52 protein-coding genes (2 of these 52 running past the window's edge) are annotated in these 56,472 nt (G+C 64.3%); 15 read left to right on the top strand and 37 right to left on the bottom strand.

Annotation, left to right across the window (positions count from 1 at the left end):
* The 8 genes from mmsA to AC25Z0_RS10925 form a co-directional block, all read right to left on the bottom strand.
* On the bottom strand, positions 1-629 hold the 5' end (the start) of the coding sequence (gene mmsA / locus AC25Z0_RS10960) for a multiple monosaccharide ABC transporter ATP-binding protein (RefSeq protein ID WP_488119685.1). The gene continues 901 nt to the left of window position 1, outside the view; 629 of the gene's 1,530 nt are visible here — the first part of the coding sequence; it begins with the start codon at positions 627-629; its stop codon lies off the left edge, out of view.
* A gap of 95 nt (positions 630-724) precedes the next feature.
* The gene (gene chvE / locus AC25Z0_RS10955) at positions 725-1,804 is read right to left on the bottom strand and encodes a multiple monosaccharide ABC transporter substrate-binding protein (protein WP_488120441.1); all 1,080 of its coding nucleotides are present in this window, start codon (positions 1,802-1,804) and stop codon (positions 725-727) included.
* 187 nt (positions 1,805-1,991) lie between these two features.
* Positions 1,992-2,702: an L-ribulose-5-phosphate 4-epimerase gene (locus AC25Z0_RS10950; protein ID WP_488133244.1), complete on the bottom strand. Its 711-nt coding sequence runs from the start codon at positions 2,700-2,702 to the stop codon at positions 1,992-1,994.
* 367 nt (positions 2,703-3,069) lie between these two features.
* Positions 3,070-4,497: an MFS transporter gene (locus AC25Z0_RS10945; protein WP_488133243.1), complete on the bottom strand. Its 1,428-nt coding sequence runs from the start codon at positions 4,495-4,497 to the stop codon at positions 3,070-3,072.
* Positions 4,498-4,577: 80 nt separating this feature from the next.
* Positions 4,578-5,600 carry a LacI family DNA-binding transcriptional regulator gene (locus tag AC25Z0_RS10940; protein ID WP_488119682.1) on the bottom strand — a complete coding sequence of 341 codons (1,023 nt, stop codon included), beginning with the start codon at positions 5,598-5,600 and terminating at the stop codon, positions 4,578-4,580.
* A 163-nt stretch (positions 5,601-5,763) separates the two neighbouring features.
* The gene (locus tag AC25Z0_RS10935) at positions 5,764-7,119 is read right to left on the bottom strand and encodes an APC family permease (RefSeq protein ID WP_488133242.1); all 1,356 of its coding nucleotides are present in this window, start codon (positions 7,117-7,119) and stop codon (positions 5,764-5,766) included.
* 146 nt (positions 7,120-7,265) lie between these two features.
* Complete coding sequence (locus AC25Z0_RS10930; RefSeq protein ID WP_488119680.1) at positions 7,266-8,423, bottom strand: cystathionine gamma-synthase; 1,158 nt, start codon at positions 8,421-8,423, stop codon at positions 7,266-7,268.
* A gap of 61 nt (positions 8,424-8,484) precedes the next feature.
* The gene (locus tag AC25Z0_RS10925) at positions 8,485-9,849 is read right to left on the bottom strand and encodes a cystathionine beta-synthase (protein WP_488119679.1); all 1,365 of its coding nucleotides are present in this window, start codon (positions 9,847-9,849) and stop codon (positions 8,485-8,487) included.
* A 181-nt stretch (positions 9,850-10,030) separates the two neighbouring features.
* Between AC25Z0_RS10925 and AC25Z0_RS10920 the strand changes: the two genes are divergently transcribed.
* Positions 10,031-10,717 carry a thioredoxin-like domain-containing protein gene (locus AC25Z0_RS10920; protein ID WP_488119678.1) on the top strand — a complete coding sequence of 229 codons (687 nt, stop codon included), beginning with the start codon at positions 10,031-10,033 and terminating at the stop codon, positions 10,715-10,717.
* Complete coding sequence (locus AC25Z0_RS10915; protein ID WP_488119677.1) at positions 10,695-11,369, top strand: DUF305 domain-containing protein; 675 nt, start codon at positions 10,695-10,697, stop codon at positions 11,367-11,369. The genes AC25Z0_RS10920 and AC25Z0_RS10915 overlap by 23 nt, the downstream gene beginning before the upstream one ends.
* Positions 11,370-11,377: 8 nt before the next feature.
* Here AC25Z0_RS10915 and AC25Z0_RS10910 read toward each other — a convergent pair whose 3' ends face one another.
* The 5 genes from AC25Z0_RS10910 to AC25Z0_RS10890 all read right to left on the bottom strand — a co-directional run bounded on the left by AC25Z0_RS10910 (position 11,378) and on the right by AC25Z0_RS10890 (position 18,050).
* The gene (locus tag AC25Z0_RS10910) at positions 11,378-13,342 is read right to left on the bottom strand and encodes an ABC transporter ATP-binding protein (RefSeq protein WP_488119676.1); all 1,965 of its coding nucleotides are present in this window, start codon (positions 13,340-13,342) and stop codon (positions 11,378-11,380) included.
* A 118-nt stretch (positions 13,343-13,460) separates the two neighbouring features.
* Positions 13,461-14,435: a carbohydrate ABC transporter permease gene (locus AC25Z0_RS10905; protein ID WP_488119675.1), complete on the bottom strand. Its 975-nt coding sequence runs from the start codon at positions 14,433-14,435 to the stop codon at positions 13,461-13,463.
* Positions 14,432-15,565 carry a carbohydrate ABC transporter permease gene (locus tag AC25Z0_RS10900; protein ID WP_488119674.1) on the bottom strand — a complete coding sequence of 378 codons (1,134 nt, stop codon included), beginning with the start codon at positions 15,563-15,565 and terminating at the stop codon, positions 14,432-14,434. Before AC25Z0_RS10900 ends, AC25Z0_RS10905 begins: the two co-directional genes overlap by 4 nt.
* A 163-nt stretch (positions 15,566-15,728) precedes the next feature.
* Positions 15,729-17,048 carry an ABC transporter substrate-binding protein gene (locus AC25Z0_RS10895; protein WP_488133241.1) on the bottom strand — a complete coding sequence of 440 codons (1,320 nt, stop codon included), beginning with the start codon at positions 17,046-17,048 and terminating at the stop codon, positions 15,729-15,731.
* 186 nt (positions 17,049-17,234) lie between these two features.
* Positions 17,235-18,050 carry a helix-turn-helix transcriptional regulator gene (locus tag AC25Z0_RS10890; protein ID WP_488133240.1) on the bottom strand — a complete coding sequence of 272 codons (816 nt, stop codon included), beginning with the start codon at positions 18,048-18,050 and terminating at the stop codon, positions 17,235-17,237.
* A gap of 85 nt (positions 18,051-18,135) precedes the next feature.
* Here AC25Z0_RS10890 and AC25Z0_RS10885 point away from each other — a divergent pair, with 85 nt between their 5' ends.
* Entirely contained in the window at positions 18,136-18,972 is an 837-nt protein-coding gene (locus AC25Z0_RS10885) for an SDR family NAD(P)-dependent oxidoreductase (RefSeq protein ID WP_488133239.1), read from the top strand.
* A 52-nt stretch (positions 18,973-19,024) separates the two neighbouring features.
* Here AC25Z0_RS10885 and AC25Z0_RS10880 read toward each other — a convergent pair whose 3' ends face one another.
* The 8 genes from AC25Z0_RS10880 to AC25Z0_RS10845 form a co-directional block, all read right to left on the bottom strand.
* Positions 19,025-19,507 (bottom strand): PPOX class F420-dependent oxidoreductase, encoded by a 483-nt coding sequence (locus AC25Z0_RS10880; protein WP_488133238.1) that lies wholly within the window; start codon positions 19,505-19,507, stop codon positions 19,025-19,027.
* A 30-nt stretch (positions 19,508-19,537) separates the two neighbouring features.
* Positions 19,538-20,479, bottom strand: a complete 942-nt coding sequence (locus tag AC25Z0_RS10875; protein WP_488133237.1) for a carbohydrate ABC transporter permease — start codon at positions 20,477-20,479, stop codon at positions 19,538-19,540.
* Entirely contained in the window at positions 20,476-21,858 is a 1,383-nt protein-coding gene (locus AC25Z0_RS10870) for an ABC transporter permease (protein WP_488133236.1), read from the bottom strand. The genes AC25Z0_RS10875 and AC25Z0_RS10870 overlap by 4 nt, the downstream gene beginning before the upstream one ends.
* Before the next feature lie 31 nt (positions 21,859-21,889).
* Entirely contained in the window at positions 21,890-23,206 is a 1,317-nt protein-coding gene (locus tag AC25Z0_RS10865; RefSeq protein ID WP_488133235.1) for an ABC transporter substrate-binding protein, read from the bottom strand.
* 284 nt (positions 23,207-23,490) lie between these two features.
* Positions 23,491-23,874, bottom strand: a complete 384-nt coding sequence (rplL, locus tag AC25Z0_RS10860) for a 50S ribosomal protein L7/L12 (RefSeq protein ID WP_488119668.1) — start codon at positions 23,872-23,874, stop codon at positions 23,491-23,493.
* Between the two features lie 51 nt (positions 23,875-23,925).
* The gene (rplJ, locus tag AC25Z0_RS10855; RefSeq protein WP_488119667.1) at positions 23,926-24,441 is read right to left on the bottom strand and encodes a 50S ribosomal protein L10; all 516 of its coding nucleotides are present in this window, start codon (positions 24,439-24,441) and stop codon (positions 23,926-23,928) included.
* Between the two features lie 290 nt (positions 24,442-24,731).
* Entirely contained in the window at positions 24,732-25,787 is a 1,056-nt protein-coding gene (locus tag AC25Z0_RS10850) for a lactonase family protein (protein WP_488133234.1), read from the bottom strand.
* A gap of 16 nt (positions 25,788-25,803) precedes the next feature.
* Complete coding sequence (locus AC25Z0_RS10845; RefSeq protein WP_488119665.1) at positions 25,804-26,577, bottom strand: HAD-IIB family hydrolase; 774 nt, start codon at positions 26,575-26,577, stop codon at positions 25,804-25,806.
* A gap of 218 nt (positions 26,578-26,795) precedes the next feature.
* Here AC25Z0_RS10845 and AC25Z0_RS10840 point away from each other — a divergent pair, with 218 nt between their 5' ends.
* The 4 genes from AC25Z0_RS10840 to AC25Z0_RS10825 all read left to right on the top strand — a co-directional run bounded on the left by AC25Z0_RS10840 (position 26,796) and on the right by AC25Z0_RS10825 (position 31,715).
* Entirely contained in the window at positions 26,796-28,631 is a 1,836-nt protein-coding gene (locus AC25Z0_RS10840; protein ID WP_488120440.1) for an MDR family MFS transporter, read from the top strand.
* Positions 28,631-29,131 (top strand): MarR family winged helix-turn-helix transcriptional regulator, encoded by a 501-nt coding sequence (locus tag AC25Z0_RS10835; RefSeq protein ID WP_488119664.1) that lies wholly within the window; start codon positions 28,631-28,633, stop codon positions 29,129-29,131. Before AC25Z0_RS10840 ends, AC25Z0_RS10835 begins: the two co-directional genes overlap by 1 nt.
* A 111-nt stretch (positions 29,132-29,242) precedes the next feature.
* Positions 29,243-29,731 (top strand): MarR family winged helix-turn-helix transcriptional regulator, encoded by a 489-nt coding sequence (locus tag AC25Z0_RS10830; RefSeq protein ID WP_488119663.1) that lies wholly within the window; start codon positions 29,243-29,245, stop codon positions 29,729-29,731.
* A gap of 268 nt (positions 29,732-29,999) precedes the next feature.
* On the top strand, positions 30,000-31,715 hold the full coding sequence (locus AC25Z0_RS10825; RefSeq protein ID WP_488119662.1) for an HNH endonuclease signature motif containing protein: 1,716 nt from the start codon (positions 30,000-30,002) through the stop codon (positions 31,713-31,715).
* 29 nt (positions 31,716-31,744) lie between these two features.
* Here AC25Z0_RS10825 and AC25Z0_RS10820 read toward each other — a convergent pair whose 3' ends face one another.
* On the bottom strand, positions 31,745-33,340 hold the full coding sequence (locus AC25Z0_RS10820) for a sensor histidine kinase (RefSeq protein ID WP_488133233.1): 1,596 nt from the start codon (positions 33,338-33,340) through the stop codon (positions 31,745-31,747).
* On the bottom strand, positions 33,337-34,086 hold the full coding sequence (locus AC25Z0_RS10815) for a response regulator transcription factor (RefSeq protein ID WP_488133232.1): 750 nt from the start codon (positions 34,084-34,086) through the stop codon (positions 33,337-33,339). The genes AC25Z0_RS10820 and AC25Z0_RS10815 overlap by 4 nt, the downstream gene beginning before the upstream one ends.
* Positions 34,087-34,289: 203 nt before the next feature.
* On the opposite strand from AC25Z0_RS10815, the gene AC25Z0_RS10810 reads away from it, so the two are divergent.
* The 3 genes from AC25Z0_RS10810 (at position 34,290) to AC25Z0_RS10800 (ending at position 37,743) form a co-directional block, all read left to right on the top strand.
* On the top strand, positions 34,290-35,792 hold the full coding sequence (locus AC25Z0_RS10810; RefSeq protein ID WP_488133231.1) for an ABC transporter permease: 1,503 nt from the start codon (positions 34,290-34,292) through the stop codon (positions 35,790-35,792).
* 50 nt (positions 35,793-35,842) lie between these two features.
* Positions 35,843-36,514 carry an ABC transporter ATP-binding protein gene (locus tag AC25Z0_RS10805; protein WP_488119658.1) on the top strand — a complete coding sequence of 224 codons (672 nt, stop codon included), beginning with the start codon at positions 35,843-35,845 and terminating at the stop codon, positions 36,512-36,514.
* 113 nt (positions 36,515-36,627) lie between these two features.
* On the top strand, positions 36,628-37,743 hold the full coding sequence (locus AC25Z0_RS10800) for a dioxygenase family protein (RefSeq protein WP_488133230.1): 1,116 nt from the start codon (positions 36,628-36,630) through the stop codon (positions 37,741-37,743).
* A 244-nt stretch (positions 37,744-37,987) separates the two neighbouring features.
* Here AC25Z0_RS10800 and AC25Z0_RS10795 read toward each other — a convergent pair whose 3' ends face one another.
* The 9 genes from AC25Z0_RS10795 to AC25Z0_RS10755 all read right to left on the bottom strand — a co-directional run bounded on the left by AC25Z0_RS10795 (position 37,988) and on the right by AC25Z0_RS10755 (position 46,937).
* Positions 37,988-39,199 (bottom strand): acetyl-CoA C-acetyltransferase, encoded by a 1,212-nt coding sequence (locus tag AC25Z0_RS10795; protein ID WP_488133229.1) that lies wholly within the window; start codon positions 39,197-39,199, stop codon positions 37,988-37,990.
* Positions 39,196-39,876, bottom strand: a complete 681-nt coding sequence (locus tag AC25Z0_RS10790) for a CoA transferase subunit B (protein WP_488133228.1) — start codon at positions 39,874-39,876, stop codon at positions 39,196-39,198. The genes AC25Z0_RS10795 and AC25Z0_RS10790 overlap by 4 nt, the downstream gene beginning before the upstream one ends.
* Before the next feature lies 1 nt (position 39,877).
* Complete coding sequence (locus AC25Z0_RS10785) at positions 39,878-40,663, bottom strand: CoA transferase subunit A (RefSeq protein WP_488133627.1); 786 nt, start codon at positions 40,661-40,663, stop codon at positions 39,878-39,880.
* A 2-nt stretch (positions 40,664-40,665) separates the two neighbouring features.
* Positions 40,666-41,871, bottom strand: coding sequence for a bifunctional 3-oxoadipate enol-lactonase/4-carboxymuconolactone decarboxylase PcaDC (gene pcaDC / locus AC25Z0_RS10780; RefSeq protein ID WP_488133227.1), 1,206 nt, complete (start codon positions 41,869-41,871; stop codon positions 40,666-40,668).
* On the bottom strand, positions 41,868-43,352 hold the full coding sequence (locus AC25Z0_RS10775; protein WP_488133226.1) for a lyase family protein: 1,485 nt from the start codon (positions 43,350-43,352) through the stop codon (positions 41,868-41,870). Before AC25Z0_RS10775 ends, pcaDC begins: the two co-directional genes overlap by 4 nt.
* Positions 43,291-43,947, bottom strand: a complete 657-nt coding sequence (gene pcaG, locus AC25Z0_RS10770) for a protocatechuate 3,4-dioxygenase subunit alpha (protein ID WP_488133225.1) — start codon at positions 43,945-43,947, stop codon at positions 43,291-43,293. The genes AC25Z0_RS10775 and pcaG overlap by 62 nt, the downstream gene beginning before the upstream one ends.
* On the bottom strand, positions 43,940-44,713 hold the full coding sequence (pcaH, locus tag AC25Z0_RS10765) for a protocatechuate 3,4-dioxygenase subunit beta (protein ID WP_488133224.1): 774 nt from the start codon (positions 44,711-44,713) through the stop codon (positions 43,940-43,942). Before pcaH ends, pcaG begins: the two co-directional genes overlap by 8 nt.
* Before the next feature lie 51 nt (positions 44,714-44,764).
* A complete protein-coding gene (locus AC25Z0_RS10760) occupies positions 44,765-45,946 on the bottom strand; it encodes a 4-hydroxybenzoate 3-monooxygenase (RefSeq protein ID WP_488133223.1) in 1,182 nt (393 codons plus the stop codon).
* A gap of 115 nt (positions 45,947-46,061) precedes the next feature.
* Entirely contained in the window at positions 46,062-46,937 is an 876-nt protein-coding gene (locus AC25Z0_RS10755) for an IclR family transcriptional regulator (RefSeq protein ID WP_488133222.1), read from the bottom strand.
* 77 nt (positions 46,938-47,014) lie between these two features.
* Here AC25Z0_RS10755 and AC25Z0_RS10750 point away from each other — a divergent pair, with 77 nt between their 5' ends.
* From AC25Z0_RS10750 to AC25Z0_RS10735, 4 genes are all read left to right on the top strand, one after another.
* On the top strand, positions 47,015-47,830 hold the full coding sequence (locus AC25Z0_RS10750; RefSeq protein WP_488133221.1) for a YqaJ viral recombinase family protein: 816 nt from the start codon (positions 47,015-47,017) through the stop codon (positions 47,828-47,830).
* A gap of 178 nt (positions 47,831-48,008) precedes the next feature.
* Complete coding sequence (locus tag AC25Z0_RS10745) at positions 48,009-48,596, top strand: hypothetical protein (protein ID WP_488133220.1); 588 nt, start codon at positions 48,009-48,011, stop codon at positions 48,594-48,596.
* 511 nt (positions 48,597-49,107) lie between these two features.
* Positions 49,108-49,947 (top strand): hypothetical protein, encoded by an 840-nt coding sequence (locus tag AC25Z0_RS10740; RefSeq protein WP_488133219.1) that lies wholly within the window; start codon positions 49,108-49,110, stop codon positions 49,945-49,947.
* Between the two features lie 132 nt (positions 49,948-50,079).
* Positions 50,080-50,262, top strand: a complete 183-nt coding sequence (locus AC25Z0_RS10735) for a hypothetical protein (protein ID WP_488133218.1) — start codon at positions 50,080-50,082, stop codon at positions 50,260-50,262.
* A 556-nt stretch (positions 50,263-50,818) separates the two neighbouring features.
* Here AC25Z0_RS10735 and AC25Z0_RS10730 read toward each other — a convergent pair.
* Positions 50,819-51,457 carry a Pr6Pr family membrane protein gene (locus AC25Z0_RS10730; protein WP_488133217.1) on the bottom strand — a complete coding sequence of 213 codons (639 nt, stop codon included), beginning with the start codon at positions 51,455-51,457 and terminating at the stop codon, positions 50,819-50,821.
* Positions 51,458-51,474: 17 nt separating this feature from the next.
* On the opposite strand from AC25Z0_RS10730, the gene AC25Z0_RS10725 reads away from it, so the two are divergent.
* Positions 51,475-52,470, top strand: coding sequence for an NADP-dependent oxidoreductase (locus AC25Z0_RS10725; RefSeq protein ID WP_488133216.1), 996 nt, complete (start codon positions 51,475-51,477; stop codon positions 52,468-52,470).
* On the opposite strand, the gene ppk2 is transcribed toward AC25Z0_RS10725, so the two are convergent.
* The 4 genes from ppk2 to aceA form a co-directional block, all read right to left on the bottom strand.
* A complete protein-coding gene (ppk2, locus tag AC25Z0_RS10720; protein ID WP_488133215.1) occupies positions 52,467-53,315 on the bottom strand; it encodes a polyphosphate kinase 2 in 849 nt (282 codons plus the stop codon). The genes AC25Z0_RS10725 and ppk2 overlap by 4 nt on opposite strands.
* Before the next feature lie 82 nt (positions 53,316-53,397).
* On the bottom strand, positions 53,398-53,928 hold the full coding sequence (locus tag AC25Z0_RS10715) for a GNAT family N-acetyltransferase (RefSeq protein ID WP_488119644.1): 531 nt from the start codon (positions 53,926-53,928) through the stop codon (positions 53,398-53,400).
* 21 nt (positions 53,929-53,949) lie between these two features.
* A complete protein-coding gene (gene aceB / locus AC25Z0_RS10710; protein ID WP_488133214.1) occupies positions 53,950-55,614 on the bottom strand; it encodes a malate synthase A in 1,665 nt (554 codons plus the stop codon).
* Positions 55,615-55,665: 51 nt separating this feature from the next.
* Positions 55,666-56,472: the 3' portion of an isocitrate lyase gene (gene aceA, locus AC25Z0_RS10705; RefSeq protein ID WP_488133213.1), read on the bottom strand. The gene runs 546 nt beyond the window's last position; the window shows 807 of its 1,353 coding nt (coding positions 547-1,353); the start codon falls outside the window, past its right edge; the stop codon is at positions 55,666-55,668.

Below are 56,472 nucleotides of genomic sequence, written 5' to 3'. Positions count from 1 at the left end.
ACCTTCTTGATCTCGTTCAGCTTGTGGCTGATGATGATCGACGTGATCCCCTGCTCCTTGAGGTGCTGGATCAGGTCGAGCAGGTGATCGGAGTCTTCGTCGTTGAGCGCGGCGGTCGGCTCGTCGAGGATGAGGAGCTTCACTCGCTTCGACAGTGCCTTGGCGATCTCGACCAGCTGCTGCTTTCCGACGCCGATGTCGAGGATGCGCGTGGTGGGGTTCTCGCGAAGGCCGACGCGCGCGAGCAGTTTCGCCGCTTCGTGGTTTGTCTTGTTCCAGTCGATGAGGCCGAAGGCACCACGCTGTTCGTTGTTCAGGAAGATGTTCTCTGCAATAGAGAGGTACGGGCTGAGGGCCAGCTCCTGGTGGATGATGACGATGCCCTTGGCCTCGCTGTCCGTGATGTCACGGAATTCGACGACCTCGTCTTCGAAGACGATGTCGCCGGTGTACGTACCGAACGGATAGACCCCGCTCAGTACTTTCATGAGCGTGGACTTGCCTGCGCCGTTCTCGCCACAGATGGCGTGAACCTGGCCGCGGCCGACGTTGAGCGTGACATCCTGCAACGCCTTGACGCCGGGGAACGTCTTGGTAATGCCGCGCATCTCGAGAATGTTGGTGGTCACTTGCGTGCCTCTCTCAGTAGTGCAGTAGAGCTGGGGAGTGAGATGACTCACCGGTGGGGCACTCGCGTGCCCCACCGGGTTGTCGCATTCGGGTGTTAGCCGTCGATCTCGGCCTGGGTCCAGTAGCCGCTGTCAACCAGCTGCTCCGTGATGTTGTCCTTGACCACGATGGCCGAGTCCAGCAGGTAGGAGTCAACAACCTTGTTGCCGTTGTCGTAGTCGGTCGTGTTGTTGACCTCGACCTCTTCGCCGTTCAGCAGCGCGAGGGTCATGTTGACTGCGACCTCGGCGAGCTTGCGGGTGTCCTTGAAGATGGTGGCGAACTGCTCGCCTGAGACGATTGCCTTGACGGAGTCGAGCTCAGCGTCCTGGCCGGAGATGATCGGCCATTCTGCGCCCACCGAGTATCCGGCGTCGGTCAGAGCGGAGATGATGCCTCGTGAGATGCCGTCGTACGGGGACAGAACGCCGTTGACCTTCGAGCCGTCGGAGTACGTCGACGTCAGGATGTTCTCCATGCGCTTCTGGGCGGTTTCGCCGTCCCAGCGGAGCGTTGCAACCGTGTTGAAGTCGGTCTGGTTGCTCTTGACGACGATCGTCTTGTCGTCGATCAGCGGCTGGAGGACATCCATTGCGCCGTTGTAGAAGAACGTGGCGTTGTTGTCGTCGGGCGAGCCGGCGAACAGCTCGACGTTGAACGGGCCCGCAGGAGCATCGGCGGTTGCGGTGCCGTCGAGCTCGGTCAGGCCGAGTCCGTTGAGCATCGACCATGCCTGCTGCTGTCCGACCTTGAAGTTGTCGAACGTTGCGTAGTAGTCAACGTTGTCCGTGTCGCGGATCAGGCGGTCGTAGGCAATGACGGGGATGTCGTTGTCTGCGGCTTCCTGCAGCACGCTGGTGAGCGTGGTGCCGTCGATCGAGGCGATGATCAGGGCTTCTGCGCCCTTGGTGATCATGTTCTCGATCTGTGAGACCTGGGTCGGGATGTCGTCTTCTGCGTACTGCAGGTCAACCTTGAATCCCTGTGCCTCGAGCTGGTCCTTGACGGCGTTGCCGTCCTGGATCCAACGCTCTGAAGACTTCGTGGGCATTGCAACGCCAACGAGTCCGCCGTCGCCGGCGCCGTCGGCTGCATCGCCGGAGCCTCCGGAGCAAGCAGCCAGTGACATGATCATGGCACCAGCGGCCAGAGTTGCGAGAAGTGCTTTCTTCTTCACTGTGGTTCCCTTTCGAGTTTTTCTATCAACATTGATTTGTGCGAGTGGGTGGACAGATGTGATTACAGGCCCGGTGCCAAGGCATGGCGGGCCGGGTTCCAACGCACCTGATGCGTGATGTCACGCACGGTGGTGGCTTTATCGTTCACGAGAGCGCTCCCTGCGGAGCTTGTCCGTAGACGTTCTGGTAACGATCAAAAAGTGAGTCAATGGCGCTCTGCGGCAACGGAACGAGCTCGCCACCCTGCCGGGCGATGTGCACCGTGCGGGCGACGTCTTCGACCATGACGGCGGCCTTTACCGCATCTTTCGCGTCCTTGCCGATGGTGAACGGGCCATGGTTGGCCATCAACACCGCACGCGACCTGTGGCCGGTCAACGTCTCCACGATGCCGCGGCCAATGGAGTCATCGCCGATGATCGCAAACGGACCAACAGGGATCTCCCCACCGAACTCATCGGCCATCGCCGTGATCACACACGGAATCGCCTCAGCCCGCGCCGCCCACGCCGTCGCATACGTGGAATGCGTGTGCACGACCCCGCCGACCTCCGGCATGTTGCGGTACACATAGGCGTGCGCGGCCGTGTCGCTCGACGGCGACCGGTCGGCGCCCGGCGTGCCCGGGATGACCGTGCCGTCGAGGTCGCAGAGAATCATGTTCTCCGGCGCGAGATCGTCGTAGCTCACGCCAGACGGCTTGATCACGAACAAGTCAGCGCCCGGCACCCGGCCGGAGACATTGCCGCCGGTCCAGACGACCAGGCCGTTGCGGGTCAGCTCGGCGTGCAGGCGGGCGATGTCGGCGCGCACTCTGGCGATGGCGACTTCGATCTGGGGGCCGTAGGTGCTCATGCGCGTGCCTCGGCTCCGGCAACAACGCCGACGCCATCAGTCGATCGGAGATACAGCGCACCGTCGTTGCGCCCAGCGAACTGGGACGAGCGGGCGGACGTACTCACGAAACGACTCCTTTGTCTGACGCGTGGTGGTTACCTGGTGCGACATTGCGGGTGAACTTGCTGTGGTGCTAGGCGATGCTGTGGTGCGGTCGATGCTGGTTCACCAGAATGTGACCGTTCACATTGGCCGCCTGCCCATGTTAGTCGCATGGGGCATTTGCCTGTCAAGTTGGAAATGTCTCGGTTGTGTAACTGCCGCCTGACTGACGGCGGCGAAAGGCCAGAATCAGGGTCGTTTGGCGTCGGCGGAGCCCGCCTGCCTACTGCACAACCGCTCTCGGCACCGTCGTCGTGAGGCCTGCGGCAGGGGTGGCAACGGTCGCGCGCCGGCCGGCCGCAATGCTCAGCAGCCAGAACAGCGCGGCCAGTCCGAAGCAGCCGACGAACGGCCAGACGCCGCCGAGCGGGGCGAGGGAAATGAAGACGATGGCCGAGAGGGCGAGCGATGTTGATGAGCCGATGGCATCCGAAATTGAAATGGCAGAGCTCACGAAGCCCTGGCTGTCTGGCGTCGACGTTTGCAACGCCATCACCGATGTGCGCGGGTACATGATGCCCATGCCGGCGCCGGCCACGCCCCAGCCGACGATGAGGATCCAGGCCGATATGCCGAGGATGGGGACAACGATCGCCACCACAAGGGCAAAGCCGAGCAGGACAGACCCGATGCGGAAGCACAGTCGGTGGGTGAGCCGTGTCGCATAGCGTCCCTGCACCTGCGAGCTGGCGCCCCACATGACGCCGCCGACGGTCAGCGCCAGTCCGGCCATGGAGGCCGACAACCCGTACTGGTCTGAGAGCAGGTACGGGATGTAGATCTCGGCGCCGAAGAATGCGCCGGCAATGAGCCCGCGCAGCAGCACGACGCTCGGCAAGCCTCGTGCAGCGCGCAGCGTTCCGGTCGGCAGCAGCGGGCGGATCACGACGGCGAGCAGCACGATCGCGACGACAGGGACAACCCAGGAGATCCAGCCCTGGAGTCCGGCTGACAGGTTGAGCGCCAGCACGGCGACCGCGGCGCAGGATGCCAGGGCAATGCGCGCAACGCTCCACGACGGCGCCTCTGGGCCGGGCTTCTCCCCCAGTCCTCGCATCGCCGGTGCCACCATCGCCACGGCGGGAACGACGAGCGCAACGACCCCGAGGAATACCCACTCCCACCCGAACGTATCCGCGACGACACCGGCAATGAACGGGCCGATCAGCGAGGGAACCACCCACGCTGCAGCAAAGCCGGCGAAGATCCGCGGCTGCAAGTGCTCCGGGTAGACCCGCGCCACGATCACGTACAGGGCGACAGTGAGAGCGCCACCGCCGAATCCGTGAATGAGCCGGCCGACCACCAGCACGGCCATTGAGCTCGCCGTTCCCGCGACGATCAGGCCGATCGCGAACAGGACAACAGAAGCCAGCACTGCACCACGCGGCCCGCGCCAGTCAGACCAGTTGCCGGCTACGACCATCCCGACGACACTGATCGCCAGCGGCCCTGCGAAGGCGAGCGCATAGAGGGATTCGCCGCCGAGTTCGGCGCTGATACCGGGCATCACCGTCGTGACTGCAAGCGATTCGAATGCTGCAAGCAGGATGAGTGCGCACATTCCGATGCTGATCCAGCGATACGTCGGACTGAGTACCCCACCTCCGCCGTCGGACGTGTTCGTGCCCGCTGTGTCGCCATCGCTCATAGTGCCATTCTGCACGGTTCTGGTGTCGTCGGTCACCGCCCATGGCACACGCCACTACCGCAGCGGATGCCGCGCGCAACCTAGAAGGCGGCCCGCCCTGTCGACGACCTGACAACCAGTTCCGGCATGATCGCGCCACGATAGGGTTCGGTGTCTTCGCCGTCGATCTCGGCCAGCAGCAGTGCGATGCTGCGACGTCCGAGTTCGCCGAAGTCCTGTCGCACGGTCGACAGCGGCGGCCAGAAATGCGGCGCCTCTGGGATGTCATCGAATCCGATGATGCTGATGTCCCCCGGGATGCTGAGCCCCGCATCATGGATCGCATGCATGAGACCGAGCGCCATCTGGTCATTGGACGAGAAGATGGCGGTGAAGTCCCGCACCCGCAGGAGCTCCCGCCCGGCGTAGTAGCCGAACTCGGCCGTCCAGTCGCCGAGGATGGGTGCCGTCGTCGGCACGTCCTGGGCACTCATCTCGTCGAGGAAGCCGCGCATCCTGGCCTCGGCCTCGATCCAGTCCTGTGGGCCGGCCAGGTGGTAGATGTTGGTGTGGCCGAGCTCGATGAGGTGCCGCGTCGCGAGTCGTGCCCCCGCAATCTGGTCAACGGAGAGGGCTCTGTCGTTCAGCCGGCCAGCCGACTGCAGTGTGACGAGAGGCACCCCGATCGATAACCGCTCAAGCACATCGAAGACGCGCACCTGCGGTGCGATGACGATCAGTCCCTCAACAGACTGGTCCATGAGATGCGCGACGGCAGCCTCAATGGACGGCTGGTCGACGCTCGTGAGGTTCGCCGTGTTCACGTAGTAGCCGGCATCCCGTGCTGCGTCCTGGATCGCGGCAATGCTGCTCGCCGGGCCATACTCCGAACCCGACGACGAGAGCACGCCGATGGTGCGCGAGCGCCCCTTAACCAGCGCCTGGGCTGCACGATTGGGCCGGTACTGCAGTTCGTCCATCACCTCGAGCACACGCAGCTTGGTCGACTCGCGGATGCTGGGGTGGTTGTTCAGCACCCGTGAAACTGTTTGGTGGGATACCCCCGCGAGGCGCGCGACGTCGCGAATGCTCGGCGCGCGGCCCGCTGGTGGTTCCAAGGTCATAGGAGAAGATTCCGCTGCAATGTGCACGGTCACAAATGTGAACGCGTGTCAATTATGCATGGCAGACGCCCACGAGTGGGATCGGATGTGACTGTCACATTCCCGGAGGGATCATTCCCCACGGCCCCAGCGACATTCATGCCCGTTGCGGCATGTGTCCGTTTTAGTCGGCGACTACGCGTGCATCACTGCCCGATCGCGCGCGCTTCACGACGGCGACGATCACGGCAGCCACAGCGAGCACACCGGGCACCAGCAGGTTCGGCCCGGCAAGAACCAGCAGCCCAATGGTGAGTACAACCGACAATGCTGCGAGCCACCAGCCAAATGACCACGTCTCAAGCAGCCGCACCGCTGCGATCATTCCGAGCACATAGATCGCCACCATCGAACTCGTGTGAATGAGGATGAACGGCGTGAGCCCCTGCCCGTTCAGCATCATCATCGTGAAGTACGTGGCAGTGATGACGGCGACCACTCCCAGCGCACGCCGGGGAACCTCGCCGGAGCCAACGCCCCGCGACATCCAGCGAGGCAGGTCTCCGTCGCGGCCGAGCGATGCGCCCAGCTTGGCAAACGCGCCGAGGTACACATTCAGCACGCCGAGGGCGACGATTGCGGCGATGACAGCCACCAGCACAGGACCGATACCCAGAGTGGATGTCGACACCAGGTCGAGCAGGGGAACCTGGCCGTCGCCCGCGCCAGCGCCCAGCACCGCGACGGTCACCCACTGCAGGGCCAGGTACGCGACGCCCACAACAACCAGCGCGATCGCCGTCGCGATCGGGATGACGCGGCGAGGGTTCTTGAACTCCCCAGAGATGTGGGTGCCGATCTCCCACCCGGCGAATGCCCACACGAACAGGCTGACAGCGGTACCGACGCCGCCCCAGCCGTTCGGCAGGAACGGCTCGAAGTTCGAGGGCTCTGCCGCTGGGGCAGCAACGGCGACGACGCCGATCACCACGAAGAGCAGTGCGCCGGTGAGCACCAGCTGCACCACGCCGGAGACGCGCACCCCGAGGAAGTTGATCACGAGGGGCGGGACGAGGATGGCTACCGCCACCCACACCACCACAGAGCGGTCTGCGCCGACGATGGCCACCACGTACTCCGCGCCGAGCATCGCGACGACGGGCGCGCCTGCACCCACCCCGAAGAAGAACCAGTACCCGGCCATCCGCGCCCACGTTTCGCCGAGCGCCTTGCGCACGTAGCTGGCAACACCGCCCGGGTCTGGGTAGCGCGCCGCCAGCGCAGCGAATGTGCCGGCCAGCGGGATAGAGAGCACGAACACCACGAGCACGGCAACCATTGACGCGGGCCCCGCCGCACTGGCGGCAAGCCCCGGCAGCACCAGGATGCCGGTGCCGAGCACCGCCGCGATGTACAGCGCTGTGCCCTGGACGAGCCCGAGGGATCCGGTGTGCGCGCCAGCGGCATCCGCTGGGTTGCGGATGCCGACGGGTGAGGCGAGCGATCCCTCGCGCGATTGGGGTGTCTTGGTTGTGCTCATGTCACCATTCTGTCGGCCGGCGAGCGACGACGAAATGGCAGAGTTGACATCCTTCGTTCATAAACTGCCACTTTGGGGCACGGGTGCCTGGATGGCTCGCGGTGATTTCGAGACGGCCTGGCGGCCTCCTCAATCAACGGAGGGAGCTACAGCCGGGCCAGCGCCCCGTCGATGTCAGCGATGAGGTCGGTGACGTCCTCAATGCCCACCGAGAGCCGCACAATGTTGTCTGGCACTTCGAGGTCGGTGCCGCGCACGGAGGCGTGCGTCATCTCTGCTGGGTAGTTCACGAGTGATTCGACCCCACCGAGCGACTCGGCCAGCTGGAACAGCGTCATCGATTCTGCGAAGGCCCGAGCTGCTGTCGCACCGCCGGCAAACGCGAGCGACAGCATGCCGCCGAACCCGCTCATCTGGGCAGCAGCCAGCTCGTGGCCGGGGTGCGAAGCGAGGCCTGGGTAGTACACGCCATCGAGCGCGGGGTTCCCCTCAAGATGCTCTGCGATGGCCTGCGCGTTGCTGCAGTGGCGATCCATCCGCACCGACAGCGTCTTGATGCCGCGCGTCGTGAGCCACGCATCGAGCGGCGCAGACACCGGACCGGCAGCGAACTGCAGGAAGGAGGCCTTCTGGGCCAGCTCGTTGTCGCGGCCGAAGATGAGCGCGCCGCCCAGCACGTCTGAGTGCCCCCCAAGGTACTTGGTCGTCGAGTGCACGACGACGTCGGCGCCGAGTGCCAGCGGCTGCTGCAGTGCCGGTGACGCGAACGTGTTGTCGACGACGACGGTGACGCCGTGACGGTGTCCGATTTCGGCGAGCGCGGCAATGTCGCTGATCTTCATGAGCGGGTTGCTCGGCGTCTCCACCCAGAGCAGCTTCGTCACGCCGGGGATGATGGCCGCCTCGACGGCAGCAAGGTCACTCATCTCGACGGTGCTGTTGCGGACACCCCACGGCCCGTGCACACGCTCGATCAGTCGGTGGGTGCCGCCGTATACATCGTTGCCGAGCACGATGTGGTCGCCCGGAAGAAGCGCGGCGCGCAGCAGGGTGTCTTCAGCGGCCAGCCCGCTCGCGAATGACAGTCCGATCTCGCCGCCCTCAAGTGCGGCCAGCAGCGTCTGCAGCGAGTCACGGGTGGGGTTGCCACCCCTGGTGTATTCGTAACCGCCGCGCAGGCCGCCGATGCCGTCTTGCACGAACGTCGAGGTGAGATAGACGGGCGGGATGACCGCGCCGGTTGTCGGGTCAAAGGCCTGCCCGGCGTGGATGGCAACGGTGTCGAAGTTCTGTGAGTCTGTCATGGCGATCCTTGCTCTGGTCTGTCTGTGTGGCTAGCTGTCTGTGTGTCAACCGCTGTGTTGGTCAGGCGCTCAGGTAGGTGAGCAGGTCATGGCGGGTGATGACGCCCAGCGGCTTGCCGCCATCCGTCACGAGCAATGCATCACTCGTGGTGAACGCTGCCCTAGCCGTGGCGACCGGTTCGTTGACGCCGATCAGCGGCAGCGCATCTCCGACGACGGATGTCACCTTGTCGGCGAGCTTGACCTCACCGGAGAACACCAGGTCCATCAGGCGTCCCTCGCTGAGCGCACCGACGACTTCACCCATCACCACGGGCGGCTTGGCCGCCAGCACGAGCAGCTGCGACACGCTCGACGACGTCATGGTCTCGATCGCGTCGCGCACCGTGTCGCTCGGGTGCACGTAGACGAAGGGCGGCAACGTACCGGTCTTCGACTCAAGCAGGTCGCCGACCGTGTGCCCGGCCGGCGCGTTTGTGAAGCCGTAGCTGCGCATCCAGCCGTCGTTGAAGATCTTGCCGAGGTAGCCGCGGCCCCCGTCTGGCAGCAACACAACGATGGTGTCATCCGCTCCCAGTTTCTCGGCAGCGCGGAGGGCTGCCACCACGGCCATGCCACTGGAGCCGCCGACCAGGATGCCCTCTTCGAGTGCGAGCCTGCGCGTCATCGCGAAGGAGTCGGCATCCGACACGGCGATGATCTCGTGAGGGACGCTCGGATCATAGGCGGTCGGCCAGAAGTCTTCGCCGACACCCTCAACGAGGTACGGGCGCCCTGTGCCGCCCGAGTACACCGAGCCTTCAGGGTCTGCGCCAATGATCTGCACCCGGTCGTTCGAGACCTCGCGCAGGTAACGGCCGGTTCCGGTGATGGTGCCGCCGGTGCCGACGCCCGCGACGAAGTGGGTGACGGTGCCGTCTGTGTCGCGCCAGATCTCGGGTCCGGTCGTCTCGTAGTGGCTGAGGGGGCCATTCGGGTTGGCGTACTGGTTCGGCTTGAACGCCCCTGGAATCTCGCTGGCCAGGCGGTCAGAGACGCTGTAGTACGACTCAGGGCTGTCAGGGGCAACGGATGTCGGGGTCACCACAACTTCGGCGCCGTATGCTGTCAGCACATTGCGTTTGTCCTCCCCGACCTTGTCTGGGCAGACGAAGATGCAGTGGTAGCCGCGCTGCTGTGCGACGAGCGCCAGGCCGACTCCGGTGTTGCCCGATGTCGGTTCCACGATGGTTCCGCCGGGCTTCAGGAGTCCGTCGCGCTCAGCGGCATCGATGATGCGCGTGGCGATGCGGTCTTTCGAAGATCCACCAGGGTTCAAGTACTCCAGCTTCACGAGCACGGTGGCGGAAACACCCTCCGTGACCTTGTTGAGTTTCACCAGCGGAGTGTTGCCGATGAGGTCGAGCACAGACTGGGCGATCTTCATAGAGAGTCCTTCGTTGAGTGTCGCTGTCACGCAAGACCTCGCGATGAGATCTTCTGCTGTGATATGTCATTGATACCACTCTCAACTATCCTGTGAAGCATCTGTGAGAGCAGGCCCGGAGGAAGCGAAGCGTGCCCGCATGCGTTCGTATTGAACAAGGACAACTACGAGAGGCCATCCAGTGACCCCCGCCCCGCCCCCCGGATCGAAATCCGGCTCCCCAGACCTCACTATCAAGCAGCAGCGCCAGGTTCAGCGCGAGAAGAAGCTTGAAGCATTCCGGTTGCAGGAGAAGCGCACCAAGCGCAACCGCAAGATCGGCATCATCTCCACCGCTGTCGGGGTCGTCGCCATCGTTGGGATCGTGGTCGCCTCCATCGTGCTGACCCCACAGGCCGCCAGCTACTCAGCAGGGGGCACCGGCGCAGAGATCGACGGCGTTGAAACGTTTACCAACACCTCTGAGCACGTCGAGACCTCGGTGACATACCCGCAGACTCCCCCGGCCGGCGGTGCACACAACCCGATGTGGCTGAACTGCGGCGTCTACACCGAGCAGGTACCGAGTGAAAACGCGGTGCACTCCCTTGAGCACGGCGCCATCTGGGTCACCTACGACCCGGCGCTTGGCGCAGACGAGTTGAAGACACTGAAGTCGAAACTGCCGTCGACGTACATCGTTCTCTCGCCGTTCGACGGCCTGCCAACCCCCATCGTGCTGAGCGGCTGGAACTCGCAGCTGCAGGTTGAATCTGCCGACGACCCCCGCATCCAGGAATTCCTTGAGGAGTTCTGGAAGAGCAACAACGTTCCAGAGCCCGGCTCTGCCTGCACTGGCGCATTCAATGCCCCAGGAAAGGTCTCCTAAGCCAGGCGCCGGTCGCCTCGCGATCCTCATCACCGCACTCATCACCGCGGTCGTTGTGGGAGCAATCGCGTGGTCGGCCGGTCGCCTCAGCACCATCAACGATCCAACCCCGACCGCGACGAGCGCAGAGGCCGGATTCGCCAGGGACATGCAGGTGCACCACGACCAGGGCGTTGAACTGTCCATGATCATCCGTGACCGCACCGACGACCCCGACGTCCGGTTGCTCGCATACGACATCGCGACCACGCAGTCGCAGCAGTCTGGGCAGATGTACGGCTGGCTGAACGAGTGGAACCTCTCCCAGGCTGCCAGCGAGCCATCGATGACGTGGATGACGCGTCCAGGCTCGTCAGAGACGGGTCACGACCACACGACCGCGTCAGGCGGGGCCGGTCACGCCCCCGGCGATCCCATGCCTGGCCTGGCCACCGCAGACCAGATCGCAGAGTTGACGGCGGCCTCAGACGTCGACGCAGAACGCATCTTTCTCACGCTGATGATCGCGCATCACCAGGGTGCGATTGAGATGGCGGATGCCGTGCTGGATCGCAGTGAGAATTCTGTGGTTGTCGCCTTTGCGACATCCGTTGTACAGAGCCAGAAGTCAGAGATCGACCTGATGCAGAGCATGCTGGCCAAGCGCGCGTAGCGTTCCCGCTATTCGCCGGGGCCGGAAAGCCCGTCAACGAACGGTGACGGGCTGACGGCAACCGGCGACGGCGATGCCCCCTGCTGGGAGTACAGCCGCGCGTATACGCCCCCGAAGGCGAGCAGCTGCGCGTGCGTTCCGTGCTCAACAATGCGGCCTGCGTCGACCACGAAGATGACATCGGCAGAGACGATCGTCGACAACCGGTGTGCGATGGCGATGGTGGTTCGACCCCTGGATGCCGTGTCGAGTGCTGCCTGCACGACGCGCTCCGAAATGGCGTCGAGTGCGCTCGTTGCCTCGTCGAGGATCAGCACCTCCGGGTTCTTCAGCAGCACCCGCGCGATCGCAATGCGCTGCTTCTCACCGCCGGAGAGCCGGTAGCCGCGTTCCCCCACCACCGTGTTGTAGGTGTCGGGGAACGAGGCAATGGTGTCGTGGATGTTTGCGGCCCGTGCGGCCGTCTCGAGCTCAGCATCCGTCGCATCCGGTTTCGCGTACCGCAGGTTTTCGGCGATGGTCGCGTGGAACAGGTACGTCTCCTGGCTCACGATGCCGATGTGGGACACCAGCGACTCCTGGCTCAGGTCGCGCACGTCGGTCCCTGAGAAGAGCACTCGGCCGCCAGATGCCTCGTAGAAGCGTGGGATCAGGTATGACACGGTGGTCTTGCCTGCCCCAGACGGGCCGACGAACGCCGCGAATTCCCCCGGCGCAATCGTGAATGACACGTCGTCGAGCGTCGGACGGGCATCGGACGTCGCATCGGGGTACGCGAACGAGACGTGGTCGAATGCGACCTGCCCAAAGTCGGGTCCTCCCTCTGGCACCGGAATCGCCGTCGGCTTGTCGCTGATGGCGGGCTTCAGGTCGAGGTACTCGAAGATGCGGGCGAACAGCGCGCTCGACGTCTGCAGGTCGAGTGCGACGCGCATCAAGCCGAGCAGCGGGAACATGAGCCTGGCCTGCACGGTGGTGAAGGCGACGATGGTGCCGGCCGTGACATCCGTTGCCCCATTGGTGATGAGCAGTCCTGAGACGAGGTAGACGATCGCGGGGATGCTGGCGAGGAAGATGTTGACCATGGCGAAGAACCACTGGCCACTCATCTGCTGGCTGACCTGCAGGCGAATCTGGTTGGCGTTCTCGTCGGCGTAGCGACCGATCTCCGTCTTCTGCCTGGTGAAGCTCTTCGACAGCAGGATGCCGGACACGCTCAGCGTCTCCTGGGTGATCGCCGTCATGTCTGAGAGCGATTCCTGCGTCTTGGCGGCGATCCGTGCCCGCACCTGGCCGACGCGGCGCTGCGCGATGACCAGAATCGGCATCAGGATGACGGCCACGATGGTCAGCTGCCAGTTGAGCAGCAGCATGGCGACGAACGCGGCGATGACCGTGACGGTGTTGCCGAGCACGCTCGAGATCGTGTTGGTCAGCACGCTGGCCACTCCGCCGACGTCGTTCTGCAGGCGTGACTGGATGACGCCGGTCTTGGTCTTGGTGAAGAAGCTGAGTTCCATGGCCTGCAGGTGCGTGAACAGGTTCACGCGCAGCGCGCCCATAACCTTGTTGCCCACCGTTGCGGTGAGCCAGGTCTGCCAGACGCCGAGCAGCGCCGACGCGATGAAGACCACCATCATCAGCCCGACGAGCCAGGCCAGGGTCGACAGGTTGGGTGTGCCAGAGGCGGGGAAGAGTCCGTCGTCGAATGCCCGCTGCGTCAGGAGCGGCGGGATGACCGAGAGCGTCGCACCGATCAGCACCAGGATGACGGTGACGACCAGCTGCGGTTTGTACGGCACGAACAGCTGCCAGATGCGGCCAAGCAGGTTGGGGATGCGCGGCGCCTTGGCATTCTCCGCGCGCTGCGCCTTGGCGTCGCCGCCGCTGATCCGACCGGCTCGGCGTGCAGGGCCTCCGCCTGTGCCGCCGCCACCACCTCCGCGGCTTCCGCCGCCGTGCATTCCGCTCATGGTTTCACTCTAAGCTCCGCGACTGACGTGACCGCACACACGTAATGGGCCGCCCAGCTGTGCTCGTCGAAATGCCGAAGCACGAGCAAAACCGGGCGACCCATACAGGTGGAGCGTGTTATCCCTTCGTGGAACCGGCCAGCAGGCCGCGCACGAAGAACCGCTGAAGCGCGAAGAACACCAGCAACGGAACCAGGATCGAGATGAATGCGCCCGCTGTGAGCAGGTGCCAGTCCTGGCCACGGCTACCCGTGATCTCTGCGAGCAGCTTCGTCATGGGAGCCACAGCCCCGTCGGCGAAGATCAGGGCGACGAGCAGGTCGTTCCACACCCACAGGAACTGGAAGATCGCGAACGAGGCCAGTGCAGGCATGGTCAGCGGCAGGATGATCCGGAAGAAGATCTGGCCGTGGCCTGCGCCATCCACTCGTGCGGCCTCAATCACCTCAGAGGGGATCTCTGACACGAAGTTGTACAGCAGGAAGATGGCGAGCGGCAGAGCGAACATGGTGTGCGCAATCCATACCTGCGCGTATCCGCCACCAGCGTTCAGGGATTCGACGACAGGGAAGCCGAAGATCGTGCCCTGCGAGAAGAGCTGAAGCAGCGGCACAAGGGCCATCTGCAGCGGCACAATCTGCAACGCGAAGACCCCGATGAACAGGATGTCCTTGCCCCTGAAGTCGATCCAGGCGAATGCGTATGCGGCGAGGCTTGCGATGATCAGCGGGAGCATGGTCGCCGGAAGAGTGATCGCGATCGAGTTGATGAACGCGCCAGCCAGGTTCAGCTGGCTGTTGCCCGCTGCGAGGACGTCGGTGTAGTTGTCGAGGGTGACACCCCAGTTGGCGAACATCGTCCACCAGCCGGTAGTGCGCACCTGCTGTGCAGGGCGGAACGACGAGACGAACAGGCCGAACGTCGGAATCGTCCACACGATCGCGATGAGGAGAGCCGCGATAGTGGCGCCACGGCTGGTCAGTCGCTTCTTGGTGCGCTTGGCGACACCGAGTTCGCTCTTCTTCTCACCGTTCCGCAGTTGCGCTTCGGTTTCAGGATCGACCGGCAGGTCGATAGGCAGCACGGCGCTCATCGGATCTCCCTCTGCTTTTTGATCTGTCTGGCGTTGTAGACCACGATCGGCATCACCAGGAGGAACAGCACAACGGCGAATGCCGCTGAGCGACCCTGTTCGAAGTTCTTGAACTGGGTGTACATCTCGTTGGCGATGACGCTGGTGTTGTTGGAACCGGCGGTCATCGTACGAACGATGTCGAAGACCTTCAGCGATGCGATCGAGATGGTCGTCAGCACAACGATGAGGGAGCCGCGGATGCCGGGCACGATCACGTTGACGAAGCGCTGCCAGCCGTTGGTGCCGTCGAGCTCTGCGGCCTCCAGCTGTTCACCGGGGACGCCCTTGATTGCCGCTGACAGCACGACCATCGCGAATCCGGTCTGAACCCAGATCAGCACGACAATGAGGAACAGGGTGTTCCACGGTTCAACAGCAAGGAAGTCGACGGGGGTTCCGCCCAGCCACACCACGATCTGGTTCAGCAGGCCGATCTGGTTCTGGTCTGCGGGGCGAGCGGTGTAGACGAAGCGCCAGATGATGGATGCGCCAACGAACGAGATGGCCATCGGCATGAAGACCAGGATCTTGAAGTACTTCTCGCCCCTGCTCTTGTCGATGAAGACGGCGTATGCGAGCCCAGCGATGGTGGACACAAGCGGCGCCACGAGCACCCAGACGATGGTGTTGCCCACCGTGCGGATCGCCTCAGGCTGCGTGAACACCCAGATGAAGTTGTCAAAACCGACGAATTCAGTTCCGCGCGAGTTCTGGAAGGCCTGAACCGCGGTCTGGATCGTGGGGATGACCAACCCGATGGCCAGCAACAGCACGGCAGGTGAGAGGAAACCGACCAGCTGGAAGAGATAGCCGGCTCCCTTGCGTGAGCGGAAGTCGAGAATGAAGAACAGCCCACCGAGCACTGCGGCGACGATGACGGCCCAGTCATAGGACCCGACAAGGATCAGCACCAGGGCCGGAGCCGCAATGCACACAGCCAAGCGGATGCCGGTGTACAGGCGTCCGGACCGCGGCGCTATCTCGACGAAGAAGAGGATCGCGGCGACGACCACCACGAAGGCCAGGATGATGATGGGCACCTGGACCAGGGGCGGCATCTGTCCGAGCCAGGCGAAGAATGCTGACATTGGAACCCTTTCGAGTGCGGCAGTGAACTCAACGGACCGTAAGAGCAATCAACCCGAGGGCGATAATCGGTATCGCCACGTTATACCAGTAATCAAACGTGGGCTGCTTCGCAGCGCGAAGTCAGCCCACGTTCATTGTGATTTTTTGTTGCGCGAGCGCGTGTTAGCTGGACGGCCAGCCGGCTTCGATGCTCGTGAGCACCTCGTCCGTCGGTGTTCCGTTGGTCCAGTTGACCATGCCCTTCCAGAACGTTCCTGCGCCTACAGCACCCGGCATGAGGTCGGATGCGTCAAAGCGGAAGGTCGTCTTCGGGTCCTGCAGGATGGTGATGGCCTGCTGCAGGATCGGGCTCTTGGCGTTCTTCGCGTCGAGACCCTTGTTGGCGCTGATCACACCACCGAGAGCGACGCGGCTGTTAGCCCAGTCAGCGCTCGAGAGGTAGGCCTGAACCTTCTGGGTGTCTGCATCGTCGGAGAATGCACCGACGATTTCTCCACCACCGGTGACGGCTGATGCGCCGGCTTCTTCACCGGGGGTGATGAATGCCCACACGTCAGCGTCGGGGCCGACTTCTCCGCCGGCATCCGTGATGAAGCCGTCGAAGAACGAAGCCTGGTGCGTCAGCGCGCAGGTTCCGTCGGAGATCGGCGTCGCAACGTCACCGAATGCGGTGCTGTTGATGGAAGCGACGTCACCGAAACCGGCGTTGACGTAGCTCGGGTTCAGCAGGATTTCGCCCACGGAGTCGAATGCGCCCTTGATGGCCGCATCGGTGAACGGAATCTCGTTCTTCACCCACTTGTCATAGGTTTCAGCGCCTGACTGACGGAGGACGAGGTCTTCGACCCAGTCCGTTCCCGGCCAACCTGTTGCATCGCCGGAGCCGAAGCCGGCACACCATGGCGCCTTGCCGGTCTTCTCCTGGATGGTCTTCGTGACGGCGAGCAGGTCGTCCCAGGTCTGGGGAACTTCTACACCCCACTCAGCGAAGTTCTTCGGGGAGTACCAGACGAAGCCCTTGACGCTGGCCATCAGCGGTGCGCCGTAGAAGGTGCCGTCGACAGTGCCGTAGGCCTTCCAGTCTTTCGACCAGCCCTCATCGACGTTGGCTTCGACATCAGCGGATGCCGGCTTCAGGTAGCCACGCGTCGCGAGGTCGGCCAGCAGGCCGGGCTGCGGGAAGATCGCGAGGTCAGGAGCGTTGCCGCCCTGGGCGCGAATCGCGATCTGCGCTTCGAATTCCTTCGACGATTCGTACTTGATGTCGATGTTGTTGTCTTTTTCCCACTGGGCCCATGACTGCTCAAGCAGGTCGGCCTCTGTGTCGGCAATCGTGCCGTAAACGGTGACTTCACCGTCTCCTGCCGCGCCAGATTCTTCAGTCGTGGCGCCAGGGCCATTTCCGCAACCGGTGAGCGCGAGTCCGATGACTGCTGCGACGGCGGTCGGGATGATGAGTCGACGGTGCAATTTCACGCTCATTCGGTTCCTCCTCGTTGAGTTAAAGAAAGCGCTCGTACGGCGACTGCCGGGGGCAGCGGCTACGTAGCAAGCGTTTACAGACCAAAGATACGGGCGGATAGAACCGGGAGCAACCAAAGCCCCGTGAAAGCGCTCTCTGATGCTAAATCGTTATGTCGTCGCACCCGCCACAGTGCGCCTTTAACGTCACCTCGGCGTAGCCGCCGCCCCACGCAGGGTCGTCATGGCGTCCACCGCTTGAGACCCCGGCTCTGCTCGGTAGACCACGAGTTCCTGGCCAGGGGCAGATCTCACGTCGAAGGCGTTGATGCTCAGCTGAAACTCGCCAGCAAGCGGATGCCGGAAGCGCTTCGTTCTCATTCTGCTGCCCCTGACGAGTTGGTCGTCCCACATCGACCGGAACTCCGGGCTGTCGGCCTGGAGCCGAGCACGAACGTCTGTGATTCGTGGGTCGTCAGGCTGGGCTGCGTCGAGGAGCCGGAAGCCCGCGACTGTATTGCGGGCGACATCAGCCCAGTCGATATAGAGGTCGCGCGATGCCGGATCGAGGAACAAGGACTCGATCAGGTTCCGCGTGCCGGGGAACCCCATGAACAGCGCCTCGCCGAGGCTATTCGTCGCGAGAACGTCGAAGGCATGCCCCAGCACGATGGCCGGGTGCTCTCCCCATTCGTTGAGTAAGCCGAGAAGGTCGGGATCCACCACCTCACTGGTGGCAGACAAGCGCCGAGGGGTGAGTCCTGCCAGCCGGTACAAGTGGGTGACAGCATGCTCGTCGAGTTTCAGCGCGCGTCCGAGTGCATCGGCGACGGCGGGCGACGGTGATGTCTCGCGGCCCTGTTCAAGCCTGACGTAGTAGTCGACGCTCACCCCGGCGAGTTGAGCTACCTCTTCGCGTCGGAGGCCAGGCACCCGGCGGCGATCACTCACTGGAAATCCGGCCTGACCTGGCTGGACACGGTTACGACTGGCCTGCAGGAAATTGCCGAGTGTCGACGTCACCGCGCGATCTTATCAAAGGTGGGTGCGGCGCTCCCGGGTGCAAGCCGACCTTCCTGGCGGCCGAGTGCAGAAGAAGAATCGAACTATGAAAACAGACAACGACGCCAGCACGACCACATGGCTCATTACGGGTGCCGGCCGCGGGCTCGGCCGGGCCTTTGCCACCGCCGCTTTGGAACGCGGCGACATTGTCGCCGCCACGGCACGGAACATCTCGAGCCTCGACGACCTGCGTGACACGTACGGCGACCGGGTGCTGCCATTCACACTGGACGTGACATCAAGGCAGGAGGTGCGATCCGTTGTCGCCGAGGCAGCCGAGCGGATGGGCTCGCTCGACGTTCTCGTCAACAATGCCGGCTACGGACACTTCGGTACCGTCGAGGAACTGTCAGAGGCCGACATCCGCTCGCAGTTTGAAACCAATACCCTCGGCGCTTTGTGGGTCGCGCAAGCTGCTGTCCCTGTGATGCGCGCGCAGCAGCACGGGCGCATCTTCCAGATCTCAAGCCTCGGTGGCATCGGCGCGTTCGCCAACCTTGGCGCGTACAACGCCTCCAAATGGGCTCTTGAGGCGCTGTCGGAATCCCTCGCACTCGAGGTGGCGCCATTCGGTATCGGCGTCACGATCGTCGAACCGGGCGGATACGCCACCGATTGGGCTGGAGCGTCGGCTCGCCATTCTTTCCCGCTCCCGGAGTACGACCCTGTTCGTGAAGCGGCCGCGGCGCGACGTGGCGGCCAAGCATCAGGATCGCCGCACGACGCCGCGACAGCGCTTCTACAGCTCGTCGACGGCGAAAGGGTGCCGCTCCGCGTCATTCTCGGCAGCCAGGCCGCGAGTGTTGCACAGGGCATATACGAACGCCGTCTCGCCGAATGGGCGGAATGGTCACACATCAGCGCCGTTGCACAGCCGTGACGCTGCAGGTCAGGCGCCGCCGGCCGCAACTGGGTCGAGAGAGTGGCCACGTCTAGTGGAGCGCGTCGAGCCGTTCGGCGACATCCTGCGGAAAGCCGCCGGTGGCGATCGGACCCCAGCGCGTCGGCGTGATCCTGATCAGAGACTTGCCCTGGATCACCATCGCGGCTCGGTACTCGTCCCAATCGGGGTGCTCTCCTGCGATGCAGCGAAAGTAGTCGACGAGCCCGTCGACTGACTCCGGCAGGTGCAACACCTCGGCCTCGCCGTCGACCTGCACCCAGGCTCCGTCCCAGTCGTCTGAGAACACGGTGACGGATGCCCGCGGGTCGCGCTCAAGGTTTCGCACCTTGGCGCGGGCTGGGTACGTCGAAATGACAATCCGTCCGGCGGCATCGACGCCGCCGGCGACAGGAGACATCTGAGGCCGGCCGTCTGCACGCATGGTGGCCAGCAGCATTCGGTGCCGCGGGCGCACGAAGTCGAGGAGGTTTTCGAAGTCGACGGTGGTATTGGTTGCGATGCTTCTAGCCATAGTTCGAGGCTAGGGCACCGTTTGATCGGATCAACGCTGCGAACCGGCCAGAAGTGCCGTCACGAAGTAGCGCTGGAAGGCGAAGAACACGATCAGCGGGATGATCATCGACAGGAACGCGCCAGAGGACAACACGTCGATATTCGCGCCGAACTGGCGAAGCTGGCTTTGAATCGCCACCGTCACCGGCTGTGAAGAGGCATTCGTGAAGATCAGCGCCACCAGCAGGTCGTTCCAGACCCAGAGGAACTGGAAGATGCCGAGGGAGGCGATGGCCGGCATCCCGAGGGGAACGATGAGCCTGGTGAAGATGCGCCACTCGCTCGCACCGTCGAGCTTGGCCGCCTCCATGAGTTCGCTGGGTATCTGGGTGAAGAAGTTGCGCAGCAGGAAGATCGCGAACGGCAGCCCGAACGACACGTGGAAGATCACAACGCCAACGACGGAACCGAACAGGCCGAGACTGCCGAACAGCCGTGCGATCGGGATGAGCGCAACCTGCACGGGCACCGCCAGCATCACGATGACAATGATCAGGAGCCAGTCGCGGCCGGGGAAGTCGATCCACGCGAACGCGTAGCCGGCCAGTGCGCCAATGATGATGACCAGAAGCGTGGCCGGCACCGTGATGATGATCGTGTTGACGAACGAGCTCATGAACTGGCTGTTGCCGAGCAGGTTGCCGTAGTTCTCAAGGGTGAGCTGGGCCGGTGCGGTGAAGATCGTCCACCATCCGCTTTGGCTGTTGTCCGTGCTGTTGCGGAGGGACGCCACGAACAGGCCGACGGTCGGCACCAGCCAGAAGATGGCGATGAGTGCAAGCACGACGTTGACGACGCCGCGACCGAGGAAGCTCACGATGCGCCCGGCCACCGTGCGCTTCGGCTTGACGATCGACAGGTTCGCGGCGCTGGTTGCGCTGGCCAGCGGCGCAGATCCTGGCAGGTCTGGCACATCCGTCGCGCGTGTCATCGCTCTTTGTCCATCCGGAATCGACGCACGTTGATGATCATGAACGGCAGCACGAGCACCAGCAACAGCACGGAGAGCGCGCTGCCGAGGCCCTGGTTATTGCCGCCGCCGAACGAGACCGTCCACATCTGCACGGCGATCACCGTGGCATCGGGCAGCGATGATGGCGGAGGTATCACGTAGACCAGGTCGAAAATCTTCAGCACGTTGATGATGAGGGTCACGAAAACGACGATGAGCACAGGGGACAGCAGCGGCGCCGTGATGCGCCTGAACACCTGCCATTCGTTCGCGCCGTCCATGCGGGCGGCCTCCTGCAGCGACCTGTCCATCGCTGAGAGACCGGATGCGATCATCACCATGGCAAAGCCGGCCCAGATCCAGACATAGCTGAGGATCACCACCGCCGTCACAAGGCCGGGCCCCAGCCACGACACTCCGCTGTATGGAGCGACGAAGTTGGACGCCGGCAACGACACCGTGTAGCTGCCTGAACTCAAGCCCGCGAGCGAGTACGTGCCGTCGATGGCGGTATGGGCCGTTGCGATAACCCCGCCCGACGGGCCGAGAGCCACCACTTCGACACCCGGCAGCCCCTTCTTGCCGTCGCCAACGGTGGCCGGTGTGCCACCGCCGCCCGGCACGAAGTCGAGCCAGACCGTACCGGTGATGGCATCCGGTGCCGACGCGGCCGCGACAGCGACGGCCGCACTCGACGGCACGGAGTCTGGCGGGATGCCGATGATGGGGAAGTCCTGCGTGCCGCCGGGCTCAACCACTGCGCCGCCGGACAGCCCGCCATCTGAGACGACCAGCCCTGCCTCCTCCCTCGGCCGGGCATTGGGGAAGGCGGAATTGCCGCCGAAGGCGTCGTGAATGGCGACGAGGGACGCGTTGACCACACCCAGTTGCGGGTTCTCCTGGAACGCGGTGCGGAAAATCACGCCGGCCGCGACCATGGAGATCGCCATCGGCATGAAGACGATCAGCTTGAAGGCCAGGCCCCACTTGATGCGGTCCATGAGAACCGCGAAGATCAGCCCGAGGATCGTGACGGTGACAGGCACGACGGCCACCCAGATCACGTTGTTCCTGATGGCGGTAAATGTCGCCGGATCGGTGAACATCGTGACGTAGTTGTCGAGCCCGACGAAGGCGCCCCCTGCAGCGTCAAAGAAGGATCGCCACACCGAATAAACCACCGGGTATGCGACGAGCACGATCAACAGGAACAGAGCAGGCCCGAGGAAGGCTGCAGCGATGAGAAAGCGGCGACGCCTCGCGGCGCGGGAACCCTTCGAATGTTCCCCGCTGTGCGGAGGGCCATCCTGTGGCACCGCCGCTGGCACTGCCGCTGGCACTGCCGCTGTCGCGCTCATCACGCGTCACCTCCCTCGAGACCGCCTGTGACTACTGCGTCCAGGCCGCCTGCGCGGCGTCCTCCAGTTGCTGTTGCGTTCCCGCGACATCCGTTGGGTTCTCCAGGAAGTTGATCAGGATCTGCCATTCGCCTGCGCCCTTGGTTCCACCGAAAGCACTCGGCGCGAGGTCGGACATGTCGAAGCGGAAGATCTTCGCATCAACCAGCGCCTCTGCGATCTTCTGGCTGATGTCATCCGGGTACGCGTTGACGTCCACCTCCTTGTTTGGAGAGGTGAATCCGCCTTCCTTCACCCAGATGGTGGCCGCCTCCGGCGTCGCCAGGTAGCTCATCAGCGCGGCGGCCCCCTTGTTGTCCTTCAGCTGCACAGCGGCGTTACCGCCACCGACAACCGAGGGCTCTGAACCGTTGATAGACGGGAAGTCATAGAACTGCGCCGTCTTGCCAACCTCTGCCTTGGTGTCACTCTGGATGTTCCCGATCACGAAGTCGCCCTCGTACACGGTTCCGGCGGCCGGCGGGTCACCGAACACGGCAATCACGGAGTCACCGAAGGTGCGTTGCGCAGCCCCTGGCTGCATGATCGTGGTGTTTCCCCACAGCGTCCCGAGCATGGTGAGTGCCTCGGTGACGGATGGATCTGTCCACGGGATTTCGTGGGTGGCGAGCTTGTCGTACATGTCAGCGCCGGCGGAGCGCAGGTACACGTTCTCGAACCAGTCGGTGAGGGGCCAGCCGGCATCCGCTCCCACAGAGAGTCCGTAGACACCAGAGTCTGAGACCAGCGTGAGCTGCTTGGTGAAGTCGTCCCAGGTGGCCGGTGCCGTTGCACCCGCCGTGTCGTAGACATCGGTGTTGTACCAGACAGTCGATTTGTTCGTGCCCTTGAACCAGACGCCGTAGAGCTTGCCGTCTGACGAGCCGAGGTCAACCCAGTCCTGGCTGTAGTTCGCCTTGACGGTGTCTGACGTTGCACTGTCCAGCGGGATCAGGCTGCCGGCCTTCGCCAGCGCGTCCAGTTGACCTGGCTGCGGGATGACGGCGACATCGGGCGGGTCACCGCCCTGAATCTTGGTGTTCAGCGTGGTGGCGACATCGGTGCCGTAGCTCGTGTAGTTGACGGTGGCACCGGTCTCCTCGGTGAATTGGGCGAGCACCTTCTCGAAGCTCGTCTGTTCGGCTCCCGACCAGTCTGCGGCCACATTCAGTGTGACGCCGTTCAAGTCGACCGCCGTAGCGCTCGTGGAGTTCGTGCTCGTACCGCTCGTGCATCCGGCGAGTACGAGGGCGGCTGACGCCGCGACGACCAGCGGGACGCTGAGGCGGCGAGTCCGTGTGGATCGCATTATTCCTCCTCGTTCAAAGCACGCGTTCAGGGTGAGAACGCGCACGGTCTGGAGGCCGGTTCACCGGGGTGAGCCGGTTTCCGTTTCCCAAATTAGGCGCGTTTTTCGCGTTCGACAACGGGGAGTGATGAGCCAGGCATCCGGTCGGTTTGGCGCGCGGTTAAACGCCAAAAGGGCGCCGTCCCCGTAATGGAGACGACGCCCTTTTCTGGTGCATGCCTGCGCTTATCGAATCAACGACAAGCGCCGATCACGCCTCAAGAAGCACCCCTTGCGGGGCGAGATTACTTGAGGGTAACGGTTGCGCCGGCTTCTTCGAGAGCAGCCTTTGCCTTCTCGGCAGCTTCCTTGCTTGCGCCTTCGAGGACAGCCTTGGGAGCGCCGTCGACGACTGCCTTTGCTTCGCCCAGGCCGAGGCTGGTGAGCTCACGCACGGTCTTGATGACCTGGATCTTCTTGTCGCCAGCTGCTTCGAGGATGACGTCGAAAGCGGTCTGCTCTTCGACCTCTTCAGCTGCGGCAGCGGGGCCAGCAGCGGCTGCAGCAGCAACCGGAGCAGCGGCGGTGACCTCGAAGGTCTCCTCGAATGCCTTGACGAACTCGCTGAGCTCGATGAGGGTCAGACCCTTGAACTGCTCAAGCAGCTCTTCCGTTGAAAGCTTTGCCATGATTTTCTCCTTAGTTTTCGTAAATTACTCACCGCGAGACGAGGCTGATGCCTAGTTCGCGGACTCCTGCTTCTCACGCAGCGCGTCGACCGTGCGAACGGCCTTCGACAGCGGTGCGTTGAACAGATATGCGGCTCCGAACAGCGAGGCCTTGAAGGCGCCGGCAAGCTTGCCGAGCAGAACTTCACGGGACTCGAGGTCGGCGAGCTTGCCTACCTCTGCGGCGGTGAGCGGGCTACCGTCGAAGTAACCGCCCTTAATCACCAGGAGAGGGTTTGCCTTGGCAAAGGCACGCAGAGCCTTCGCGACGTTGACTGGGTCACCGTGCACGAAAGCGATAGCGGACGGACCAGCAAGCTCATCGTCAAATGACGTGATGCCCGCGTTGTTCGCCGCGATCTTGGTGAGCGTGTTCTTTACCACGGCGTACGTGGCGTCCTCACTGATGGATGTGCGCAGCTGCTTGAGCTGGGCAACAGTGAGACCGCGGTACTCGGTGAGCAGAACGGCGGTCGAGCTCTGGAATTTCTCCGTAAGCTCGGCGACCGATGCTTCCTTGTTCGCCATGGCGCTCCTCTTGATCTTGATCTTGAATTTGCATTCAGTGCCGGTAGCCCTTGGCGCAGACATAAAAAAAGCTCCAGCGCAAGGCCGGAGCGGTGAGCAGTTCTACAAGAACTGCTCTCAATACTTCGAATCCTGCGCGGGCCGTTCATGTACATGAACCTTCGATTGCTTCACTCATTTCTGAGCACGGCAATAACCGGCGGTCTTTGGCTTTGTCATACGCTACCGGATGCCACGCCGTTTGTGCAAATCGACCCCGGTGGGGCGGTTTCACGTGGGCGGCGGGCCGGTTAGCGCGCGAAGGGCAGCAGGCAGGTCGGCGAGCCGACGGCCACCGTGTCAACAATCGTCGCGGGGACGCCGGTCTCGGCATCGAGCGCGAACGTCACGACGGTACTCGACGCCTGGTTCGCCACCAGGAGCAGGTTGCCAACGAGCAGGTGATGGCGAGGGATGTGTCCGCCACACGCCGTGTCGGTCAAGGACTGCAGCTGGGCGCCGTCGGCGTACACGGTCAGGGTGGAGACGATGTCAGAGCCGCGTACCGTGACGTAGACGTGGCGGCCGGCGTCGTCCAGTGAGATCTCGGCTGCGGTGTCTCCGTCCTGGGCGCCACGCACGCTCGCTGGGACGCGGTCGATGACACTGAACCCGGCAGCGGCATCCGGTGCGAGCACGACGACCTCAACGGAGTATTCGGTCACGACGTACACGTGTCCGCTCTGGTGCAGCACCAGGTGACGGGGGCCGCTGCCGTACCCCAGCGGAATATCGGCGACGGCAACGAGGCCGGTGCCCGGCGTGACGGTCCACGTTCGAACCAGGTCGAACCCGAGGTCGGTGGTGATGAGCGAGCCATCCGGCAGGATCAGGGTTGCATGCGCCCGTGAAACGCGTGGCTCTGCGCCTGGCTGCACTGGGTACGGGTCGGTTGCGGCCGGCGCGACACTGCGACTGGCGAGTGCGCCGTCGGCGGTGAGCTCGTAGTAGAGAACGTCACCGCTCCCCCAGCACGTGACGACAAGGTATGCCCCGGCCGGATCGACGGCAACGTGGCAGGCTGCTTCGCCAGCCGGCCATGCGTCGCCGACCGGTTCGAGCCGCGGCGTCGCAGCGTCTGGCTCGACCACTCGATAGGCCTGCACCGTCGCGGTGACCTCACCGACGCCATATAAGAGGGGAAGCGTTGGGTGCCTGGCGAGGAACGAGGGCGAGTCCGCCTGCACGGCAACGCCGGCCCACCGGGTGCGCCCTGCGTCATCGATGCTCAGTGAGCCGATGCCATCACCCGCACCGGCCGTGCCCGTGTACGAACCGACCCAGACACGTTCGCGACTCGCGTTCATCACTCCCCCGATTGTCTTAGGCTGCGGCGGCGGCCAGCTGAGGAATCAGCCGCTCAACGACGGATGCCGTGTCTTCCCAGCCGGTGACGGCGATGCATTCGACGCCGAGCGCCTTCACCGGGTAGTCATTGCCGTCGGGGTCGAGGCGGTCGCCCACGAACAGCATGTCGCCCAGTGGAACGCCGCTCAGCTCTGCGAGGCGGCGCATGCCGTAAGCCTTGTCGATGCCGCGACGGGTGATATCAACGGACGTTGAGCCGCCAGATCGCACCTCGAGGTCGGCCAGTTGTGCCTGCACCGCTTCGCGAAGGGCGTTCTTCTTGGAGCCAGTCGGGTCCCATGCCACCTTCGAGGCGACGGGAGCAGCCTGGCCGAGTGCGGAGAACGTGATCTGTGAACCGCGGTCTTCGAGGATCGGACCCCAGGTCTCGCTCTCCCAGTAGCCCAGCTCGCGCGCAGACGCCTCAACGGCGGCCAGGGCGCGGGATTTCTCGTCATCAGTGAGGTTCTGGGCGTAGATCTGGGCCCAGTCGCCCTGCGAGTGGCGGTAGTACTGGGTGCCACAGGTGGGCATCAGGTGCAGGCGACCGAGGGCCGCGCCATCGACATCCGTCAAGTTGTCAATGAGCTGCATCTGGAACTGGGCGATCTGACCGCCCGAAATCACGCACACCTCAGCCACATCGAGCAGGCGCACCAGCAGTGCGGCCATACGCGGGTCCAGAGCGGACTTCGACGGAGCGAGGGTATCGTCCAGGTCGAAAGCAACAAGGCGGGGAATCGTAGTCACGTGGGTTCTTCCTCTTACTAGTACACAACAGCCACCCACCATACGGGTCAATGCCGAGAAGCACCAGAAAAGTAGTTGACACCTATCCACTATCGGTTTATAGTTGATATCTATCAATTACTAGCAGGAGTCAGATGTCACGCGCCACGCGCACTACAGAAGCACCACAACGCAAGGGCAAGAAGCCCCCGAAGTCCACCGTTTCCGCCGATGGAACCATGAGCAACCGCCAGGTTCTGGAATCCCTCTCCGGGCTTCTCCTGGGCATGTTCGTGTCGATCCTCGCCGGTACGGTCGTATCCACCTCATTGCCGCTGATCATTTCCGATCTGAACGGAAACCAGTCCGCGTACACCTGGGTCGTTACAGCGACCCTGCTCGCCACGACGGTCTCAACGCCGCTGTGGGGAAAGTTCGCCGACCTCTTCAACCGCAAGCTGCTCATCCAGCTCGCGCTCGTCATCTTTGTTCTCGGCTCGGCGCTTGCCGGCTTCTCGCAGAGCACAGACACACTCATCGTGTTCCGCGTGATGCAGGGACTCGGCGGTGGTGGCCTCGCCGCACTCAGCCAGATCATCATGGCCGACATCATCAGCCCGCGTGACCGCGGAAAGTACGCCGGCTTGTTCGGTGCCGTCATGGCCATCGGTACCGTTGGTGGCCCGCTGCTCGGTGGTCTCGTCACCGATGCAATCGGATGGCGCTGGAACTTCTTCATCGCACTTCCGGTGGCCGTTCTCGCGATCATCATGCTGCAGCTCACCCTGCACCTGCCGAAGCACCCCAAGCGCAAGGTTCACATCGACTACCTCGGTGCTGTGCTGATCGCTGCCGGAATCTCGCTGCTGCTCATCTGGGTCACGCTGGCTGGGAGCCAGTTCGAGTGGGCATCCGTTCCGTCGTTCCTGATGGTTGCCGGTTCTGCGATCCTCCTGATCGCCGCCGTTATCGTCGAGTTCAAGACGCCTGAGCCGATCATTCCGCTCACCATGTTCAAGAACCGCACGTTCACGCTCTCGGTCATCGCCAGCATCTCGGTGGGCGTGTCCATGTTCGGCACCTCGGTCTTCCTGGCGCAGTACATGCAGCTGGCCCGTGGCGCAACGCCGACGCAGTCTGGCCTGCTCACCATCCCGATGATGGGTGGATTGCTCATCGCGTCGACCTTCTTCGGAAACCTGATCAGCCGACGCGGTAACTGGAAGGCCATCATGGTCTCCGGTGGCGTTCTCATCATCGCCGGTACTGCACTGCTCAGCACACTCGACGCCGAAACCAGCCTCGTGCTCGTCGGTATCTACATGGCAATCCTTGGCGCAGGCCTCGGCATGCTCATGCAGAACCTGGTTCTCGTTGTGCAGAACTCCATTGAGGTCAAGAACCTCGGTGTTGCAACCAGCGCTGTGACGTTCTTCCGCAGCCTCGGTGGCACCATCGGCGTCTCAGTGCTCGGCTCCGTACTCGGCACCGCTGTGGCCCAGCACATCAAGGACGGCATTGCGACGCTCAGCCCAGCCGACCAGCTCACTGCGGCACAGACGCTCGGCAGCGGAACGATCCCCCAGATCTCGCAGCTGCCTCACGCCATTGCCGCCGTCGTTGAGGGTGCATATGGCTCCGGCGTCGGAACAGTGTTCCTCTGGAGCGTTCCGCTGGCGATCGTCACGCTCATCGCGGTGATCTTCCTGCCGAACGCAAAGCTCGGCACCAAGAACGCCGTGCAGCTGAAGGCCGCCAAGACGGGCGGAATCCGCACGATGACCGCCGGCATCAAGACGAAGACGGGCGCCGTAGGCACCGTTGGCGCTGCAGGCGCAGTCACGACGGCGACCGGTTCGGTTGCGACGCTTGACCGCGAGCGAGAGATTCAGGACATGGAGGACATCCTCATTGACGTGAGCACGGCCGCCGTTGGCCTGACTCCCGTTGGGCTGGCACACCCGACCGGGTCGATCAACGTGATCGACGCGGACGAGTTGGCAGCGACTGAGTTGTCAGCGGATGCCTCGGCATCGACATCCGCTGACCAGCCAGCAGACGACACTCACCGCTAATGGCAACGGTCGAAGAGCTCAGCACGGCTGAGGCAGTCCTCATGGTCGAAGAGCAGATGAGCATTCTCGCCGGACAGATCCGGTTGAGCGTGCGCAATGCGGCCCTGGCTGTCGATCCCGCGCTGCAGCCCTTCGGCCTGAAGCTGCTTCGGCTCATCATGCGATGCGGCCCGAAGCATGCGAGCGCTGCCGCTGAGTCGCTCTGCGTTGACCGGAGCGTCATCAGCAGGCAGGCAAAGCAGCTGGAAGAGCTGGGACTCATCACGAACCATGTCGATCCGTCAGATGGTCGTGCTCGGTTTCTCGAGATCACTCCCCATGGAACCGAACGGCTCTCAGAGGCTTTGATTTCCAACCCGATTGCACTGCACGAGCGTATGGCCAGTTGGTCGGCAACGGATCTGCTCGCCTTTTGCGGGTACATCGCTCGGTTGAACGAGTCGCCGTCGGCCTTGCCCTCAGTTTCGGCCTTGCCCTCGCAAGACGCCGCGTTGGTGTGAGGTGTCGCCCGCATGTGGTGTCGCCAGCTGTGGTGTCGTACGTGCGGCGACATACAGGCGGCACCGCCGGATTTCAGTCGTTACCAATCTTCATTTCAGTAGTCTGTGACTATGAGCGATGCAGCATCCGATGCGACGGAGAGAGTAAGAGGTCGCTCGGTGAACGACGAGGATGAGATTCAGCGGGCTATCGCCGATCTCGAAGAGCAGATGGCAACCCTGGTCGGCCGCGTCAGGCTGAACGTGCGAGATGCAGCCCTCGCGATTGACCCGATGCTCCAGCCGTTCGGGCTGAAGATGCTGCGCATGCTGTCTAAGTGCGGCCCCATGCACGCCGGAGCCCTCGCTGATGCTCTCTTCGTCGACAAAAGCGTCGTCAGCCGTCAGGCAAAGGCGCTGGAAGAACTCGGGTTCATCGACATTCAACCCGATCCGCATGACGGACGAGCCCGCATTTTCACCCTCACCCCTGAGACCGCCGGACGCATCGCAGCGGCACGAGCGAGCGACAAGGCAAAGACCTCACAACGCCTGAGGCAGTGGTCGGCGGATGACCTGCACCAGTTTGCGGAGTACATCGGTCGGCTGAACGCCGACTAGCTGCGCTTCTGGCTTCTAGCTTCTGGCTTCTGGCTTCTGGCTTCTGGCTTCTGGCTTCTGGCTGCGTACTCTGCCTTTTGGCTGCGCCTTCCTCGTCGCACCAGCTCCTCCACAGGCGTGTGTTGTCGCGGTCTGTCCACAGATTGCCTCCTTCCCGAGAATAAACTTTCGGTACTTGGGAAGATTGTGGTATGCGAAATTCGATCACAATTCTTCCCCCGGAGGCCATCTCGGCAGCCAGGGCAGCGGCCTTGTCGGCGGTGACGACATGACTCTGCTCACCGAGGATCCGCCTCCGACCGAACCCGCCGAGCTGCCTCCCCTCGTGGCAATCGCCGAGGCTCGTGAAGCGTTCGCCACAGCCCTGGCCAGACTCTCGCACTCCCAGCTCACCGACGAGGACGCGATCGCGGCCAGCTGCGAGATCGAAGCCGTCGGCCGCCTCGCCGACGGGGCCCGCGTCAGCTCCGCCGCCGACATCGAACACCGCTCGGAGAAATGGCTCGGCAAGGACTCGCTCGCCCGGAAGCTCGGCTGCAGCGACGGCACCGGGCTCCTCACCCTGGTCACCCGCGCATCCCGGCAAGACGTGAGCCGACGGCTCAAGCTCAGCGCCCAACTGATGCCCCGCCACGACCTGACCATGGTGCTGCCGCCGCTGTTCCCGGCTGTCGCCGACGCACTCGCCGCCGGGGACCTCGGACTGGAGGCTGCCGAGGCCATCGTGACCGGGCTGAACAGCATCCGCGCCCGCGTCGACCCGGCTGACCTGCACGGCGCCGAAGCAGCCCTGGTCGCCGCCGCAACCGGCGCAGTCACCGCTGAGACCGCTGACCTACCGAATGCAGGGTTTGCGTTCGACACGGACTGCATCAAGGGACAGGTCCAGGTATGGATTGCCCGCCTCGACCCCGACGGCGCAGCCCCGTCGGATGACAACCACGAGGCCCGCAGCAGCTTCGGCTTCGGCCGGCTCAAGAACGGCCTCTACCCACTCCGCGGCGGCGTCACCCCGGATCTTCGCGGTGTGATGGACGGCATCTTCAACACCTATCTCTCCGCCCATACCGAGACCCCCGGCAACGCCGGACCCGCCTACGACGCGAGGCACGGAATCTCTGGCGCGGGCACGGGCACTGGCCCTGGAACGGGCGCGGCCGAACCTGTACCCGGCGCGACCGCAGTCCACGCCTCCGGCCCGACGTTCCCGTCCGCCGCCGAACAAGCCGCGGAAGCTGCCGTCGACGCGGAACGGCAGGCCCGGATCGCTGCCGGCGAGGTCATCCCCGGTGCTGAACTTGGGTTTGACGACCGGTCAGGGGCCGAGAAACGCGCCGATATCCTCCGCGCCGTCTTCGACCACACCGCCCGCGACCCGCGCACCCCGACGATGGGCGGTGCGGCCCCGACGGTAATGGTGCACGTGAACGCAGCCGACCTCGCAGCAGATATCCGCGACGATAGCGGCAGCGGCAGCGGTGCGGACAACGCCCGCAACGGTGATGGCCGCAGCGTCGGTGTCGGCTGGATTGACGGCATCGACGCCCCGATCTCAATGCGCACCGTGAAACAGCTGATCTGCGCGGGAGGCTCCCAAACCATCGTCCTCGGAGCCCGCAACGACGTCCTCCACCTCGGCACCACGGAACGTTTCTTCACCCGGGCACAACGCAGGGCCATGGCCGCCCGTGACGGAGGTTGCGCGATCCCGGGATGCACCGTCCCACCGGCCTGGACCGAAGCCCACCACGTCATCCCCTGGTACCTCGGCGGCAAAACAGACATCGACAACGGAGTACTGCTCTGCTGGTACCACCATCACAGCATCGACACCTCGGGCTGGCAGATCCGCATGGTTAACGGGTCCCCAGAGATCAAGGCCCCAGCCTGGCTCGACCCGGATAGACGATGGCACCCCGGCGGACAACACCGCGCAACAACTCCCAGCACTCGCACTCGCACACGCACTCGCAACGCCGCGTAGCCGACCCGCGCTCACTCACGCCGGCGTTGCTACTCGAGCGGTAACTCCACCCGGAACTGCGTGTTCCCCGGCTCGCTGGTCACGGTGACACGTCCGCGGTGCGCTGCAACGACGGCCTGCACGATGGCCAGACCCAGGCCGCTGCTGCCGGTTCCCACACCGCGATACCGCGACGTGTCACCCCTGGCGAAACGTTCGAACAGGCGCGACTGGAGGTCCTCCGGAATGCCGGGCCCGTCATCCGTCACCGTGATGACCGCCTGGCTGTCCTCGGCATGCAGTGCGACGGTGACCGTGGTCCCTGCCGGGGTGTGCACCCGAGCATTCGCCAGCAGATTCGTGAACACCTGATGCAAACGCGCCGAATCGCCGACGGCCTGAATCGGTTCCTCTGGCAGGTCAAGATCCCAGGTGTGATCGGCGCCAGCTGCATGAGCGTCGCTGACGGCATCGATGAGCAGAAGGGTGAGGTCAACCGGCTCCCGCTCAAGTTCACGGCCCTCATCGAGGCGTGCGAGCAGCAGCAGGTCTTCGACCAACCCCGTCATGCGCACCGACTCCGACTCAATGCGGTCGAGAGCGTGCACGGCATCCGGTGGCAGGTCCTGCCCTGAGCGGCGGGTCAGCTCTGAGTACCCACGGATCGAGGCGAGCGGCGTGCGCAACTCGTGACTGGCATCCGCTACGAATTGGCGAACCTTGCGCTCGCTCGCGTGCCGAGTTTCGAGCGCGATGTCCACATGATCGAGCATCCGATTGAGCGCAGCACCCACGCTGCCGACCTCGGTACGTGGGTCGGCATCCTCGGCAGAGACACGCTCGACAAGTTCAACCTCGCCGCGGTCCAGCGGCAGTTCAGCCACCCTCGTTGCCGTTTCAGTCACCCGTGCGAGCGGACGCAGCGCAAGACGAACGATCCAGGCAGCGAGCACCGCAACGACCAGCAGGCCCACCAGCGATACGAGGGTGATGATGGTTGCCAGCTCGGCGACAGTGCCGTTGACGCTCGCCAGCGGCAATCCGATGATGTACGCGGTACCAAACGGCGTCACGCCGACTTCGATCCGGTAGTCGCCGAGGTCTCCCCCGAAGTTGACGCTGACGGGATGCGCCTGTCTGGCGTGGTCGATGAGTAGGTTGATCTGCGCCGCGGTGAGATCGGTAATCGCCCCCGTCTCGTCGGTGTACGCAGCCGTGATCGTCGCCCCGTCGAAGACGAGCGCGAGAGTTCCGAGCTGTTGAGACCGCCCGTTGAGGATGTCGTCGGCAGATGGCGCGGTAAATATCTCATTCTGGCTGCCAGGAACTGGCCCATCGAGCACGGCGCGAGACCGTTCAACGGCCGAATCAAGCTGGGAATCGAGCCCATCCAGCAGCGACGCTCGCAGGATTGTCACGCTCACCGCTCCGATCGACAGGCTGACCAATGCGAGCAGAGCAACAACGGCGACGACGAGGCGGCGGCGCAGGGTCCACGGGGCACGCCGACGCGGGGTTGTGGGCGTGGGGGCGGAGATGGTTGCGGGCGTCGCTTCAGTTGCGGCAGGGGTGGCGTCGGTCACAGGGGTGTCCGACTCACCCGCCTCGCCCGATGCCGGCTCATTCCGCTCGTCCTTGTCGATCACACCACTGCTTTCAGCATGTAACCCGCGCCCCGCACGGTGTGAATCATGGGCTCCCGACCTGCATCAATCTTCTTACGCAGGTAAGAGATGTAAATCTCAACAACGGATGACTTGCCACCGAAGTCGTAGCTCCAGACCCGATCGAGAATCTGGGCCTTGCTCAGCACCCGTCGCGGATTGCGCATGAGGAATCGCAATAGCTCGAACTCCGTCGCCGTGAGCTCAATGGGTTCACCGGCGCGGCTCACCTCGTAGCTGTCCTCGTCGAGGGTGAGGTCACCGACGGTGATGATCGGGTCTGACGAGTCGGCCACCGCGAGCGTCGACCGGCGGATGAGTCCGCGCAGACGTGCCACGACTTCCTCCAGGCTGAACGGCTTCGTGACGTAGTCGTCGCCGCCAGCGGTCAGCCCCGCAATGCGGTCTTCGAGCGAATCCTTGGCGGTCAGGAAGAGCACCGGCGTCTCCTGGCCGTCTTCCCGCACGCGCTGCAGAACCTCAAGGCCGTCGATGTCGGGAAGCATGATGTCGAGAACGATCGCATCCGGTCGAAACTCGCGGGCTGCCTTCACCGCGTGCTGGCCATCGGCCGCCGTCCGGATCTCCCATCCCTCGTAGCGCAGCGCCATGGAGAGCAGGTCACGTAGCGTCACTTCATCGTCGACGACGAGCACGCGCACGGCACTGCCGTCAGCCTTGGTCAGCTTGGGGGCGTGTCCTGGGCGTGATGCTGCTCGACTTGTCATGTCTCCAGTATCTGGATGTTCCTATGAAAAGCCTATAAGTAGGCCCTGCGCCTCCTGTGGGCCATCGATGGTGGGCGACACCCGAGCTGAACCCCTTAGCCAACTCATAGGAATTCAATAGTGTCCCGATAAATCGCGCCCCTACCTTTGCTCGTGGCGGCCGTCATCCGGTCATAGCCAGCACTACTCACAGTTGGAGCACAATGTTCATCACCTACCTACGCCGGGAGCTCGCGGGTCGTCGCAAGCAAACAGCAATCGTCGCGATTGGCATGGCCCTGGCCATCGCCCTCGTCATCATCGTGAATTCGGTCTCCAGCGGCGTCCAGGCTGCGCAGGCACAAGTTCTTGAGTCCGTCTACGGCGTCGGCACCGACATCACCGTGACGCAAACCCCGGCCGCGCCAACAGAGGGCGGAGCGAACACCGGGGGGCCGCAGCAGTTCGATTTTGGCGCCGCTGACGGTGCAACCACCGATGGCACCACCTCGGTCAACCAGTCGCGCCTTGAGGTTGCCAGAGGCACCGAAACCATGGCTGCTACCGCGCTGCGTACCGTGCAGGAACTCGATGGCGTCACGGCTGCCGCAGCTACCCTCACCCTCAGCAACACGACGTTCGATGGCCAGCTGCCCGATTTCTCGCAGATGCAGCAGGGCGGCGCACCGGGTGACGGCCAGACTCCTCCGACCGGTGGTCCAGATGGCGCTGGCGGTAGCTCATTCAACGTCGACTCATTCTCGGTTCTCGGACTGGATCCCGCGCAGGATGCTGTCGGCCCCCTCTCGGCTGTCTCACTCACCGACGGACGCACGCTGAGCGAAGCGGATGCCACATCCAACGTCGCCGTGCTCGACTCCAGCTACGCCGCCACCGAGTCACTCGCGGTGGGCGACACCGTCGCGATCGCCGGCACCGACTTCTCCGTCGTCGGACTCGTCACCGCAAGCTCGTCATCGGCTGCAACGGCATCGAACGTCTACATCCCGCTGGCCGTTGCGCAGTCCCTCTCCGCACTCACCGACCAGGTCTCAGACATCTATGTGCAGGCCGCATCCTCGACCGACATCGATGCGGTGCAGTCGGCCATCGAGACAGCGCTTCCGGATGCCACGGTGAAGACCCAGGCCGACCTGGCCTCCAGCGTGTCAGGGTCACTCTCCAGCGCCGCGGATCTCGTCAAGAACCTCGGCCTCTGGCTCTCACTCATCGTGTTGGCTGCTGCCTTCCTGATCGCCATCCTGTTCACCATCTCCGGCGTCACCCGCCGCACGCGTGAATTCGGAACCCTGAAGGCAATCGGCTGGTCCAATGGCCGCATCGTGCGCCAGGTTGCCGGCGAGTCAGTGGTGCAGGGTCTGATCGGCGGCGTCATCGGCATCGCAGTCGGCCTGATCGGCATCCTGGTCATTAATGTGATCGCCCCCACGCTCACGGCGGGAGCGGCTGTGGCAACTGCCGGCGGCCCCGGCGGCGGCGCAGGTGGCCCAGGCGGAGCGGATGGCGGCGGCTTCGGCGGCGGCGGATTCGGCGAGGCCGCCCAGGCCGCAGCCACCTCAGACATCACGCTCTCGGCTCCCGTCACCGTCTCAGTGATCCTCATCGCTGTGGGACTCGCGGTGCTTGGCGGTCTCCTTGCCGGTGCCATCGGCGGCTGGCGCGCTGCGCGCCTTCGTCCGGCAGAGGCGCTCCGCAGCGTCGCATAAGCAGCAGATCCGACCGTCAAATTTCGCATCCATGCCAAGGAGCACGAATCATGTATGAACTGACCAATGTGAGCAAACGATACGACCAGGGAAAGCGCCAGGTCACCGCCCTCAACGGGGTCAACCTGTCGATCGCCGACGGCCAGATGGTCGCCATCCAGGGACCAACCGGCGGCGGCAAGTCAACGCTGCTGCAGATGCTCGGTGCGCTCGACCGCCCGACGAGCGGCTCCATCGAGCTGGGCTCAGCCAATCTGAGCCAGCTCGGCGACCACAAGCTGGGCGACATCCGGGCGAAAGAGATCGGTTTCATCTTCCAGGGGTTCAATCTGATCCCCACGCTGACGGCGCAGGAGAACGTGGAAACCGCGCTGGCGCCGCTCGGCGTCAGCAACGAGGAACGGAAGGCCAGGGCAGCAGCCGCCCTGGAATCCGTGGGCCTCGGCGAGCGCGGATCCCACCGACCGGCGGAACTCTCCGGCGGCCAGCAGCAGCGCGTCGCCATCGCACGGGCGATTGTCAAGGAACCGACCGTTCTGCTGGCGGACGAACCCACCGGCGCCCTCGACGAGGACACCCGCGACGAGATCATGGACCTGCTCGAACGCCAGTGGAGCGAACGCGGCCTCACCCTGATCGTGGTGACTCACGACTCTGCCGTGGCGAAGCGGGCCCAGCGCCGGCTGCACATCAAGCACGGCACGGTGAAGGAACTCGTCTAGAAACCGGCTTCACAACCCATGAGTCGCCCATTTTTGCTAGTGCGGGATGCCCGCCAACTAGCAAAAATGGGCGACGTGAGCCGTTGCGTCGTCACATCAACCAGAAGGCCGGCATGTCCCCCCACCCCGACGTCGCCACCAGCCGGCTGACCGTCAGCCGACGCAGGGCGCTCAGCCTCGGTGGCTCGATCGGCCTCGGAGCGTTCCTCGCTGCCTGTTCGAGTGCAACGGATGTCGGATCAACAGACGCATCCACGGGCGCCGCGACACCCACCCCCTCATCCGGCGACATCGTCGCCAAGCTCGACTCCATCGGAACGTGCGGCCTGAAGACAGAAGAAGTAGCTCAGGGACCGTATTACTTCGACGTAGACACCATTCGCAGCAACCTGCGCGACGATCGGCCAGGCTCCCGGCTCGACCTTGCATTCCGCGTCTGGGATGCAGACTGCGCCCCGGTTCCGAACTGCGTCGTCGAGATCTGGCACTGCGATGCCGCTGGTAATTACTCCGGTTTCGAGAGCGCGTCCCTCGGCGCCGACTCGGGTGGATCTGGCGCCACGGACAGCGCTCCAGCGTCTGTGATCGCCGCGTTGGCCGCAATCCCTGCAACCGCGACACCTGGAGCGCCTGGCGGAACACCTCCCTCCGGAGCACCACCCGCCGGAGCACCCGGCCCCGGAGCAGGCGTCCCACCCTCCGGAGCACCCACTGCTGGCAACGGCGGCGGATTGTTTCCGTCCGCCGCTCCCGCCGCGCCCAGCGCACCCGCCGAGCCCAGCGTGGGAAACGACGCGGGCGAAGAAGCGCAGCCCACCTCCGGCGAGACCTCCAATGGCAGCTACAGTTCTGGCGACGTCGAGGCCACACCAACGGATGCCGGCACCTACTTGCGCGGCGCCCAGGTCACCGACTCAGATGGCATCGTGCAGTTCACCACGATCTGGCCCGGTTGGTCCGTCGGCCGCACAGTCCACATCAACCTCAAGGTGCATATCAATAAGAGGACCGTGCTCACCGGACAGGTTGGCTTCGATGACGACTTCACCACCGGACAGGTATTCACGGCATTGCCGTACAGCACCCACATCGGCCGCGACACGTTCAATGGCGGCACCGCGGGGACCGGCACCGACACCGGCATCACGACCAAAGATCAACTGCTCACCATCGACGTGACGCCAGCGGGCTACCTTGCCTACATCAACCTGGGGGTAGGCGCGGTCTAGCGCTGACCGTCTCCACCGTCTGCCCGTTCCCGGGCGTTGGGTTGAGAACTAACGTGGTTGGTCATAGTTGATTCTTTGGTTGCCGTCAGGCCTCTCAAAGGACGCAGCCACAGTGTGGAACAAGCAAACAAAACAAGCAAGACTGCTGAAGGTTCGGGTCCCCTTCAGCCCCGTCCGAGGCCGACACTCCCGGCGTAGGCACTCCTGGTGTCGGCCTCGCGGCGCTTGCTTGTTTGCGTGCTGACTAGATCCGTTCCCAGATCGCAGCGAGGCCCTGCCCGCCGCCGATACACATGGTTTCGAGAAGGTAGCGGCCATCCTGGCGGTGCAGCTGCCTGGCGCCGGTGGCCAGCATGCGTGCGCCCGTTGCGCCAACCGGATGCCCGAGAGAGATCCCTGAACCGTTCACGTTGGTACGTTCCCAGTCAGATTCGGTGAAGCCCCACTCCCGGCCGACGGCGAGCACCTGGGCTGCGAACGCCTCGTTCAGCTCGATGAGGTCGATGTCAGGCAGCGTCAGTCCAGCCCGCTCCAGTGCTTTCGCGGTGGCGGGAACCGGTCCGATGCCCATGCGCGACGGTTCGACGCCGGCACGCGCCCACGAGACCAGGCGAACCAGCGGCGTGAGTCCGAGTTCGGCGGCACGCTCCGGCGTCGTCACGATGCAGGCGGCAGCGGCGTCGTTCTGGCCGCTGGCGTTGCCGGCCGTTACCGTTGCTGCGGCATCCGCTGAGAGCAAGACGGGTCGCAGGGCAGCAAGCGCCTCGAGCGAGGTCTGGCGCGGGGTTTCGTCGGCGTCGATGACACTCACCTGGCCCTTTCGGCCAGGCACCGACACGGGAACGATCTCGTCAGTGAAGCGACCCTCTGCCACGGCGCGTAGCGCGCGGTCCTGCGACCTGACGGCGAGCACATCCTGTTCCTCACGGGAGATCGAGTACTCGCGGCGCAGGTTCTCCGCCGTCTCGAGCATGCCACCGGGCACCGGATAGTTCTCGCCCCCTGCGGTCTCGCGTCCGCGGCCCAGGGCATCGCGCAGCACGAGCCCTGCGGTGCCACCGATCCCCCAGCGCGAATCAACGGTATAGAAGGGAGCCTGGCTCATGGAGTCAACGCCGCCGGCGATCGCCACATCGCTGATGCCGGTCTGCACCTGCATGACCGCGTCGAGCACGGCCTGCAGGCCAGCGCCGCAGCGGCGATCGACCTGAAGGCCACCGACCGTGACGGGCAGGCCTGCGTCGAGGGCAGCGACCCTGGCGATCGGCGGCGCTTCTGCCGTCGGATAGCCCTGGCCAAAGATCACGTCGTCAATGACAGAGCCGTCGATACCCGTGCGCGACATCAGCGCGGCGATCACCGTGGCGGCGAGGTCGGCAGCAGGGACGTTCTTGAACACGCCACCGAAGCGGCCAATCGGGGTGCGCAGCGGCTCGCAGATCACCACCTCCCTCATGAGGCGACCACTTCGCTGAGCAGGGTCGTGATGGTGAGCGGCGCGTCGGTGACGATGAGGGGAACACCCGTTGCCGCCTGCACATCGGCCACGCTGAGTCCTGGCGCGATCTCGCGCAGCACCAGGCCGTCCGGCGTCACGTCGATGACGGCGAGGTCGGTGATGATGCGGGTGACGACGCGCTTGCCGGTGAGCGGCAAGTCGCACTCTGTGACGATCTTGTGCTCCCCGGTCTTGGTGGTGTGCTCCATGACGACGATGACGTTGTCGGCGCCGTGCACGAGATCCATGGCCCCACCCATGCCCTTGATCATCTTGCCTGGGACAGCCCAGTTGGCGATGTCGCCGGTGGCGGAGACCTGCATGGCCCCCAGCACGGCAACGTCGATGAGGCCGCCGCGAATCATCCCGAAGCTGGCCGCAGAGTCGAAGTACGCAGCCCCTGGATTCACGGTGATGGTCTCTTTGCCCGCGTTGATGAGCTTGGGATCCGCCTCCCCCTCCCACGGGTACGGGCCGACGCCGAGCACGCCGTTCTCAGAGTGCAGGATCACGTGCACCCCTGCGGGCAGGAAGTTCGGGATGAGCGTCGGCAGGCCGATGCCGAGGTTGACGTAGCTGCCGTCGGTCAGTTCCTGCGCGGCCCTGGCCGCCATTTCGTTCCTGGAGAGTGCCATGTCAGTTGCCTTCCGTGGGCTTCGGCCTGGTCGTTGTCTTTTCGATCGGGAGGTCTGCTGCTTCGTCCGGCGTGAGCTCGATGATGCGATTCACGTAGATGCCGGCCAGGTGGATCTCGTCTGGGTCGAGTCCGCCTGGCTCGACGAGGTCGTCGACCTCGGCGATGGTGATGCGCCCCGCCATGCCGGCCGGCGGGTTGAAGTTGCGTGCCGACTTCTCGAACACGAGGTTGCCGTGCTTGTCACCGCGCGCGGCGCGAATCAAGGCGAAGTCTGTGACGATCGCTTCTTCGAGCACGTATTCCTTCTCGGCGCCGAGGCCGGAGAACAGCCGGGTCTCCTTGGGTGGCGACTGCACGGTCACCTCGCCGTCTGGACCGTAGCGCCATGGCAGGCCGCCCTCAGCGACCATGGTGCCAACGCCACTCGCGGTGTAGAAGGCGGGGATTCCGCTGCCGCCTGCGCGCATCCGCTCTGCGAGCGTGCCCTGCGGCGTCAGCTCGACCTCGAGTTCGCCGCCGAGGTAGCGGCGGGCGAAGTCCTTGTTTTCGCCGATGTATGAGGCGATCACGCGGCTGATTCGCCCAGCGGCCAGCAGCTCGCCGAGCCCCCAACCGTCAACGCCGCAGTTGTTCGACACCACCCGCAGGTCATCGGTGCCCTGGGCAAGCAGCGCGCGAATCAACACGATCGGCACTCCGACGAGGCCGAAGCCACCGACGGCCAGTGAGCTTCCGTTGGAGATATCGGCGATTGCTGCCGCGGCCGACGGATAGGTCTTGTCCATGGTCATGTGGTTTCCTCTTCTGGCAGCTGCAGTGCGGCGTCGAGTGTTGCAAAGGTATCGCGGGCCACACTGAAGGCGGCGTTGGCAGCGGGCACTCCGGCGTAGATTCCGGTGTGCAGGATCGCTTCGCTGATCTCGGCACGCGACAGCCCATTGGTCAGCGCCGCACGCACGTGCATCGCGAGCTCGTGCTGGTGCCCGCCGGTGATCAGGCTGGCGAGGGTGAGCAGGCTGCGACTGCGCCGGTCGAGGCCGGGACGCGTCCAGATCTCACCCCAGGCATAGCGCGTGATGAAGTCCTGGAAGTCAGCAGTCTCCGGCGTGATCGCGGCAATTGCACGATCGACGTGTGCGTCGCCGAGCACGGCCCTCCGCACCGCCAATCCGTCGTCGAAAACGGATGCCGTCGCGCGGGTCCTTCCCGGCCGCACGCCGGCCAGGTGCTCACCGAGCAAGGCCGCGAGGGCATCCGGTCGCTCGTAGGCCGGCAGGTGAGCCACCCCTGTCATGGTGACCAGCCGGGATCCCGGAATGGCCGCGGCCAGCTCGGCAAGCACGAGGGTCGGCGTCGGCAGGTCGAACTCGCCAGACACGCAGAGCGTCGGCGTCGTGATGCCGGCAACGGCATCCGTCTCGTCGAATTCGGCCAACGCCTCGCAGCAGAGCGCATACGACTCGTCGTCGACGTCGACCAGCTTTTTCAGTGCGCTGCCGCCCGCCGCTGCATCACGCTCCAGGAAGCCGGGGGCGAACCAGCGCGCTGCGCTCCCGGCGACCAGCGAGGCCGTCCCGCTGGCACGCACCTGGGCTGCGCGGTCGATCCAGCCGTCGGCCGAGCCGATCTTGGCGCCTGAGCAGATGACGGCCAGGCTCACCAGGCGCGACGGGAACGCGAGGGCCAGCTCCAGCCCGATGGTGCCGCCGAATGAGATACCGGCGTAGTGGAAGGAGCCGCCACCGACGGAATCGACGAGGGTGACGACGGCCGCGGCGATCTCGGCGATGGTGAACGGCTCGCGGGTGGCCGGGCTCACGCCGTGACCGGGCAGGTCGAAGCACAACACCCGATAGTTCGCGGCCAGCTGGTGCGCGACCTCTGCCCAGAGCGCCGTTGTCGTGCCGAGCGATGGTCCGAGTACGACGAGCTGCGCACCGGCGGCGCCGCTTCGAACCGGCAGCATCGTGCCGTGAATGGTGGGGATCGTCATGGCGTATTGATTCCTTCGCCGGTTGGGGAATGGGGTGCCGTCACACATCGGTGACGTGCGAGAACACGATCGATGGCGGCATCGGACGCGCCGGCGTCTCCGCCGGCTTCACAGGCCGCCCAGACGCGGGTGCGCAGTTCGTCGGACGAGCCGTTGGCGGCGAGCAGGCCGGAGAGCACGACCTTCACCGGGCGGTGCGTCGCGACGGCCTCTGCCGATGCTTTCTCAACCAGGGTGAATGCGGCCGATTTTCCGAGGGCATCGGTGAGGATGGCCGTGACCCGTTCGCTGTAGATGAGGCCATCCGTCGCCTCGAGGTTGGCGGCCATCCGTTCGACGTCGACATTGAGCCGCGCGGCGAGGGACGCCGCCGCTGTCACTGCAGAAATGGCGTGCCGTTCCAGGTCGCGAAGCGGCAGCCACTCGGCGTGCCATGCTCCTGATGGGCGCTGGTCTTCGGCCAGCAGGCTGCCGTGCACCGTGGCAAGCAGGCCGGGCACCTGGCGTGCGGCCGACACGATGAGCACTGCCGTCACCGGATTGCGCTTGTGCGGCATGGCACTTGAGCCGCCCTCCCCCGCTCCAAGCCGCTCGGTGACCTCACCGATCTCGGTGCGCGAGAGCACCGTGATGTCGAGGGCGATCTTGCCGACGACTCCCGTCACCTCCGCAAGCAGCGCCGCGAGTTCGGCGACGACCAGCCGGTTCGTGTGCCACGACAGCAAGGGAGTCGCGAGACCGAGCCGGTCGGAATAGGCGTTCACCACGGCCTCGACGCGTCCAGCCCCTGCCGCTGCCACCTCGCTGAGAACGGCCAGGTTTCCGACCGCCCCGCCGAGCTGGGCCGGCAGTTCTGCCCGCAGCGCCGTTGTCTTCTCGAGTGCCCTGAGCACCGCAGCGAGCCACCCGACAACGACGAAACCGAAGGTCGTCGGGGAGGCCTGCTGGCCCAGGGTGCGGCCGGCCATGGGTGTGGCACGGTGTTCGACTGCCAGCCCAGCGAGGTGCTGGGCGAGCGCACGCAGCTGGGTGCCAACTTCGTCGAGCACCCCGGCGGCGATAACCATCGCTGCACTGTCGAGGATGTCCTGGCTGGTCGCGCCAACGTGGATGTGATCGGAGGCTCCGGCGTGAGCTGCATCAGCGGCCGCGCTCAGGTGCTTCACCAGCGGGATCACCGGGTTGCCCCCGCTTCGCCCGCCGGTGGCGATCGCCGCAGCGGCGGTGTCGTTCAGCCAGGCGCGTTCAGCAAGCATGTCGCAAACGGCATGCATCCAGTCGGGTGCCAGACCCGTGTCGACAAGCGCCATGCTGAGAGCTAATTCGGCATCCACCATCGCGCGCAGCCAGGCCACGTCGCTCGTGAGCTCACTCTGACGGGTGCCGTGGCTCAGCGGATCGAGCAGGCTGTATTCCACTTCAGGCATGTTCACGTCCGGTGGCCGGACGCTCGGCCGGATGGTCTGCCGGCTCGATGCCATTGGCCGAGTCGAAGTCGAGGAACACCGTCTCGCCCTCACCCTGCATCCGAATATCGAAGCGATACGACGGCGAGCCAGCCACCAGGCCCTCCGCCGTTGCGATCAGCGTTGCGCTGCGCTCTGGCCCGACGGCCGACAGAACGCGGTCGTCGCGGTGCAACTCAGCATCCTCGGGGAAGTAGATGCGCGTGAACAGGTGGTGGGTGAGTCCGCGGGCGAAGATCGTGGCGAGGATGTACGGCGCTCCCCCGGCCACCGACCCCGGCTTCACCGTGGTGAATGTGTAGTGCCCGCCGAGAGTGAGCGGCGTGCGGCCGAATCCGGTGAAGGTGAAGCCATCGCGGTCGAGGCTGCCGCGCTCCTGAACCAGTTCGCCGGCGGCATCCGCTTGCCAGATCTCCAGCAGGGCATCCGGAATGACCGCACCAGCTCCATCCGTCACCGTGCCATGCAGGCGAATGGCCTGCGGGTGATGGCCTGGCACCAGGTTCGGCCCGCCGTCGTACGGCAGGGCATAGCCGAAGAAGGGGCCGACGGTCTGCGACGGGGTCTGGACAAGTCGGGTCGTGCGGGTCCGATCGGCGCTCTCACTCATGGGCGTCCTCGCTTTCCATCCAGGTCGACTTGGAGCCGGTGAGCACGATGTCCCAGTTGTAGCCGAGCGACCATTCAGCGACGGTGTCATCGTGGTTGTAGGTGCCGATCAACCGCTTGCGGGCGGCGGGGTCTGTGATCGACTGGTAGATCGGGTCGAGGGCGAAGAGTGGGTCGCCAGGGAAGTACATCTGCGTGATCAGACGCTGCGTGAACTCGGTGCCGAACAGCGAGAAGTGGATGTGCGCAGGCCGCCAGGCGTTCTGGTGGTTCTTCCAGGGGTATGGGCCCGGCTTGATCGTGGTGAAGCGGTACTCGCCGTTCTCACCGGTGATGGCGCGCCCGACGCCGGTGAAGTTGGGATCGAGCGGGGCAGGGTGCTGGTCACGCTTATGCACGTAGCGGCCGGCGGAGTTGGCCTGCCACACCTCGATGAGCTGTCCACGCACCGGGCGACCTTCACCATCGAGCACCCGGCCAGACACGGTGATGCGCTCCCCGAGCGGTTCTGCCGCGTGCTGGATGGTCAGGTCGCTCTCCAGCGGGTTCACGTCGGTGTGCCCGAACGCCGGGGAAACCAGTTCGATCTCCTCCGGGTCGGTGCGCACCAGCTCATGTGTGGGGTGCCGGAGCACCGAGCTGCGGTACGGCGCGTAGTTGCGGCGGGGATGGATCTCCGGCACGTGTCCGGCGAGGACGCGCGCACGCGCATCCGCTTCGATCGCGGTGATCTCCGCGCTGATCGCGTGCTGTGACTCCAGTGTCATAACTCTGCTTTCGGAAAGGACGGTCGTTGAAGGGTGCGTGCGGGGAACGAGCTAGCTGGGCAGGCCGGTGTACTGCTCGGCGAGCGAGCGCTGGGCATGCAGCGAGTGCGTGACGTAGTCGAGCTGGCCGAGCTGGCTGCGGTAGTCGAAGGCGCTTGACTGCAGGTCACCGGGGTGACGGTGCAACATCTCGGTCATCCACTGCGAGAACTGCTGGGTGCGCCACTGCCTGGCCAGCGCGGCGGCGCCATAGCCAGAGAGCGCGGCGTCGTCGCCCGCATAGTGATCGATGAGGCCGGCGGCGAGCTTGGTGACGTCTGAGATGGCCGAATTCAGGCCCTTGGCCCCGGTTGGCGGCACGATGTGGCCGGCGTCGCCCACCAGGAACAGCGAGTGGTAGTCGAGGCGGGAGGCGACAAAGCTGCGCATCGGGGTGATCGATTTCTCGGTGATCTCACCCTCGTGCAGCGTCCAGCCTGCAACGCCGAGGCGTCGGTGCAGAGCATCCCAGATGCGCTCGTCTGACCAATGGGCGATGTCGTCTGCCGGGTCGACCTGCAGGTACAGCCGAGACACACTCGGCGAGCGCATCGAGTGCATGGCGAAGCCCTCATCGTGCAGGGCGTAGATGAGTTCATCGGTCGATGGAGCGACCTCTGCAAGGATGCCGAGCCAGGCGAACGGATAGCTGCGGTCGAACAGCGTGATCGACTCGCGCGGGATTGCGGCGCGGCAGATTCCGTGGAAGCCGTCTGCGCCGACGACGAAATCCGCGTCGATCATGTGCGCTTCGCCGTCGTGGACGAAGGAGGCGCTCGGGTGACGGGACTCGAGGTCGTGCACCGCGACATCCGCTGCCTCGTAATAGATGGTTGAGCCGGCGCTGGTGTGCGCGTCGGTCAGGTCTTTGACGACTTCCTGCTGGCCGTACACCGTGACGGTGCGTCCGATGAGCGCGTTGAAGTCGATGCGGTGGCGCTCCCCAGCAAACTGCAGGTAGATGCCGTCGTGCACGAGACCCTCGGCAGCAAGGCGGTCGCCAAGGCCGAGACGGGTGAGCGTCTCGACGGAGCCCTGCTCGAGCACGCCGGCGCGGATGCGCGCACGCACATACTCCTGCGAGCGGTTCTCGATGACGATCGCATCGATGCCTGCGTCGCGGAGGGCCCAGCTGAGCAGCAGGCCTGCAGGACCTGCGCCGACGATCGCGACGCGAGTGTTTTCGTTCGGCACGGTGGACCTTCCTAGCGGCAGTGACAGGGTGGTCCCAGTGTGCGCGTGCATGCCGCGTCGCGCCTACCCCTTTCCACTGAGTGGAATATTGGGATGAGAAACGAGGAGAAGATTCCTACTGGCCGGCTCGCCGGTAGCCGAGCGCACGGCTCACGCCATGGGCGGCCATGCGCACCGCTTGCTCGTGCTCTGGCACGCGCGACGAGCGCGCTGGCGAGCGCCCCGACGACGCCGACGACGCCGACGACAGAGTCGGCTCTGCGAGCTCCGCGGTTCTGGTCACTGTCGACACCGCGGCCACGACCTGCCCGGTGCGATCCCTGATCGGTGCGGCCACCGAGCTCGATCCCGCCGTCATCTCCTCCGACATGTGTGCAACGCCATGGGCGCGGATGTCGGCCAGTCGCTTCCGCAGTTCCTGTGGCGAAATCACGGTCTGTGGCAGAAAGCGCTGCAGCGGCGTTGCCAGATACGCCTGGATGACATCGGTCGGCGCGAACGCCAGCAGCACGAGCCCGACACCCGTCGAGTGCAGGGGCAGCCGCCCGCCCACCCTGGAGATGATCGGCACGGCACTGTGTCCAGACAGCTTCTCCAGATAGAGGGCGTCGTGGCCGTCGAGAATCGCCAGGTGCACGTGCTCGCGTGAGTTCTCGTAGAGGTCTTCCAGATACGGCAGGGCGATGGTGCGGAGGTTCCGCGCCGTCGGCGTTTGCACACCGAGTTCCCAGAGCCGCATGCCGAGCGCGTATCGCCCATCGTCCTGCCGGGTCAGCCCGCCCCAGGTCACCCATTCCGCCACCAGCCGGTGCGTGGTCGACAGCGGCAGGCCAGCGCGCTCTGCGATCGCGCTCAGGCTGAGGGAGGTGGCCACAGACGGCGTCGCATACGCATCGGCGATCGCAAACAGGCGTGCCGCTACCGAACGATCATCGACCGGGAGCGCTGCTTCGCCCTCGGGGACTCGTCGCTTCGCTGGCTTCCCTGACATCGCCACCACGCTACTGGAACTCTCGCCTCGCGGGCGGCGCGGCGAACCAATCATCCGACACAAGGCACAATAGAGGGGTGACTGATTCCATGCTTACCCTCTTCGACGAGGGTGAGCTCCCGTCACTGGCCTACCTGCCCAGCGCAGTTGTGGCCCCTACGCTCACGGTCGCACTGGCCCCATCTGCTCCTCTGGCCCCATCTGCTCCTCCGGCCCCCGCGGCCGCACCGGCTCCCCGTCGCCTGGTCACACGCACCCCGCACGTGCAACGCATCGTCGCCGACTCCACCGACCGCGTCGCCTGGCTCCGCGCACGAAGCCAGGGCATCACTGCAACGGATGTCGCCAAGCTCGCGACCCCCAAATCTGTCCAGAACGCGGCGTACGACAAGATGCACGGCACCAGCTTCGGCGGCAACAGCTACACCGACCACGGTCGGGCCCGCGAACCGGAGATCGCCGCCTGGGTGCTGCGCAATTACGGCATCGAGCCGAGTACCGCCCTGTTCCGCTCCGAATCCCACGCGCGGCACCTGGCCACGCCAGACGGGGTCGTGCTCACGCCGACCGGCGAGCTTGAACTCGCCGAGATCAAGACGACAAGCAAGGCGTGGCGCAGCATCCCGCGCTCATATCTGCGCCAGGTCTGGTGGCAGCAATATGTGCTCGGCGCCGAGCGCACCCTGGTGGTCTGGGAGCAGCACACCGACTTCGTGCCGGTGGGCGACGAACCAGAATGCCAGTGGGTCGACCGCGACGACGACCAGATCGCCATCCTGGTCGGGTTCGCCAACCAGCTGATCGACATCCTCGACCGCCAGGCGACGAACAACGCCCGCACGCCCATGACCACCCAGTACCCGCCGCCAGACGACTATGACTACGGGTACTGAGCCCGGCTGAGCGGCAGCCCCAGGAGTCCCGGGCAGTCCCGGGCAGTTCCCGTGCCGTGTGTTGACGCGGCGCACTAAGTCGACCGTCTCGAAAGCGAGTTGCCGTAGGTTCGGGAGGTGAAACTCATTGCGTTGAGCCGGGAGCACAAAGGTCCGGTATTCGCCATAGTGTGATCGCATGATGCATCTGCTGGCGCAAGTCGCCTCAGACCCGAACTGGGCCGTCCGAGTCATCGGTACGGCGCTTCAGGTCGTTGGCCTGTTCTTGGCTGCATGGGGCGTATTCCGCAATCGAGTCGAGTATGGAAAACGTCCCACGATCCGCGCGATGGTGACGTCCGCGTGTCACTACTTCCGTAAGCGGCTCCGAGCCGCCCTAAACAGGGTCGGTCGGATATTCGGACACATCCCGAAATCAACCGGCGCAAGCGTCGAGGGCGGCGGCGCTCTCGATGCTCACGTCGACGCAACGGCAGCGGCTTTGACCACGTACCCGATCGACCAGAACACATCGGTTTCGGAGAAGTTGAGAATACTGGGAGATCGGGTGTCGAACCTTCGTGACGACCTGAACACAACCCAGTTTCAGATAGAGACTCTAACCGACGCTATGGAGGGAACGCGCCAAGGGCTACTTCGTACCGGCCAGGAGAATTTCGCGGAGACGACGGCGCTGGTAGCCAAGCTCGCCACGGACGGCTTCGTCAGGCAAATCGTGGGCCTAGTCCTTACTGGAATCGGCGCCGTGATTCTGATCTGGAGCTAGTTCCCGGGAGTCGACAACGCTGATGATTGTGACCATCTGCCCTCGACTCCTCCAAGCGCGAAGTCACGGGGCATCAGCGCGGGGCGACAGGTAGCCCCCTGCGGTACTAGTTCTGAGTGCACGGTCATGACCGAGTTCGCTGCTCGTGTCGGCGTCTCGTTCCAATGCAAGCGTGCCGACCGAGATTGACGGTGTTGTAGCACCAGCGCAGGCCCTTCATTCGTTCGGGTGTTCCGGCTGTTGAAGGCTGGCCGGCGCATGGCACGCCGAAGGGAGGGTGTCATGCGAGTGGGACGATAATTTTCCTGAGAAGGCCATCGGTGGAATCGGCGGGAGAAATTCCGTGCCCTGTCTGGCGCAATCCGGCTCATGAGGTGTCGAAATGGAGTCGCATCTGAGGTGTCTCATCTGCGGTATCGCATCAGCGGCGTCGCATAGGGTGGCGCGAAACAGCAATCGGGATTTTGGGGTTCCTGAAACGATGCCGTGTAATTGATGGTTCGATAGAGCCATGGACACGCAAACAGATGGCTCGACTCCGGCAGAGAGAAGGTCACACTTCACCAAGCTCGCCGCTCGCGGATACACGCAGATTCGCCACATTCTTGTGCAGCTGCCTGATACCGAACCGAAGCGAGCCTCGGTCGTCGGAGACATGGTGCACGAACGCAAGCACCACTCACTGTTGCTTTACATTCTTCTCCTCACAACATGGCCATGGCTACACGATCGCGACAGTCCCCTCGAAGGGAAGACCTGGGTGGAAGCGCTCAACGCCGAGGACGTTCCGGATTCTCCCGTGGCGCTGACATGGTCTCCGTCGACCCTTTCTCGAACATGGGCGGACCTCGAGAAGCGAGGTCTCGTCGTGACAAAGCGCGAAGGGCGGGCACTCCGGGTCACCCCTCGGCGTGAAGACGGCAAAACCGATTACGAGTTCCCGAAGGGGAGACGCGACCGATGGAACGCCTACTTCTCCTTGCCGGATGCATTTTGGAATGACGGGTGGTTCGCCAAGCTCTCCTTGCCTGCACTCGCCATGCTCCTCGTCGTGGCGAAGGAAACCAACGGGAAGAAGCACGAAACCTGGCTGACGTACGACAACTGTGAGGCGTGGTACGGAATCCGGAGGAAATCCGTCCAGAAGGGCACTACGGAGCTCATCGCGGCCGGCCTTCTGCATTTACGCGCCGAAACAGTCAAAGCCCCGCTGTCGGCGACGGGCAAGACGACACGTTCCTGGTACTCACTGACCGGTGATTTCGGGAGAACAGCTCGGGCTGCCCAGCAGACGCTCGCAGCCGCGGAAACCAAGAAGCGTCGAAAGGTGGAGATGTCGCCACATGCCTAGATGTCGAGGGTTCGAGACATTCGGCCCCAACCCAAGACCCGCCGGTCGCAACCGCTACTGGTGTCCGTAAACGCGAAAGCCCCAGCTGTAACTGGGGCTCTGCGTTCGAGTTCCAAGGAGGAACCGAAAAGAATGACTAAGAAGAACCCTATCAAGCTGGGTCGCCAGCCACCAGACGAGGCGCTTCTCATCGAAGTTCCAGGCGTCAAAATCCGCCTGAGCGGATGGGGGATCGCCGTGGTCCTCATCTTCTGCCTCGTCCTGTTGAGCCCCGAGGACATCGGCGGCCTCATCGCCATCTTCGGTAGCCACTAGCCCTCTTTGACATTCAACGCGGAGGCGATGCCGGTCGGTGTACCCGGCCCGACCGGCATCCTCTACTGAGCGTTTGATGAGGGCGTCGACCCAGGGTCGGAGTTGGGCAGGACGGCAGATTATTGCGCCAACTCGACCTGGAATTCTGCGGTGCAGGCGTCTGCCTGCGGTGGGGTCCGTGACGCCGGAGGTATTCTCGCGCACGTTAGACGATTCTCACCGGACCTGTCGCGACCCGATCGAGATGGTCGCGAACACACCCCACCGAACCTTGTATCAACGATTCCAATGTGTCCGGTAGCGCGGGAAGCCCTCGGGACAATAGAGCACTCAGGGTTGCAAACAGGTGTGGCATCCGCCGATTCCGGACCAAAATACGGTTGGTAATCCTTGATGATTACGAAATTCTCAGTGATGGCGGCGTGGTGCGCATACTCGAGCCAGGCCGGATCGGACACGCCGGTGAGGACACTCCATCCGCTCCCAAGATATGTTGGTGCCTGCAAATACTGTGAGGTCAGCTACCGAGAGTGCCCCAGCTCGGCGGCACGCCGCGCTACGCGGGCGGCTGCAGCTTTCGGGTACGACTGGTCGCAATAAGCCCTGCGCCGACGGCCAGGATCACCACCGTGATCAGCAGCACGTAGAACACGACCCCGCGATACCCGCCAGGCTGGTCAGGGTTCAGGAACGGGTACGGATACCAGCCGACCAGCGCGCCGCGGAGCATCGTGTACACCGCCCACACCACGGGGAAGATCGCGATGAACCACAGTCGTCGCCAGTCAATCGGCGTGCGCCCTGGCGCAAACAGCCAGTCGAGCAACAGGTACAACGGCGCCCACACGTGCAGAATCTCGTTCGACCAGCCGAGCGTCGTCTCCTGGTCGAGTGACACATCACGCAGCAGCAGGTTGTAGACGATCCCTGTCGTCACCATATAGGTGGCAACGGATGCCCGCACGAGCGTGAACCAGTCAGGGTCAATCCGCAATCTGAAGCAGAACCACCCGCCGACCAGCAGCACGATCACGGCGATGCAGTTGGACAGCACGGTGAAGAAGCTGAAGAAGTTCGTGAGGAACCGGCCGACATCCGCTGGCTGAAACGACAGGCTGAAGCTGAGCTGGGCTATCACCGCGACGACGATGCCGAGGGCGGCAATGATGCGTATCGATCCATAGGTCCGTCTCACGGGTCCAGAATAGTCCCATGGGAATCATGTCTGACCTGCCAGAAACCATGCGTGCGCTCGTTATTGATCGCACCGGTTCACCCGACGAATTACGCGTGGCTGAGGTCCCCATGCCCGCTGTCGTCACCGACGAGTTGCTCGTTCGCGTTGTGGCGGCCGGCATCAATCCCATCGACGCCAAGACGCGGGCAGGGTCTGGCGCATCCGCCGCCATCAGCGCGTTCCCCGTCGTGCTCGGCAACGACTTCAGCGGCGTCGTGGTGAAGTCCCCCTACGAGACGTTTCCCCTGCAGCCGGGCGATGCCGTCTATGGCATGGGTCGCACTCCCCGCACGCCGGGCACCTATGCAGAGTACGTGCCTGTGGCCGGCATGAGCGTCGCGAAGAAGCCAGCCAACCTGTCGTTCACAGAGGCAGCCGGAGTTCCCCTGGCCGCGATGACCGCGTGGGGCATGGTGTACACCGTCGCCCAGGTGCAGCCGGGTCAGCGCGTACTGGTGCATGCCGGCAGCGGCGGCGTCGGACACTTCGCGGTGCAGTTCGCCCGCATCATCGGCGCAGAGGTCATCGCCACCGGCTCCGCAGGCAATCGTGACTTTCTCCGCGAGTTGGGCGCGACCGAGGTCATCGACTACACCACTGAACGCTTCGACGAGGTGCTCGCTGACCACAAGGTCGACGTCGTCATCGACCTCATCGGCAACGTGCACGACAACACCGGCAGCCGCTCACTCAGCGTCATCCAGCCCGGCGGCATCCTCGTGAATGCCCCGACCGGCAGCTGGCCGACGATGGCCGCAGAGGCTGAGGCGGCCGGCATCCGTTCGAGCAGCTTCAAGGTGCCAGCGGATGCTCGCACGCTCGAAAAGATCACCGCCCTCATCGAGGCCGGTGCCGTGCGCGTGAACATCGACCAGGTCTTCGACCTGGCAGAGGGAGCGGATGCCCATCGCGCGCTCGAAGCAGGGCACACCAGGGGCAAGATCGTGCTGCGGGTGTCGCCTGGCGCCTAGTTGGTGCCGCCCGCCTTGTCGTGCGAGCTGAGGGCTGCCGCGACGTCAGGAACATACTGACTGAGCTCCCGCGGCGGCCGCTCATAGTCCGTCGCCGGTGGCCGGTTCGGGATCTCAACGCGCGGAGGCTGGATGGCCTCGTACGGCACCTGCGACAGGAAGTGGCTGATCATGTTCAGCCGCGAGGCCCGCTTGTCTTCGCTCTCGACGGTCCACCACGGTGCCTCAGGGATGTCGGTGTGCACGAACATCTCATCCTTGGCTTTGGAGTAGTCCACCCACTTGGTGATGGAGAGCACGTCGGTCTCCGACAACTTCCAGCGACGCATCGGGTCGTTCAGGCGTGAGCGAAACCGCGCTTCCTGTTCGACGTCGGAGACGGAGAACCAGTACTTGAGCAGGATGATGCCGTCTTCGACGAGCATCCGCTCAAAGATCGGCGTCTGGTGCAGGAACTCGCGGTACTGGTCTGGCGTGCAGTAGCCCATCACGCGTTCCACCCCTGCCCTGTTGTACCAGGAGCGGTCCATGAGCACGATCTCGCCCTTCGTCGGCAGGTGCTCGATGTAACGCTGGTAGTACCACTGGCCGCGCTGCCGCTCGGTGGGAGTCGGCAGCGCCACGATCCGCGCGAGGCGCGGGTTGAGGTATTCGGTGACCCGCTTGATCGCAGACCCCTTGCCTGCGCCGTCCCTGCCCTCGAAGATCACGACAACCCTGGCGCCCGATTCCTTGACCCATTGCTGCATGGTCACGAGGTCGGCCTGCAAACGACGGAGCTCGGCCTCATAGAGCGCCTTGGGTACCCGCTTGAGGTGCTTAGGCTTCTTGGGCTTCTCCGCCATGCTGAACTCCCTCGTTCGCGCCCAGCCTAGTTTGGGTGGAGACAGGAGCGTCGAGCGTAAGCGGTGTTTTCGGCGCAGCAGGTCAGAGGACGCTCAGCATGACGTGGTCGTGGTGCAGCTCTGATCCAACAGCGAATGTCTTTGCCCCGACGACCGAGAATCCACTCTTCTCGTAAAAGCGGATTGCCCGGGAATTCTGCTGGTTGACGCCGAGCCAGACGCTCACCGCCTGCCGGTCACGGGCCACCTCAAGGGTTGCCGCCATCAGGGGCGCGGCAACCCCTGACCCATGGCGGTCGCCGAGCACGTAGACCTTGCTGAGCTCAACCGTTGGGCGGGCGGTGACGGCAGCTGCGGCATCCGCGCTCGAGGGTTCGCCGAAGACAAGCATCGTGTAGCCGGCGGCCACACCGTCGTGAATGGCCAGGCGGATGTCGCGCTCAGGGTCTGCCAGGTAGTGCTCGAACCGCTCCTCGCTGAGCGTGCTGGCAATGAAGTCTTCGATGTCTTCAGGGGTGGTCCCCGGAGGGCACGCCAGCGCGAAGGTTGCGGCGGCGACGGCGGCGAGCTCCGGGGCATCGGCGGGCACGGCCTGGCGAATCGTGACGGTCATGCTGCCAGCCTAGTTACCCGCTCAGAGCAATCGGGCGTACGCCCCGACGGTGAGGAATGTCGGGAATTCCGGCTCGAGTGCGGCAGCACGGAACGCCTCCAGCGCATCGTCGAAGCGATCACCCTCGGTGCGGGGCAGCGATTCGAACACCTCTGTCACCAGCGTCTCAACATAAGGCAGGTCTATCCGGCGACCATCGGCCATCTGGGAATCGTTGTGGATCCACTGCCAGATCTGCGACCGAGAGATCTCTGCCGTTGCCGCATCCTCCATCAGGTTGTCGATCGCTGCCGCGCCGACGCCGCGCAGCCACGATTCGATGTACCGCAGCGCGATCACGACGTTGCCACGCACCCCGGTTTCCGTGATGGTGCCGCCGATCGAGGCGATATCGAGCAACTGGGCCGGCGAGACTGAGACGTCGCTCCTCAGTCGGTCGAGTTGGTTGGGCCGCTCTCCGAGAACCGCATCGAACTCGGCCTGCGCCGTTGGGATGAGGTCGGGGTGCGCCACCCAGGTGCCGTCGAATCCGTCGCCGGCCTCACGGTTCTTGTCTGCCGCTACCTGCGCCAGGGCGTTGGCCGTCACCAGCGGATCACGCCGGTTGGGGATGAACGCGCTCATACCGCCAATCGCGAACGCACCCCTCTGATGACAGGTCGACACGAGAAGCTCCGTGTACGCGCGCATGAACGGCACGGTCATCGTGATCTGCGTGCGGTCGGGGAAGACGAAGCGACTTCCCCGCGCCCTGAAGGCCTTGATGATGCTGAAGATATAGTCCCAGCGACCGGCATTCAGCCCTGCGCAGTGATCCCGCAGTTCGTAGAGGATCTCCTCCATCTCGAACGCCGCGTGGATGGTCTCGATCAGTACCGTGGCCCGGATGGTGCCGTGCGCAATGCCGATCCGCTCCTCAGCGAAGCTGAAGATGTCGTTCCAGAGGCGCGCCTCGCGGTGGCCCTCAAGCTTCGGCAGGTAGAAGTACGGTCCGCTGCCCTGGTCGATGAGCACCTGCGCGTTGTGGAAGACGTACAGTCCGAAGTCGACGAGGCTGCCTGACGCGGCCATCCGCCTGTTCGCCCTGTCGACGAAGGTGATGTGCTTCTCGACGAGGTGCCAGCCACGCGGCCGCATCACGATCGTCGGCGTCGCTCCATCGGGGCCAGAACCGGTGACCTCGTAGTGCTTGCCTTCTGGGCTTGTGAAACTGAGTTCACCCCGCACGGCGTCGCGCAGCGTCAACTGTCCCTCTATAACGTTCGCCCAGGTAGGGCTGGTGGCATCTTCCTGGTCGGCCAACCAGACCTTCGCGCCAGAGTTCAGCGCATTGATGGCCATCTTCGGGTCGGTGGGCCCGGTGATCTCAACGCGGCGGTCCTCAAGCCCTGGTCCGGCGCCCGCAACGCGCCACGACGGGTCGTTCCGAATATGCGCGGTCTCCGGCAGGAACTTCGGGTCGCGACCGTTGGCCGCATCGACCCTGCTCTGCAGCCTGGCGGCCAGCAGGTCGTGACGGATGCCGGCGAACCTGTCATGCAGTTCGGCCAGGAAGTCGAGCGCCTCTGGCGTCAGAACCTGTGCGTATCGCTCACCGACGTCACCGGTGACCTCAAGGTGCGGGCGAATGGTCTGGAAGCTGCCCGTAGCCGGGCGTTCCAGAGTCTCGGTTGCTGATTCAGTCATGATCTGTTCTCCTTCGAAAGGTGGGGTTCAGTGCCGCGTGCCTGGTTCTGTCTAGAACTGTTCGGACTCCGTGGAGCCGACCAGGGCGAGCGTCGCGCTGTTCGGGTTCAGTGCTGTTGCAATCCGGTCGAAGTAGCCGGTGCCGACCTCTCGCTGGTGGCGGGTCGCGGTGTAGCCGGCGCTCTCTGATGCGAACTCGGCTTCTTGCAGGTCGACATAGGCACTCATCTGGCGCTCGGCGTAGTCGGCCGCGAGCGTGAACATTGAGTGGTTGAGCGCGTGGAAACCGGCCAGAGTGATGAACTGGAACGTATATCCCACTGCCGCGAGCTCCCGTTGGAAGGCGGCGATCTGCTCGTCGTTCAGGTGGGATTTCCAGTTGAACGACGGTGAGCAGTTGTAGGCGAGTTTCTTGCCTGGAAAGTCCTGGTGGATCCGTTCAGCGAAGCGGATGGCCAGCTCAAGGTCTGGCTCGCTGCTCTCGACCCAGAGCAGGTCGGCATACGGCGCATACGCGAGCCCGCGGGCGATGACGGTGTCGATGCCGTTGTTGACCTCGTAGAACCCCTCAGCCGTGCGGGTGCCGGTGAGGAACTCCTGGTCGCGCGGATCGATGTCGCTCGTGAGCAGCGTGGCGGCGAGCGCGTCTGTGCGGGCGACGATGATCGACGGCACGCCGGCGACATCCGCTGCCAGCCGGGCTGCGTTCAGGGTGCGGACATGCTGGCTGGTCGGCACGAGCACCTTGCCGCCCATGTGCCCGCACTTCTTCTCGCTGGCCAGCTGGTCTTCCCAGTGCACGCCGGCCGCGCCCGCCTCGATCATCGACTGCATGAGCTCGTAGGCGTTCAGCGGTCC

It is taken from the genome of Leifsonia sp. Y862 (assembly GCF_057669585.1).
This window is presented reverse-complemented; position numbering and strand designations above follow the sequence as displayed.

What these genes read in the sequence shown, in the direction of transcription:
- chvE (WP_488120441.1), bottom strand. Translation starts at nt 1,804, where the DNA reads ATGATCATGTCACTGGCTGCTTGCTCCGGAGGCTCCGGCGATGCAGCC.
- AC25Z0_RS10950 (WP_488133244.1), bottom strand. Translation starts at nt 2,702, where the DNA reads ATGAGCACCTACGGCCCCCAGATCGAAGTCGCCATCGCCAGAGTGCGC.
- AC25Z0_RS10945 (WP_488133243.1), bottom strand. Translation starts at nt 4,497, where the DNA reads ATGAGCGATGGCGACACAGCGGGCACGAACACGTCCGACGGCGGAGGT.
- AC25Z0_RS10940 (WP_488119682.1), bottom strand. Translation starts at nt 5,600, where the DNA reads ATGACCTTGGAACCACCAGCGGGCCGCGCGCCGAGCATTCGCGACGTC.
- AC25Z0_RS10935 (WP_488133242.1), bottom strand. Translation starts at nt 7,119, where the DNA reads ATGAGCACAACCAAGACACCCCAATCGCGCGAGGGATCGCTCGCCTCA.
- AC25Z0_RS10930 (WP_488119680.1), bottom strand. Translation starts at nt 8,423, where the DNA reads ATGACAGACTCACAGAACTTCGACACCGTTGCCATCCACGCCGGGCAG.
- AC25Z0_RS10925 (WP_488119679.1), bottom strand. Translation starts at nt 9,849, where the DNA reads ATGAAGATCGCCCAGTCTGTGCTCGACCTCATCGGCAACACTCCGCTG.
- AC25Z0_RS10915 (WP_488119677.1), top strand. Translation starts at nt 10,695, where the DNA reads ATGCCCCAGGAAAGGTCTCCTAAGCCAGGCGCCGGTCGCCTCGCGATC.
- AC25Z0_RS10910 (WP_488119676.1), bottom strand. Translation starts at nt 13,342, where the DNA reads ATGAGCGGAATGCACGGCGGCGGAAGCCGCGGAGGTGGTGGCGGCGGC.
- AC25Z0_RS10905 (WP_488119675.1), bottom strand. Translation starts at nt 14,435, where the DNA reads ATGAGCGCCGTGCTGCCTATCGACCTGCCGGTCGATCCTGAAACCGAA.
- AC25Z0_RS10900 (WP_488119674.1), bottom strand. Translation starts at nt 15,565, where the DNA reads ATGTCAGCATTCTTCGCCTGGCTCGGACAGATGCCGCCCCTGGTCCAG.
- AC25Z0_RS10895 (WP_488133241.1), bottom strand. Translation starts at nt 17,048, where the DNA reads ATGAGCGTGAAATTGCACCGTCGACTCATCATCCCGACCGCCGTCGCA.
- AC25Z0_RS10885 (WP_488133239.1), top strand. Translation starts at nt 18,136, where the DNA reads ATGAAAACAGACAACGACGCCAGCACGACCACATGGCTCATTACGGGT.
- AC25Z0_RS10880 (WP_488133238.1), bottom strand. Translation starts at nt 19,507, where the DNA reads ATGGCTAGAAGCATCGCAACCAATACCACCGTCGACTTCGAAAACCTC.
- AC25Z0_RS10875 (WP_488133237.1), bottom strand. Translation starts at nt 20,479, where the DNA reads ATGACACGCGCGACGGATGTGCCAGACCTGCCAGGATCTGCGCCGCTG.
- AC25Z0_RS10870 (WP_488133236.1), bottom strand. Translation starts at nt 21,858, where the DNA reads ATGAGCGCGACAGCGGCAGTGCCAGCGGCAGTGCCAGCGGCGGTGCCA.
- AC25Z0_RS10865 (WP_488133235.1), bottom strand. Translation starts at nt 23,206, where the DNA reads ATGCGATCCACACGGACTCGCCGCCTCAGCGTCCCGCTGGTCGTCGCG.
- rplL (WP_488119668.1), bottom strand. Translation starts at nt 23,874, where the DNA reads ATGGCAAAGCTTTCAACGGAAGAGCTGCTTGAGCAGTTCAAGGGTCTG.
- rplJ (WP_488119667.1), bottom strand. Translation starts at nt 24,441, where the DNA reads ATGGCGAACAAGGAAGCATCGGTCGCCGAGCTTACGGAGAAATTCCAG.
- AC25Z0_RS10850 (WP_488133234.1), bottom strand. Translation starts at nt 25,787, where the DNA reads ATGAACGCGAGTCGCGAACGTGTCTGGGTCGGTTCGTACACGGGCACG.
- AC25Z0_RS10840 (WP_488120440.1), top strand. Translation starts at nt 26,796, where the DNA reads ATGAGCAACCGCCAGGTTCTGGAATCCCTCTCCGGGCTTCTCCTGGGC.
- AC25Z0_RS10835 (WP_488119664.1), top strand. Translation starts at nt 28,631, where the DNA reads ATGGCAACGGTCGAAGAGCTCAGCACGGCTGAGGCAGTCCTCATGGTC.
- AC25Z0_RS10830 (WP_488119663.1), top strand. Translation starts at nt 29,243, where the DNA reads ATGAGCGATGCAGCATCCGATGCGACGGAGAGAGTAAGAGGTCGCTCG.
- AC25Z0_RS10825 (WP_488119662.1), top strand. Translation starts at nt 30,000, where the DNA reads ATGACTCTGCTCACCGAGGATCCGCCTCCGACCGAACCCGCCGAGCTG.
- AC25Z0_RS10815 (WP_488133232.1), bottom strand. Translation starts at nt 34,086, where the DNA reads ATGACAAGTCGAGCAGCATCACGCCCAGGACACGCCCCCAAGCTGACC.
- AC25Z0_RS10810 (WP_488133231.1), top strand. Translation starts at nt 34,290, where the DNA reads ATGTTCATCACCTACCTACGCCGGGAGCTCGCGGGTCGTCGCAAGCAA.
- AC25Z0_RS10805 (WP_488119658.1), top strand. Translation starts at nt 35,843, where the DNA reads ATGTATGAACTGACCAATGTGAGCAAACGATACGACCAGGGAAAGCGC.
- AC25Z0_RS10800 (WP_488133230.1), top strand. Translation starts at nt 36,628, where the DNA reads ATGTCCCCCCACCCCGACGTCGCCACCAGCCGGCTGACCGTCAGCCGA.
- AC25Z0_RS10795 (WP_488133229.1), bottom strand. Translation starts at nt 39,199, where the DNA reads ATGAGGGAGGTGGTGATCTGCGAGCCGCTGCGCACCCCGATTGGCCGC.
- AC25Z0_RS10790 (WP_488133228.1), bottom strand. Translation starts at nt 39,876, where the DNA reads ATGGCACTCTCCAGGAACGAAATGGCGGCCAGGGCCGCGCAGGAACTG.
- AC25Z0_RS10785 (WP_488133627.1), bottom strand. Translation starts at nt 40,663, where the DNA reads ATGGACAAGACCTATCCGTCGGCCGCGGCAGCAATCGCCGATATCTCC.
- pcaDC (WP_488133227.1), bottom strand. Translation starts at nt 41,871, where the DNA reads ATGACGATCCCCACCATTCACGGCACGATGCTGCCGGTTCGAAGCGGC.
- AC25Z0_RS10775 (WP_488133226.1), bottom strand. Translation starts at nt 43,352, where the DNA reads ATGGCATCGAGCCGGCAGACCATCCGGCCGAGCGTCCGGCCACCGGAC.
- pcaG (WP_488133225.1), bottom strand. Translation starts at nt 43,947, where the DNA reads ATGAGTGAGAGCGCCGATCGGACCCGCACGACCCGACTTGTCCAGACC.
- pcaH (WP_488133224.1), bottom strand. Translation starts at nt 44,713, where the DNA reads ATGACACTGGAGTCACAGCACGCGATCAGCGCGGAGATCACCGCGATC.
- AC25Z0_RS10755 (WP_488133222.1), bottom strand. Translation starts at nt 46,937, where the DNA reads ATGTCAGGGAAGCCAGCGAAGCGACGAGTCCCCGAGGGCGAAGCAGCG.
- AC25Z0_RS10745 (WP_488133220.1), top strand. Translation starts at nt 48,009, where the DNA reads ATGATGCATCTGCTGGCGCAAGTCGCCTCAGACCCGAACTGGGCCGTC.
- AC25Z0_RS10740 (WP_488133219.1), top strand. Translation starts at nt 49,108, where the DNA reads ATGGACACGCAAACAGATGGCTCGACTCCGGCAGAGAGAAGGTCACAC.
- AC25Z0_RS10735 (WP_488133218.1), top strand. Translation starts at nt 50,080, where the DNA reads ATGACTAAGAAGAACCCTATCAAGCTGGGTCGCCAGCCACCAGACGAG.
- AC25Z0_RS10725 (WP_488133216.1), top strand. Translation starts at nt 51,475, where the DNA reads ATGGGAATCATGTCTGACCTGCCAGAAACCATGCGTGCGCTCGTTATT.
- ppk2 (WP_488133215.1), bottom strand. Translation starts at nt 53,315, where the DNA reads ATGGCGGAGAAGCCCAAGAAGCCTAAGCACCTCAAGCGGGTACCCAAG.
- AC25Z0_RS10715 (WP_488119644.1), bottom strand. Translation starts at nt 53,928, where the DNA reads ATGACCGTCACGATTCGCCAGGCCGTGCCCGCCGATGCCCCGGAGCTC.
- aceB (WP_488133214.1), bottom strand. Translation starts at nt 55,614, where the DNA reads ATGACTGAATCAGCAACCGAGACTCTGGAACGCCCGGCTACGGGCAGC.